Origin of the sequence: Salegentibacter sp. BDJ18 (assembly GCF_017579965.1) — a bacterium.
Classification (GTDB): Bacteria; Bacteroidota; Bacteroidia; order Flavobacteriales; family Flavobacteriaceae; genus Salegentibacter.
Genome location: NZ_JAFLQX010000024.1, coordinates 1 through 57,671 on the forward strand (window position 1 = coordinate 1; position 57,671 = coordinate 57,671).

At 36.3% G+C, this 57,671-nt stretch carries 49 protein-coding genes, 1 other RNA gene and 1 riboswitch (1 of these 51 running past the window's edge); of the genes, 26 read left to right on the forward strand and 24 right to left on the reverse strand.

Annotation, left to right across the window (positions count from 1 at the left end; all coding sequences use genetic code 11):
* Nucleotides 1–673 precede the first annotated feature (673 nt).
* Nucleotides 674–1,366: a DUF4294 domain-containing protein gene (locus J0871_RS13715; RefSeq protein WP_208225865.1), complete on the reverse strand. Its 693-nt coding sequence runs from the start codon at nucleotides 1,364–1,366 to the stop codon at nucleotides 674–676.
* A 105-nt stretch (nucleotides 1,367–1,471) separates the two neighbouring features.
* On the opposite strand from J0871_RS13715, the gene J0871_RS13720 reads away from it, so the two are divergent.
* From J0871_RS13720 to J0871_RS13735, 4 genes are all read left to right on the forward strand, one after another.
* A complete protein-coding gene (locus tag J0871_RS13720; RefSeq protein WP_075327152.1) occupies nucleotides 1,472–2,560 on the forward strand; it encodes a M42 family metallopeptidase in 1,089 nt (362 codons plus the stop codon).
* Nucleotides 2,561–2,700: 140 nt separating this feature from the next.
* Nucleotides 2,701–3,777 (forward strand): DNA topoisomerase IB, encoded by a 1,077-nt coding sequence (locus tag J0871_RS13725; protein WP_208225866.1) that lies wholly within the window; start codon nucleotides 2,701–2,703, stop codon nucleotides 3,775–3,777.
* A gap of 44 nt (nucleotides 3,778–3,821) precedes the next feature.
* Nucleotides 3,822–5,750, forward strand: coding sequence for a DUF294 nucleotidyltransferase-like domain-containing protein (locus J0871_RS13730; protein ID WP_208225867.1), 1,929 nt, complete (start codon nucleotides 3,822–3,824; stop codon nucleotides 5,748–5,750).
* Complete coding sequence (locus tag J0871_RS13735) at nucleotides 5,750–6,412, forward strand: 3'-5' exonuclease (RefSeq protein ID WP_208225868.1); 663 nt, start codon at nucleotides 5,750–5,752, stop codon at nucleotides 6,410–6,412. Before J0871_RS13730 ends, J0871_RS13735 begins: the two co-directional genes overlap by 1 nt.
* A gap of 74 nt (nucleotides 6,413–6,486) precedes the next feature.
* Here J0871_RS13735 and acs read toward each other — a convergent pair whose 3' ends face one another.
* Nucleotides 6,487–8,394 (reverse strand): acetate--CoA ligase, encoded by a 1,908-nt coding sequence (gene acs, locus J0871_RS13740; protein ID WP_208225869.1) that lies wholly within the window; start codon nucleotides 8,392–8,394, stop codon nucleotides 6,487–6,489.
* A gap of 273 nt (nucleotides 8,395–8,667) precedes the next feature.
* Nucleotides 8,668–8,892, reverse strand: coding sequence for a hypothetical protein (locus J0871_RS13745; RefSeq protein WP_075327157.1), 225 nt, complete (start codon nucleotides 8,890–8,892; stop codon nucleotides 8,668–8,670).
* 183 nt (nucleotides 8,893–9,075) lie between these two features.
* Nucleotides 9,076–9,208: riboswitch (cobalamin riboswitch) on the forward strand.
* Between the two features lie 118 nt (nucleotides 9,209–9,326).
* On the opposite strand from J0871_RS13745, the gene J0871_RS13750 reads away from it, so the two are divergent.
* Nucleotides 9,327–10,301, forward strand: coding sequence for a ribonucleotide-diphosphate reductase subunit beta (locus J0871_RS13750; protein WP_208225870.1), 975 nt, complete (start codon nucleotides 9,327–9,329; stop codon nucleotides 10,299–10,301).
* A 42-nt stretch (nucleotides 10,302–10,343) separates the two neighbouring features.
* Nucleotides 10,344–12,020, forward strand: a complete 1,677-nt coding sequence (locus tag J0871_RS13755; RefSeq protein ID WP_208225871.1) for a ribonucleoside-diphosphate reductase subunit alpha — start codon at nucleotides 10,344–10,346, stop codon at nucleotides 12,018–12,020.
* 164 nt (nucleotides 12,021–12,184) lie between these two features.
* On the opposite strand, the gene J0871_RS13760 is transcribed toward J0871_RS13755, so the two are convergent.
* Nucleotides 12,185–13,030 (reverse strand): DUF2911 domain-containing protein, encoded by an 846-nt coding sequence (locus tag J0871_RS13760; RefSeq protein WP_208225872.1) that lies wholly within the window; start codon nucleotides 13,028–13,030, stop codon nucleotides 12,185–12,187.
* 147 nt (nucleotides 13,031–13,177) lie between these two features.
* Here J0871_RS13760 and J0871_RS13765 point away from each other — a divergent pair, with 147 nt between their 5' ends.
* From J0871_RS13765 to J0871_RS13775, 3 genes are read left to right on the forward strand one after another with little or no spacing between them, the layout of a single operon-like run.
* Nucleotides 13,178–13,687, forward strand: coding sequence for an SRPBCC family protein (locus J0871_RS13765; protein ID WP_208225873.1), 510 nt, complete (start codon nucleotides 13,178–13,180; stop codon nucleotides 13,685–13,687).
* A gap of 17 nt (nucleotides 13,688–13,704) precedes the next feature.
* Nucleotides 13,705–14,400 carry an SDR family oxidoreductase gene (locus J0871_RS13770; RefSeq protein ID WP_208225874.1) on the forward strand — a complete coding sequence of 232 codons (696 nt, stop codon included), beginning with the start codon at nucleotides 13,705–13,707 and terminating at the stop codon, nucleotides 14,398–14,400.
* The gene (locus J0871_RS13775) at nucleotides 14,401–15,705 is read left to right on the forward strand and encodes a deoxyribodipyrimidine photo-lyase (protein WP_208225875.1); all 1,305 of its coding nucleotides are present in this window, start codon (nucleotides 14,401–14,403) and stop codon (nucleotides 15,703–15,705) included. It abuts the gene before it with no gap.
* Here J0871_RS13775 and kdsB read toward each other — a convergent pair.
* Both kdsB and J0871_RS13785 read right to left on the reverse strand, forming a co-directional pair.
* Nucleotides 15,702–16,445, reverse strand: coding sequence for a 3-deoxy-manno-octulosonate cytidylyltransferase (gene kdsB, locus J0871_RS13780; protein WP_243870506.1), 744 nt, complete (start codon nucleotides 16,443–16,445; stop codon nucleotides 15,702–15,704). The genes J0871_RS13775 and kdsB overlap by 4 nt on opposite strands.
* A gap of 66 nt (nucleotides 16,446–16,511) precedes the next feature.
* Nucleotides 16,512–17,948 (reverse strand): AAA family ATPase, encoded by a 1,437-nt coding sequence (locus J0871_RS13785; RefSeq protein ID WP_208225943.1) that lies wholly within the window; start codon nucleotides 17,946–17,948, stop codon nucleotides 16,512–16,514.
* A gap of 120 nt (nucleotides 17,949–18,068) precedes the next feature.
* Between J0871_RS13785 and J0871_RS13790 the strand changes: the two genes are divergently transcribed.
* From J0871_RS13790 to J0871_RS13805, 4 genes are read left to right on the forward strand one after another with little or no spacing between them, the layout of a single operon-like run.
* Entirely contained in the window at nucleotides 18,069–18,719 is a 651-nt protein-coding gene (locus J0871_RS13790; protein WP_075327166.1) for a hypothetical protein, read from the forward strand.
* Complete coding sequence (locus J0871_RS13795; RefSeq protein WP_208225876.1) at nucleotides 18,706–19,524, forward strand: DUF3822 family protein; 819 nt, start codon at nucleotides 18,706–18,708, stop codon at nucleotides 19,522–19,524. The genes J0871_RS13790 and J0871_RS13795 overlap by 14 nt, the downstream gene beginning before the upstream one ends.
* Nucleotides 19,521–20,063, forward strand: coding sequence for an RsmD family RNA methyltransferase (locus tag J0871_RS13800; RefSeq protein WP_208225877.1), 543 nt, complete (start codon nucleotides 19,521–19,523; stop codon nucleotides 20,061–20,063). Before J0871_RS13795 ends, J0871_RS13800 begins: the two co-directional genes overlap by 4 nt.
* Nucleotides 20,064–20,110: 47 nt before the next feature.
* Complete coding sequence (locus tag J0871_RS13805; protein ID WP_208225878.1) at nucleotides 20,111–20,482, forward strand: hypothetical protein; 372 nt, start codon at nucleotides 20,111–20,113, stop codon at nucleotides 20,480–20,482.
* Here J0871_RS13805 and rnpB read toward each other — a convergent pair.
* Nucleotides 20,481–20,815: RNase P RNA component class A (rnpB, locus tag J0871_RS13810), an RNA gene on the reverse strand. The two genes, J0871_RS13805 and rnpB, sit on opposite strands and share 2 nt — an antisense overlap.
* 134 nt (nucleotides 20,816–20,949) lie before the next feature.
* Here rnpB and J0871_RS13815 point away from each other — a divergent pair.
* Together J0871_RS13815 and J0871_RS13820 are read left to right on the forward strand one after the other, a co-directional pair.
* Nucleotides 20,950–22,776 (forward strand): DNA polymerase III subunit gamma/tau, encoded by a 1,827-nt coding sequence (locus tag J0871_RS13815; RefSeq protein WP_208225879.1) that lies wholly within the window; start codon nucleotides 20,950–20,952, stop codon nucleotides 22,774–22,776.
* Between the two features lie 2 nt (nucleotides 22,777–22,778).
* Nucleotides 22,779–23,360 carry a tRNA-(ms[2]io[6]A)-hydroxylase gene (locus J0871_RS13820; RefSeq protein WP_093306389.1) on the forward strand — a complete coding sequence of 194 codons (582 nt, stop codon included), beginning with the start codon at nucleotides 22,779–22,781 and terminating at the stop codon, nucleotides 23,358–23,360.
* Between the two features lie 58 nt (nucleotides 23,361–23,418).
* Here the strand turns inward: J0871_RS13820 and J0871_RS13825 are convergent, their stop codons facing one another.
* The 4 genes from J0871_RS13825 to pdxH are packed head-to-tail and all read right to left on the reverse strand — an operon-like array spanning nucleotide 23,419 to nucleotide 27,650.
* On the reverse strand, nucleotides 23,419–24,315 hold the full coding sequence (locus J0871_RS13825; protein ID WP_208225880.1) for an ethanolamine ammonia-lyase reactivating factor EutA: 897 nt from the start codon (nucleotides 24,313–24,315) through the stop codon (nucleotides 23,419–23,421).
* Between the two features lie 58 nt (nucleotides 24,316–24,373).
* Entirely contained in the window at nucleotides 24,374–26,503 is a 2,130-nt protein-coding gene (gene ppk1 / locus J0871_RS13830) for a polyphosphate kinase 1 (protein WP_208225881.1), read from the reverse strand.
* A 3-nt stretch (nucleotides 26,504–26,506) separates the two neighbouring features.
* Nucleotides 26,507–26,992 (reverse strand): histidine phosphatase family protein, encoded by a 486-nt coding sequence (locus J0871_RS13835; protein ID WP_208225882.1) that lies wholly within the window; start codon nucleotides 26,990–26,992, stop codon nucleotides 26,507–26,509.
* A gap of 10 nt (nucleotides 26,993–27,002) precedes the next feature.
* A complete protein-coding gene (gene pdxH, locus J0871_RS13840) occupies nucleotides 27,003–27,650 on the reverse strand; it encodes a pyridoxamine 5'-phosphate oxidase (RefSeq protein WP_208225883.1) in 648 nt (215 codons plus the stop codon).
* Between the two features lie 314 nt (nucleotides 27,651–27,964).
* On the opposite strand from pdxH, the gene J0871_RS13845 reads away from it, so the two are divergent.
* The 5 genes from J0871_RS13845 to J0871_RS13865 all read left to right on the forward strand — a co-directional run bounded on the left by J0871_RS13845 (nucleotide 27,965) and on the right by J0871_RS13865 (nucleotide 40,884).
* Nucleotides 27,965–28,447, forward strand: a complete 483-nt coding sequence (locus J0871_RS13845; protein WP_243870507.1) for a hypothetical protein — start codon at nucleotides 27,965–27,967, stop codon at nucleotides 28,445–28,447.
* Between the two features lie 454 nt (nucleotides 28,448–28,901).
* Nucleotides 28,902–29,408 (forward strand): hypothetical protein, encoded by a 507-nt coding sequence (locus J0871_RS13850; protein WP_208225884.1) that lies wholly within the window; start codon nucleotides 28,902–28,904, stop codon nucleotides 29,406–29,408.
* Between the two features lie 26 nt (nucleotides 29,409–29,434).
* The gene (locus J0871_RS13855) at nucleotides 29,435–38,080 is read left to right on the forward strand and encodes an HYR domain-containing protein (protein ID WP_208225885.1); all 8,646 of its coding nucleotides are present in this window, start codon (nucleotides 29,435–29,437) and stop codon (nucleotides 38,078–38,080) included.
* A 12-nt stretch (nucleotides 38,081–38,092) separates the two neighbouring features.
* Nucleotides 38,093–39,004, forward strand: coding sequence for a type IX secretion system membrane protein PorP/SprF (locus tag J0871_RS13860; RefSeq protein WP_075327178.1), 912 nt, complete (start codon nucleotides 38,093–38,095; stop codon nucleotides 39,002–39,004).
* Between the two features lie 17 nt (nucleotides 39,005–39,021).
* Entirely contained in the window at nucleotides 39,022–40,884 is a 1,863-nt protein-coding gene (locus tag J0871_RS13865; protein ID WP_208225886.1) for an OmpA family protein, read from the forward strand.
* A gap of 82 nt (nucleotides 40,885–40,966) precedes the next feature.
* Here J0871_RS13865 and J0871_RS13870 read toward each other — a convergent pair whose 3' ends face one another.
* The 5 genes from J0871_RS13870 to pyrR form a co-directional block, all read right to left on the reverse strand.
* On the reverse strand, nucleotides 40,967–41,473 hold the full coding sequence (locus J0871_RS13870) for a CAP domain-containing protein (protein ID WP_208225887.1): 507 nt from the start codon (nucleotides 41,471–41,473) through the stop codon (nucleotides 40,967–40,969).
* 180 nt (nucleotides 41,474–41,653) lie between these two features.
* Complete coding sequence (locus J0871_RS13875) at nucleotides 41,654–42,562, reverse strand: ribonuclease Z (protein ID WP_208225888.1); 909 nt, start codon at nucleotides 42,560–42,562, stop codon at nucleotides 41,654–41,656.
* A 10-nt stretch (nucleotides 42,563–42,572) separates the two neighbouring features.
* Nucleotides 42,573–42,905, reverse strand: coding sequence for a ribonuclease Z (locus tag J0871_RS13880; protein ID WP_208225889.1), 333 nt, complete (start codon nucleotides 42,903–42,905; stop codon nucleotides 42,573–42,575).
* Between the two features lie 43 nt (nucleotides 42,906–42,948).
* Complete coding sequence (locus J0871_RS13885; protein WP_075327183.1) at nucleotides 42,949–43,878, reverse strand: aspartate carbamoyltransferase catalytic subunit; 930 nt, start codon at nucleotides 43,876–43,878, stop codon at nucleotides 42,949–42,951.
* 8 nt (nucleotides 43,879–43,886) lie between these two features.
* Entirely contained in the window at nucleotides 43,887–44,426 is a 540-nt protein-coding gene (gene pyrR / locus J0871_RS13890; protein WP_079734259.1) for a bifunctional pyr operon transcriptional regulator/uracil phosphoribosyltransferase PyrR, read from the reverse strand.
* A 247-nt stretch (nucleotides 44,427–44,673) separates the two neighbouring features.
* Here pyrR and J0871_RS13895 point away from each other — a divergent pair, with 247 nt between their 5' ends.
* Entirely contained in the window at nucleotides 44,674–44,997 is a 324-nt protein-coding gene (locus tag J0871_RS13895; RefSeq protein WP_075327185.1) for a phosphoribosylpyrophosphate synthetase, read from the forward strand.
* Nucleotides 44,998–45,175: 178 nt separating this feature from the next.
* Complete coding sequence (locus J0871_RS13900; RefSeq protein WP_208225890.1) at nucleotides 45,176–46,114, forward strand: ring-cleaving dioxygenase; 939 nt, start codon at nucleotides 45,176–45,178, stop codon at nucleotides 46,112–46,114.
* Between the two features lie 99 nt (nucleotides 46,115–46,213).
* Here the strand turns inward: J0871_RS13900 and J0871_RS13905 are convergent, their stop codons facing one another.
* The 4 genes from J0871_RS13905 to ychF all read right to left on the reverse strand — a co-directional run bounded on the left by J0871_RS13905 (nucleotide 46,214) and on the right by ychF (nucleotide 50,248).
* Nucleotides 46,214–47,407: a hypothetical protein gene (locus tag J0871_RS13905; protein WP_075327187.1), complete on the reverse strand. Its 1,194-nt coding sequence runs from the start codon at nucleotides 47,405–47,407 to the stop codon at nucleotides 46,214–46,216.
* 82 nt (nucleotides 47,408–47,489) lie between these two features.
* The gene (locus J0871_RS13910) at nucleotides 47,490–48,224 is read right to left on the reverse strand and encodes a class I SAM-dependent methyltransferase (RefSeq protein ID WP_208225891.1); all 735 of its coding nucleotides are present in this window, start codon (nucleotides 48,222–48,224) and stop codon (nucleotides 47,490–47,492) included.
* Nucleotides 48,225–48,319: 95 nt separating this feature from the next.
* A complete protein-coding gene (locus tag J0871_RS13915) occupies nucleotides 48,320–48,991 on the reverse strand; it encodes a hypothetical protein (protein WP_208225892.1) in 672 nt (223 codons plus the stop codon).
* Nucleotides 48,992–49,153: 162 nt separating this feature from the next.
* The gene (gene ychF / locus J0871_RS13920; RefSeq protein ID WP_075327190.1) at nucleotides 49,154–50,248 is read right to left on the reverse strand and encodes a redox-regulated ATPase YchF; all 1,095 of its coding nucleotides are present in this window, start codon (nucleotides 50,246–50,248) and stop codon (nucleotides 49,154–49,156) included.
* A gap of 229 nt (nucleotides 50,249–50,477) precedes the next feature.
* Between ychF and J0871_RS13925 the strand changes: the two genes are divergently transcribed.
* Together J0871_RS13925 and recQ are read left to right on the forward strand one after the other, a co-directional pair.
* Entirely contained in the window at nucleotides 50,478–51,413 is a 936-nt protein-coding gene (locus tag J0871_RS13925) for a C1 family peptidase (RefSeq protein WP_208225893.1), read from the forward strand.
* Between the two features lie 113 nt (nucleotides 51,414–51,526).
* On the forward strand, nucleotides 51,527–53,644 hold the full coding sequence (recQ, locus tag J0871_RS13930; RefSeq protein ID WP_208225894.1) for a DNA helicase RecQ: 2,118 nt from the start codon (nucleotides 51,527–51,529) through the stop codon (nucleotides 53,642–53,644).
* On the opposite strand, the gene J0871_RS13935 is transcribed toward recQ, so the two are convergent.
* The 3 genes from J0871_RS13935 to J0871_RS13945 all read right to left on the reverse strand — a co-directional run bounded on the left by J0871_RS13935 (nucleotide 53,641) and on the right by J0871_RS13945 (nucleotide 56,064).
* Nucleotides 53,641–54,432: a tRNA pseudouridine synthase A gene (locus J0871_RS13935; protein WP_208225895.1), complete on the reverse strand. Its 792-nt coding sequence runs from the start codon at nucleotides 54,430–54,432 to the stop codon at nucleotides 53,641–53,643. The two genes, recQ and J0871_RS13935, sit on opposite strands and share 4 nt — an antisense overlap.
* Nucleotides 54,433–54,464: 32 nt before the next feature.
* Entirely contained in the window at nucleotides 54,465–55,262 is a 798-nt protein-coding gene (locus J0871_RS13940; RefSeq protein ID WP_075327194.1) for a lysophospholipid acyltransferase family protein, read from the reverse strand.
* Between the two features lie 160 nt (nucleotides 55,263–55,422).
* Nucleotides 55,423–56,064, reverse strand: coding sequence for a CoA pyrophosphatase (locus J0871_RS13945; protein WP_208225896.1), 642 nt, complete (start codon nucleotides 56,062–56,064; stop codon nucleotides 55,423–55,425).
* Here J0871_RS13945 and J0871_RS13950 point away from each other — a divergent pair.
* Nucleotides 56,063–56,824: a peptidylprolyl isomerase gene (locus tag J0871_RS13950; protein WP_208225897.1), complete on the forward strand. Its 762-nt coding sequence runs from the start codon at nucleotides 56,063–56,065 to the stop codon at nucleotides 56,822–56,824. The genes J0871_RS13945 and J0871_RS13950 overlap by 2 nt on opposite strands.
* Here the strand turns inward: J0871_RS13950 and J0871_RS13955 are convergent.
* Entirely contained in the window at nucleotides 56,821–57,537 is a 717-nt protein-coding gene (locus J0871_RS13955) for an RDD family protein (protein WP_208225898.1), read from the reverse strand. The genes J0871_RS13950 and J0871_RS13955 overlap by 4 nt on opposite strands.
* 34 nt (nucleotides 57,538–57,571) lie before the next feature.
* Between J0871_RS13955 and J0871_RS13960 the strand changes: the two genes are divergently transcribed.
* Nucleotides 57,572–57,671, forward strand: partial view of a stage II sporulation protein M gene (locus J0871_RS13960; protein WP_075327198.1) — the start only. Its footprint extends 878 nt past the window's final position; the window shows 100 of its 978 coding nt (coding positions 1–100); the start codon lies at nucleotides 57,572–57,574; the stop codon falls past the right edge of the window.

Here is a 57,671-nt window from a genome sequence, read left to right on the forward strand (position 1 = left end):
ATAATTACAACAATCAAATCGTCTGTACTCAAAGATGACTTCTCTAGTCTTAATTCTAAATTATTTGTATCATTTTTCCGAAGAAAAATGTACGCGCTGTCAATTCAATAAATCAATGAACTTCCCCAATTTTACTCGGGATATTCTTGTCGAAATTAAAGGACTCGAACCTCTTATCTTATCACCCACCCGGGATTTCTTTTCAGTATTTTTGGGAACTTGTTTCCGCTGTAAGCGGCTGCAAATATACAATGCTTTTTCTTTACCCGCCAAATCTTTTTTAGAAAAATTTTTGACTTTTTTTTAAGCTTTCCATTCTCAAAAGAACTTTAAAAACAACTCCCGTTTTAATTAAAAACCTTCGCTGTTTTTGCGGCTGCAAATATACACCCTCTTTTGATTCTGGCAAGTAAAAAAATAAGTTTTTTTACTTTTATTTTTCTAAGCTTTATTTCCTTAAAAAAACACCGTATCCCAATATGTAATGAACTTTCCCGCTTCTACTCTCAACCCTCGTTGTGTCCCAAAGCGGGTGCAAATATACTGCTGTTTTATTCCCCCGCAAGCTCCAAATAATAATTTTTTAAAGAAATCTTAAAACTAAACTATAACTCTCTCTAAAAAAGGAACTTGTAAGATAAAAAATTTTAAAGAAATATAGAGAAGACAAAAGTTAATTTAATCTACCAGGTCTTTTACTCCATTTATCGGTAAGTTCTACGTATTCAAAATCTAAAGCAGTAGCCTGTGGTTCCAATATATCATTCACAAAAGAACGCTGCAAAATATCTTCAATTAAATAATCTTCATGATTATTTCTGGGATCAAATTCTTCCTTTAAAGATATTTCAAATAAACTAGCCGTGGTATTGTACCAGAAAGCCCGCCAACCACTTTTTAAATTTTTAATAAGGTTAAAAGCGGTGGTACCGGTTTGTCTATGTACTAACTTTACCAAAATCTGGCCTTCGGTATGGGTAAGCTTTTTTAATTCCGCAGAAAATTCATCTTCTATATAGTCCTGAACAATTTTTGTATATTTTCTTTGCGCAGATCGGGAATCAATTTCCTCTAGCCTGGAATTAAGTGCTATTAATCTTTCTGAAGCCAATTTGGCATAAGGATAAACCTTCCGTGTTTTTCTCCTTAATATAAGGTACTGCTTTCTTTCAGCAAGACTATTAAAATGAAGCTTCTTTAAAATCACCACTTCATTAAGATCTATACTCTCCCGTGGCACCGTATCACCGGCAATAATCATGTATTTTTTTTGCAAAGTATCTTCAGTAGGAAAATTTTCCTGTGCAAAAAGTCCGGAAAGACTAAAGGCTATAAAGAATATTATTAAAAAAAACTTTCTAAGCATTTGCTCATTATTTACCTATCCTATCTTACTAAAATCATTCCAAAATTAATCAATAATGAGTTGCCATACATTTAATTCTTATTAAATTCGTGAAAATTCAAAACTATGAGCAAAGACAGTATACTTGATAAGGAATCTATAGATTTCCTGGAAAAATACCTTAACAATGCCGCACCTACGGGTTACGAATCTGAAGGGCAGAAATTATGGATGGATTATTTAAAACCCTATGTAGATGATTTCTTCACAGATAGCTACGGGACCGCAGTTGGAGTTATAAATCCTGAAGCCGAATATAAAGTGGTAATAGAAGGACACGCTGACGAAATTTCGTGGTACGTAAATTATATTACCGATGAGGGTTTTATTTATGTGGTAAGAAACGGAGGTAGCGACCACCAAATAGCGCCATCAAAACGTGTTAACATACATACTAAAAAAGGAATAGTAAAAGGTGTTTTTGGCTGGCCGGCCATTCACACACGTGATAAAGATGAAGAGCAATCTCCAAAAATAGATAATATTTGTATAGATGTTGGGTGTACAAGTAAAGATGAAGTTGAAGAATTGGGTGTACACGTTGGTTGTGTAATTACCTACCCTGATGAATTTTTTATACTTAATGAAAATAAGTTTGTTTGCCGGGCCCTGGATAACCGTATGGGCGGATTTATGATCGCACAGGTTGCAAAATTATTAAAGGAGAATGGTAAAAAATTGCCTTTCGGGCTTTATATCACCAACTCGGTGCAGGAAGAAATTGGACTTAGAGGTGCTGAAATGATCACCCACCGAATTAAGCCAAACGTAGCTATTGTTACCGATGTAACCCACGATACCAATACGCCAATGATAAATAAAAAGAAAACCGGCGATACTAAAATTGGTCACGGTCCTGTAATTGCCCACGCTCCCGCGGTTCAAAATAAATTAAGGGAATTACTTATTGACACCGCCCAGGAAAAAGAAATTCCGTTTCAGCGTATGGCGAATTCAAGGTTTACTGGAACCGATACTGATGCTTTTGCTTACAGTAACGGCGGGGTTCCTTCCGCTTTAATTTCGCTTCCATTAAGATATATGCATACTACAGTTGAAATGGTACATAAAACCGATGTAGAAAATGTTATTAAATTAATTTACGAAAGTGTTCTAAAAATAAAGGATGGAGATAGTTTTAGTTATTTTGATTAAATAATTAATCTCCTTTATATTGAGAAAAGCCCTTTTCAGAAGAAATTCCGAAAAGGGCTTTGTCATTTAATTATAGATACTTTCACAATTCTTTATTATAGCCCGGCCTTTTTTCCAATTATATTTAGTGAAAAAGAAAAATGACCATTTCTCCTGAAGAAATAAATAATTTTATTTCAGATCCATACCAGGCTATAGATTTTGCCAACCTAATATACGTTTCTGAAGAACACCTTTCTATTAACCGAAAAAAAGTAGGCCGGGGATTCTCATATTTTTATAAAGGAGAACGTGTAAAAGATAAAAAAACACTAGAACGAATAAAAAGTTTAGTAATTCCGCCGGGCTGGAAAGAAGTTAGAATTACACATTTAAAAAATGGCCATTTACAGGTTGTGGGCCGCGATGAAAAAAACCGCAAACAATATATTTACCATCCTACCTGGAGCAAATTAAGAAATGAAACCAAATTCTTTAAAATGGCAGCCTTTGGAGAAAACCTGCCTAAAATAAGAAAACAAGTAGATAAAGACCTGGATTTACCCGAAATGAGTCGCAAAAAAGTCCTGGCGCTTATTCTACGTCTAATGGAAGAAACCCATATTAGAATCGGAAATCATTATTATGCCAGGAAAAATAAAACTTACGGACTTTCAACTTTTAGAACCAGGCACGTAAAAACTTACAAAAACAGGATAAAATTTGAGTTTATAGGTAAAAAAGGTAAAGAACATGCGGTGACCGTAAAAAATAAAAAGCTGATAAAGCTTGTAAACCAATGTGAGGAAATTCCGGGTTGGGAACTTTTTAAGTTCTACGACGAAAATGGCGATAAACACGCCATAGACAGCGGGATGATTAATGAATATATTCACGAAATTAGCGGCGATCTTTTTTCAGCTAAAGATTTTAGAACCTGGAGTGCTACCAAGATTTTTTTTGAAACACTGCGTGAACTTGGCTTTACCAAAGAAGAAAAACAGAATAAAAAGAACCTGCTTCAGGCTTTTGATGCTTCGGCAGAAGGTTTGGGAAATACCCGTGCTGTTTGTAGAAGTTATTATGTGCACCCAAAGATTATAAATTCTTATGAAACCGGAGACATTGTTCCCTATTTTGATAAAATTAAAGCTGAAGAAAAGCAAGATTATATTTCCCTTTCAGAAACTGAGAAAGTTATTCTAAATATGATTAAAGATTACGAAGTGAATATTTAAAATTCAAAGAAAAAGAGCTATTCATTTTTCTTTAAATTAGCGGTATGAAGAACACCATTGCTTCCCGAATAGCAGATTTCCTTAAAAATTATCCGCCATTCAACCTTTTAAAAAAGGAAGATTTATTAATGATCTCACAACAGGTTAAAGTAAAATATCTTGAAAAAGGAAAATTACTTTTTGCTGAAGGCGATATTGGGCACAAACGTTTTTATGTAGTAAATAAAGGAGCAATTTCTTTAGAACGGGATAATGAAGGTAAAAGAGAAACCATAGATAAATGTGACGAAGGTGATATTTTTGGCCTCAGGCCCCTATTTGCTAAAGAGAACTATCTTATTAATGCTATTGCCGAAGAAGAAACCATTCTTTACGCAATTCCCATAAAGAAATTTAAACCGCTTACAGAAGAAAATAAAGAAGTAGGGAACTTCCTGATTCAGAGTTTTGCTTCCAACACCCGTAACCCTTATGCTGAAGCTCATAAAGGGAAATTAATTTCAGATAAAGAACCGGTAGAAAATCAATATAAACCAAATAATAATCTTTTTGAACTTCAGCCTGCACCGGTTACCCGCAAAGTGGTCATGACCTCACCTGAAACTACTATTAAAAAAGCAGCACAACTTATGAGCAAAAAGAAAGTTGGATCGGTATTAGTGGTTGAAGAAAATATTCCCAAAGGCATTGTAACCGATGAAGATTTTAGAGATATGGTGGCTACCGGCGCATTTGGAATTGATACTCCAGTTTCAAAGATTATGGCATCTCCGGTAATTTGTTATCCGCAGGGATTAACTATTGCCCAGGCGCAACTCACCATGATGAAACACCATATTAATCATATTTGTATTACCGAAGATGGAACGCCGAATACCAAAGTAGTAGGAATCCTTTCTGAACACGATATTATGGTTTCGGAAGGGCATAATCCTTCTGTTCTTATGAAAGCGATTCAACGAAGCAGTAGCACAAACGAATTAAAGAAAATTCGGCATAAAATTACTTTACTCCTGCGCGGATTTCTTGCTGCTAATATTCCGCTAAACCATATATCAAAAATTATATTTGAGCTAAATGATGCAACCATAAAAAGAATCATTGAACGCTGTATTAAAAAACTACCTACTCCCCCGCCCTGCGATTTTACGTGGATTTCTCTGGGAAGCCAGGGCCGAAAAGAACAACTTTTACAAACCGACCAGGACAACGCACTTATTTTTGAAGATGTTCCGCAAGAAAAACTGGAAGAAACCCGGGCCTATTTTTTGGAATTGGCCAGAAAGGTAAACAAACGACTCAATATTATAGGTTACGAATTTTGCCCCGCTGAAATGATGGCGAAAAACCCAAAATATTGCCTTAGTTTAAGTGAATGGAAAGACCAGTTTACCAATTGGATTATAGACCCGGGAAACGATGAAATTTTACTTTGTTCAATATTTTTCGATTTTGATATTTCTTACGGAAATGTAAATTTATCTAATGCGCTGGCCGATCATATTTTTAGCCTCACCAAAGACAATAGGAAATTTTATGCGGTGATGGGAGCTACAACTTTAAGAAATCCTTCTCCCCTTGGTTTTTTCAGGCAGTTTTTATTAGAAGAAGGAGGGGAAAATAAAGATTTCTTTGATATTAAAAAACGTGGCATTACGCCATTGACTGATGCTGGCAGACTCCTTATTTTATACCACCAGGTTAAAAATATTAGCAATACTGCAGAACGCTTTGAAAAACTGGCGCAGCTGGAACCTAATAACAAAGAGCTTTTCCTGGCCTGTGCTTATGCTTCTAAGGTTTTACTAAAATTTAGAACCCAGCACGGTTTGGAAAATAGAAATAGCGGTAGATTTATTGATTTGGAAAGTTTAAGTAAAGAAGAAAAAATTAAACTGAAACGTTGTTTTAAAAGTATTAGGCAGATGCAGGAATTAATAAAATACCGTTTTGAAGTAACTCCTTATATCTAATGCTGAATTTATTTAAAAAGAAACCTGAAAATCTCCCAGATTTTTGGAAGGACTATGAAGCAAAATTTCAGGAAAAACTTCCAGAAGAAATTGCCGAGACTAGATTTGTTGTTTTTGACACTGAGACCACTGGCTTCGATATAAAAAAAGACAGAATGCTCTCTATTGGTGCTGTGGGTATTGAAAATAAATCTATAAATATTGCTGACGGATTTGAAGAGTATATTTTACAGGAAACTTTTAATCCTAAAACGGTGAAAATTCATGGGATCATTCAAAATGAAAGAATTGAAACACTTTCAGAAGAAGAAGCGGTAAAAGCATTTTTAAAATATATTGGGAATTCGGTTCTAGTGGCTCATCACGCAGGTTTTGATGTGGGGATGATTAATGAAGCTTTATCCCGAATGGGATTACCCAGGCTGAAAAATAAAGTTCTGGATACGGTGAATTTATATCGCGGAACCCGAATAATTTCAAATCTTATTAACCGTGAAAAAAGTTATTCGTTAGACGAAATTGCTGAAACATATAATATAGACACTAAAGACCGTCACACCGCGGCCGGGGATGCTTTTATTACAGCCCTGGCTTTTCTTACTATACTTGGTAAATTAAATACCGATAGAAAACTGAATCTTAAAAAATTATTTCGGATTTAAGAAAAAAAACCTCACAGATTTGAAAACCTGTGAGGTCTGGTATTTTAAAAATTCTTGAAATTTGAGAGTAATTCTTATAAAGAATTTTTCATAATTTTCTCTACAACTTCTGGATTTAATAATGTTGAAGTATCTCCTAGATCTTCGGTTTGATTTGATGCAATTTTTCTTAGAATTCTTCTCATAATTTTGCCACTACGAGTTTTTGGTAGTCCGCTAACAAACTGTATTTTTTCAGGTTTGGCAATTGGGCCCACCTTATCTACTATTTGTTGAAGAATTTCTTTTCTAAGGTTATCCTGATTCCTGGACTCTCCTACCTCTTTTAAAGTAACAAATGCATAAAGTGCGTTTCCTTTTACTTCGTGTGGGAACCCAACCACGGCAGTTTCAGCAACCGCTGGATGCTCGTCTATAGCATCTTCAATAGGTGCCGTACCTAAATTATGTCCTGAAACTATAATAACATCGTCTACTCTACCAGTAATTCTATAATAACCAACTTCATCCCTTAAAGCACCATCACCGGTAAAATACATATTTTCAAACGTAGAGAAATAAGTTGTCTTATAACGTTCATGATCTCTCCAAACTGTTCTGGCCATCCCTGGCCACGGGTATTTAATACATAATCTCCCGTCTACTTGATTTCCTTTTAATTCATTTCCGTTTTCATCCATTAAAGCCGGTTGAACTCCCGGAAAAGGCAAAGTTGCATAAGTTGGTTTTACCGGAGTTACATAAGGAATTGGGGTAATCATAATTCCGCCGGTTTCGGTTTGCCACCAGGTATCTACAATTGGGCTTTTATTTTTTCCCACATTATCATTATACCAGTGCCAGGCTTCCTCATTAATAGGTTCGCCAACAGTTCCAAGCACTTTTAAAGAAGAAAGATCGTGGCTTTCTACAAATTCAATATTTCTTTTGGCTAAAGATCTAATTGCTGTTGGTGCAGTGTAAAATTGATTCACCTTATGTTTTTCTACCACATCCCAAAATCTTCCGGCATCGGGATAAGAAGGAACACCCTCGAACATTACGGTAGTTGCGCCGTTTGCGAGTGGACCATATAAAATATAAGAATGACCGGTAATCCAGCCAATATCGGCCGTACACCAATACACATCGTCTTCTTTATACTGAAAAACATTTTTGAAAGTATAAGCCGTGTAAACCATGTAACCGGCTGTGGTATGTAACATTCCCTTTGGTTTCCCGGTAGAGCCAGAAGTGTATAAAATAAATAAAGGATCTTCTGCATCCATAGTTTCTGCTACACATTCATCTGATGCTTCATCTAATAAGGGTTGAAGCCATTCATCCCGGCCTTCTTTCATTTCAATATCAGAATCCAGGCGTTTAGCTACTAAAACATTTTCAACGCCGGGACATTCTTCCAGCGCTTTATCTACAATTCCTTTAAGATCTATTGTTTTGTTGCCACGGTAAGAACCATCAGAAGTAATTAGCATTTTACAATCTGCATCATTGGTCCTGGTAGCGAGAGCTTTTGAAGAAAAACCGGCAAAGACTACAGAGTGTATCGCACCAATTCTTGCGCAAGCCAGCATTGCTACGGCAAGTTCAGGAATCATTGGTAAGTAAATACAAACTCTATCGCCCTTTTCAATTCCTTTAGCTTTTAAAACATTTGCAAATTTGTTTACCTTTTTGTGAAGTTCACCATAAGAGATATGTTGTGCTTCTTCTTCAGGATCGTTAGGCTCCCAAATAATTGCCGTTTTGTCAGATCTATTAAAAAGGTAACGATCTATGCAATTTTCGGTAATGTTAAGTTTAGCATTTTCAAACCATTTTACTTCAGGTTTATTAAAATCCCAGCTTAGTACATTATCCCATTTTTTTTGCCAGGAAAAATGTTCTTCAGCTATCTCTTCCCAGAAGTTTTGTGGATCTCTTACCGATTTTCTATAAACTTGAAAATATTCCTCTAAATTCTTAATATGATAATTACTCATAACTTAAATAAATATGTTGATGGTTATGTGGGTTAATAATGAAAAATATAAAATATCTTTCCTGCAATTTATAAAAACCTTCGGAAACCAAATACCCAAATCCCGTTAATATTGGGCTTTTTGAAGTTTTTACGGGAAGTTTAATAGAATAGAATTTTTTGTATAAAAATTAGAAGCAAACTCAGTAAAGCGCTTGTTTGATTTTTAATTTCAAAATAAAGAAAAGTAAAATTGATTTTTTAATATAGAAGACCTTTTGAAAAGGCAAAAAGATTAATGCTCTACAAATTTTTGATGGTCGCTTAACCATTTATTTAAATGAGTGGCTTCCCTGGAAGAGACTTTTTTATTTGTTTTTTTCTCTCTCCATTCATTTTCAGACTGTTTCTTGATATAGATCTTAGATTTCTGCCCCAAAGCGACTCCAAAAGCCTTTAAAGTAATTTCAGCTTTCGCAACATATGCATCATCGGTGCGCTGTAAATTTATAAGTCTCATTTTTACATTTTTTTTCGATTGATTAGCAAATACTGCAACCTTCACTAAGCAAAGACTATGCCTGCAACCTCACTACTTTCTATGGGCTCTTCTTTTTACCGAAACTTTAACTTGTGAAAAACTATGTTTATAACTCAAAACTGTTTTTATAAAACCACCGCAATTTCCTTATAACTTTACTTTTGTAAAATCATACCGGCGGGTATTACTTTTTGTAATAAACAAGGGGAATCATGTGAGAATCATGAGCTGTTGCGCAACTGTAAAGTAGATTTTTCTACAAGCCAGATCACCTTCCCAACCGGGCTGACTTTTGCTTTCGCATAAAAAGTAAAATGTCCAGGATAATATTTTTGCGGCCTTCCCGCTCTTCTCTTTTCCAAAGACACCTATTTGCTTTTATGCTTTTGATTTTAAACTAAAACAAAAGTGATATGAGTATTTTTCAAAAACGGGTAAATTATAAACCTTTCGAATATCCCGAAATTCTTCAGTTTACCGAAGCAATAAATCGATCATTCTGGGTACATTCTGAAGTAGACTTCACCGCCGATGTACAAGATTTTCATTCTCATCTTAGTGAAAATGAAAAACAGGTGATTAAAAAGAGCCTGCTTGCCATCGCACAGATTGAAGTAGCCGTCAAATCTTTCTGGGGAGATTTATATCAACACCTTCCAAAACCGGAATTTAACGGCCTGGGAAGTACTTTTGCTGAATGTGAATTCAGGCATTCGGAAGCTTATTCCCGTTTGCTTGAAGTTTTAGGTTATAACAACGAGTTCGAGAAATTAATAGAAACTCCTGTTATCAAAAAAAGGGTGGCTTATCTTTCTGAAGCTTTAGCAAATACAAAATCTTCAAATGAAAAGAAATACGTGTTTTCCCTTATTTTATTCTCTATTTTAATTGAAAACGTATCTCTATTTAGTCAATTTGCTATTATTCTTTCGTTTAGTCGCTTTAAAGGCGTGATGAAAAATGTGAGTAATATAATTGCGTGGACATCTGTAGACGAACAAATTCACGCCAACGCCGGAATTTATATTGTAAACCAGATTAAAAAAGAATTTCCAGAATTCTTCAACGAGGAAACCAAAACTCAAATTAGAGAAATCATTGCTCACTCTATAGAAGTGGAATCTGAAATCCTGGACTGGATCTTTGCTGATGGCGCTGTGGAACAATGTAAAAAAGAAGACCTGCTGAATTTTATGAAGTATCGTGTAGACGATAGCCTTGAAAAAATTGGTTTGGAAAAGATCTACTTTGTCTCAGAGTATGATTACAAAGCCATGTTATGGTTTGAAGAAGAAGTTTTCGCCAATAGTTTAGACGACTTTTTTGCCAAGCGCCCGGTAGATTATACCAAACACGATAAAAGCATCACTGCCGATGATCTTTTTTAAACAATAATCCGCAGAACTATTTTCAACTTAAAATCCAGCAAAATGCCAGAAACAATAATTAAAGAAACGCAACAGGAACGCCTATGGTGGCTTAATGAAGAAAGTCAGCAAATACTTAACCGCGGCTACTTATTAAAAGGAGAAACCACAAAATCTGCTATAGAAAGAGTTGCAAATGCAGCTGCAAAAAGACTCTACAAACCAGAACTTGCTGAAGCTTTTATAGAAATGATAGAGCGTGGCTGGATGAGTTTAAGTTCGCCAATTTGGGCCAATATGGGTACCGAACGCGGATTACCAATTTCCTGTTTCAATGTCTACGTACCTGATAATATTGAAGGAATTACCCACAAACTGGGTGAGGTAATTATGCAAACCAAGATTGGTGGCGGAACTTCCGGGTATTTTGGAGAATTAAGAGGTCGTGGCAGCGCGGTTACCGATAACGGTAAAAGTAGCGGAGCAACCAGTTTTATGAAGCTTTTTGATACCGCCATGGATACGATTTCCCAGGGCGGTGTGCGCCGGGGAGCTTTCGCAGCTTACCTCGATATTGACCACCCCGATATTAAGGAGTTTCTGGAGATAAAAAATATTGGAAACCCTATTCAGAATTTATTTTATGGTGTGAGTGTTCCCGATTACTGGATGCAGGAAATGATAGATGGAGACCGGGAAAAACGAGAAATATGGGCTAAAGTTTTGGAAAGCAGGCAGCAAAAAGGTTTGCCTTATATTTTCTTTAAAGACAATATTAACCGATATAAACCACAGGTTTATAAGGATAAGAACTATGTTATAAATTCCAGCAATCTATGTTCAGAAATCGCTCTACCCTCAACCGAGGAAGAGTCTTTTATTTGCTGTCTCTCTTCAATGAATTTGGAACTTTACGACGAATGGAAAGATACTGAAGCCGTAAAACTGGCTATCTATTTTCTTGATGCTGTTTTACAGGAATTTATCGCCAAAACCGAGGATAATTATTACCTCACTCCGGCTAATAAATTTGCAAAAAGACATAGGGCGCTCGGATTGGGTGTGATGGGTTGGCATTCTTATCTTCAGAAAAACAGGATTCCTTTTGAAGGATTAAAAGCCAAAGGCTTAACGAATTCCATTTTTAAAGAAATTAATGAGAAAGCTACAAAGGCAAGTAAAGAATTAGCTAATATCTATGGCGAACCCGAGGTTTTAAAAGGCTACGGATTAAGAAATACTACTTTAATGGCCGTTGCGCCTACTACCTCTTCTTCTGCAATTTTAGGCCAGGCCTCACCGGGAATTGAACCTTTTAGCAGTAATTATTATAAAGCCGGATTGGCGAAAGGTAATTTTATGCGGAAGAATAAATATTTAAAGGAATTGCTCCAGGAAAAAGGATTAGATACTGAAGAAACCTGGCGAAGTATTATGCTAAACCACGGAAGCGTACAGCATTTAAAAGAATTGAGTGATGAAGAGCGAATGGTTTTTAAAACCTTTAAAGAGATAAGTCAGTTAGAGATTATACAACAGGCTTCAGTGAGGCAAAAATATATAGACCAGGCGCAAAGTTTAAATTTGAATATTCCTTCAGACCTTCCGGTTCGGGAAGTAAATAAGTTAATGATAGAAGCCTGGCAACTGGGTGTGAAAACACTTTACTACCAAAGAAGCCAAAGTGTATCTAAAGAATTTATAGCCAATATGGTGAATTGTGCCAGTTGTGAGGCTTAGGTCTATATAAGAAAAGCTGTTTGAAAGTTTTTTGTGACGTCAAGCTGAACTTGTTTCAGCTTCTAAGATGTTTTTGAGTATTTACATTTTAGACCCTGAAATAAATTCAGGGTGACGATTTTAACAAAGCTTCAAACAGCTTTTATTTATTTTGTAAATCTATTTTACATAGCTCCCCATTCTTTTAGAGAGTCTTTGTTCATTTTTACGTAATCCTGATTTCCTGCTTTTTCAGCTTCGGCTAAAGATTTTTTAGCAGCTGCAATTGCTTCTTCTTTTTTACCAAGATCGGCTGCGATAAGCGATTTTCTTCTTAAGATCCAGAATGCATTCGGGTTACCCATTTCAAGGGATTTATTTACCCATTCGTAAGCTTGCTCTAAATCTTTTTCAGCATCGTGATAATAAGTTGCTGCAGCAAAATAATCTCCTGCTCCTGGACCGTTCATTACCTTTTCTATACTCGCCATTGCTTTTTCTTCAGTAGGCACTTCAAACCTTAAGCTTGCCACGGTATTTTCCCAAATAATATTAAGCGCGGCAGAATCATTTTTCAGCTCATCTATCATAATGGTAAAAGTTTCCATTTCAAAAGGAAGTTCCATCACTTCAGCAGTTGCTTTTAAGGCTACTTTCTCCTCGTCCCACTCAGCAGGATTTCCCCAGTTAGAAGCATCACTATAAAACATCACGTCCCACTCTTCTTCCTTCGGAATTGTATAAATGGCATAAGTTCCCGCTTTTAATTCTTCGCCTTGAATAGTAACATCGTCACTAAAAGTAATTTTGGTATTCTCATTGGCACCGGTACGCCAAACTTCGCCGTAAGGCACTAGCTCGCCAAAGATTTCGCGATCTCTCATTCCGGGGCGGGAATATTCGAGCGTAACATCGGTAAGTCCAACTTTTTGTTCAACCTTAGTAAATGGGCTGGGTTGAGGAGCCTGTACCTGTGCCTGGGCAGTACTCATAAGCCCGGCTGTGCATAAAAATAAAAGTAGTTTCTTCATTATTTAGTTTGTTTTTAGTTTGATCAAATATACCCAGAAATTGATTACAAATTTAGATAAGGAGCAACTTCATTTATATTTTGTTTAACTATAATAATTTTATTTTAAACAAAACTACACTTAATTTTACATTCAAATACAACTAGAATGAAAATCTACACTAAGAAATCGGTTCAAAAACTTCCTATCAGCCTGGAAAAGGCCTGGGAATTTCTCTCCAGTCCCGGAAATCTAAAGACAATAACGCCAGATTATATGGGATTTAATATTCTTTCGGGAGCCGATCGCCCAATGTACCCGGGACAAATTATTCAATATATAGTAACTCCAATTGCGGGAATTAAAACCAAATGGGTAACTGAAATCACTCACGTAAAAGACAAAGAATACTTTGTAGATGAACAGCGTTTTGGGCCCTACGCCCTCTGGCACCACAAGCATTTCTTAAAAGAAATTCCCGGCGGTGTAGAAATGGAAGATATTGTAGATTATAAATTACCCTTCGGGATTCTGGGTCAAATGGCTCATCCCTTCCTCGTAGCTCCTAAACTGAAAGAAATTTTTGATTACAGACAGAAAAAACTTGTAGACCTTTTTGGTGAATTTGATGAAAGTAAAACCAAAAACTCAACTCTCAAACAGGACATTTTAGCGTAAACCCAAAAAAATAAATTATGAAAAAGAATATTTTACTAATTGGTGGTTCTACAGGAATCGGATTTGAAATTGCCAATCAACTGGTTACTGAAAATAATGTAATTGTTGTCTCAAGAAATAAAGGTGAATTAAACGATGATATTAAACATTTAGAATTTGATGTTTTAAAAGATAATATTGAAGATCTTGATTTGCCGGAAACAATACACGGTCTGGTTTATTGCCCCGGAAGCATTAACCTGAAACCTTTTAAAATGCTAAAGCATAAAGATTTTGAGGAAGAAATGAACTTAAATTTCTTAAGTTTAGTAAAAGTGGTCCAGGGCGTAATGCCGAAATTAAAGAAAGCCGAAAATGCAAGTTTGGTGTTTTTTAGCACCGTGGCTGTTAAAGTTGGAATGCCCTTCCATACGAGCGTTGCCGCGGCAAAAGGTGCGATTGAAGGTTTTGCAAAATCCCTCGCAGCAGAGTATGCTCCCAGCCTTCGTGTAAATGTGATCGCTCCATCTTTAACCGATACCCCATTAGCTGAAAAATTATTGTCTAATGATTCTAAGAAAGAGAAAATGAGTGAAAGGCATCCTCTTAAAAGGGTTGGAAACGCTAAAGATATTGCAAACGCGGCTAGCTTTTTATTAAGCGATGAAAACAGCTGGATTACCGGACAAATACTTGGGGTAGACGGCGGACTTTCAACTTTAAATATTTCGTAAATGAATAATGAGGTGAATATTTTTTGGTTTAGACGTGATTTGAGATTAGATGATAATGTGGGCTTTCTCGAAGCTTTAAAATCTGATAAACCGGTTTTACCAATTTTTATTCTTGATACTGAAATCCTTGATAAATTACCTAAAAATGATGCTCGTGTAACTTTTATACACGAGCAACTTCAGGAAATGCGAAAAGAACTGCAAGATGATTTTAGCAGCTCTATCGCAATGTATCACGGCAAGCCAGAAGAAATTTTTCAGCAATTAATTAAAGATTATCAAATCGCTGAAGTATTCACTAATCATGATTATGAACCTTACGCAGCCCAAAGAGACAAGGAAATAGCCGAGCTGCTTTCTGAAAATAATATTGAATTTCACACTTTTAAAGACCAGGTTATCTTTGAAAAAGATGAAGTGCTTAAGAAAGATGGCGATCCTTATGTGGTTTACACCCCTTATATGAGGGTTTGGAAAGAGCATTTCAAATCCCTGGACCTCAAAATTCATTATACGAGTCAATATTTGGATAATCTTATTAAAAATACCAGGTTACCTAATTTAAGCTTAAGTGATATTGGTTTTAAAACTTCAGAAATTAAGGTGCCGGAGTATGATGTCACACCAAATTTAATTCGGCAATACGAAAACACCAGAAATATTCCCGGAAAAGATGGAACTTCCAGATTAGGAGCCCATCTTAGGTTTGGTACTGTTAGTGTAAGAAAGATGGTAAAAAAGGCAAATGCCGAAACAAATAAAACCTTTTTCAATGAATTGATCTGGAGGGAGTTTTTTATGCAGGTCTTATATCACAATCCTGATACTGTTACTGAATCGTTTAAAAAGAAATACGACCGCATTGAATGGCGCAATAATGAAGATGATTTTGAAAAGTGGAAAAACGGAAAAACAGGCTATCCATTGGTAGATGCCGGAATGAGACAATTAAACGAATCTGGATTTATGCATAATCGCGTTAGAATGCTTGTAGGAAGCTTTCTCTGTAAGCATTTGCTCATAGATTGGCGTTGGGGTGAAGCCTATTTTGCTGAAAAGTTGTTGGATTACGAAATGTCTTCTAATGTAGGAAACTGGCAATGGGTAGCCGGAAGTGGCGTTGATGCTGCTCCTTATTTTAGAATTTTTAACCCAACTACCCAGATTGATAAATTTGATAAGGATAAAAAATATATCAAAGAATGGGTGAAAGAATTTGGTACCGATGATTATCCAGAAAAAATGGTAGACCATAAAGAAGCCCGCGAACGGGCTCTAAAAGTTTATAAAGAAGCGGTTAGCTAATTGCTCCAGATTTCCCTGGCTTTATCAAGATCTTCGGGAGTATCTATTCCTATGGTTTGCATTTGAGTTTCTACCATTTTTATATTTTTCCCATATTCCAGGAATCGAATCGCCTCAATCTTTTCGGCAGCTTCTAAAGAAAGCATCGGTAAATTATAGAAATCTATAAGCGCTTGTTTTCTAAACGCATAAATACCTAAATGCTTAAAATAAGTTACCTGTGCATCTGTATTTCTAGGATAAGGAATGGGAAATCTTGAAAAATACATCGCAAAGTCATTTTTATTGGTAATTACCTTTACGTTGTTTGGATTGGTAATCTCGTCACTTTCCGAAAGGGCGGTTTTTAAAGAGGCAAGATCTATGGCCGAGGCATCATCTTCCCTAAAAACCACTAATAATTTTGCCAGGCTGTCTTTATCAATAAATGGTTCATCTCCCTGTACATTTACAACAATATCTACATCCATATCCTGCACCGCTTCAGCAATACGGTCGCTTCCGCATTCATGTTCTTTCTTGCTTTTTATCGCGTTGCCACCGTTTTTATTAATTTCAGCATAAATTTTATCGCTATCGGTTACCACATAAACTTCGTCAAAAAGCCCGGTGTTTTTTGCAGCTTCGTATGTTCTGGTGATTACCGTTTTTCCGTTTAGGTCTTTTAAAAGTTTCCCCGGAAAACGAGAGGCCTCATAACGGGCAGGAATCATAGCGATTATTTTAAGCGGATTATTCATTGGAAATTATTAATTTTTGGAGGTTAAATTTAGGTTTTAAAATTTGAATTAATGCAAGTGATAATGTTATTTATTTACGAAAAAATCATCTTTAAACCCTATGAGGTAAAGTTTATTGGTTGCTCTTGTTACCGCGGTATAAAGCCATCTTAAATATTCTTTGCCAACGCCTTCTGGTAGGTAAGGTTGTTCTATAAAGACGGTGTTCCATTGCCCACCCTGAGATTTATGACAGGTCATCGCGTAAGAAAATTTGATTTGTAAGGCATTAAAGAACTTATTGTTCTTCACCTTCATAAACTTCTTGTATTTAGAAGTTTCATCTTCATAATCTTTCATTACTTCCTGGTACAGCTGGTTAGATTCTTCATAAGAAAGTGATGGCGTATTGCTGGTTAGCGTATCTAACATCACCACGGTTTCAAAAGGGCGCATTTTAGGATAATCTACCATTTGCACCTGTACTTCGGCAAACCGGAACCCGTAAAGCTCTTTTATTCCGAAAATTTCCAGGACTTTTACAATATCTCCGTTAGCTATGAACCCGGCTTCAGAATTTGGCTTTATCCAGAAATAATTATTTTTTACCACCATAAGATAATCTCCGACTGAAATTTCTTCTTCCTGGAACAAAATTCTAGACCTTATTTGTTGGTTATACAAATTCGCCCTTTTATTAGATCTTACAATAAGACTGGTTTCCTCGTTTCCTAATTCATTATAACTTTCCTCAATAGCGTTCATAATTTCGTAACCATCCTGTAATCTAACTACATCTGCCTTGGGAGTGATTTCAAACTGAAAGCTATCATAAAAACCGTCTTGTAAACTTTGCCTAATTTTAGTGGCATTTAGCAAAATATCACTTTCTTCAGCCTGTCTCACCACTTCGTCTAGCTCAATATGATGCACTTCTTTATTATAGGAAAACTGAAGTTTTTCAGCTTCAAGGGCCGGGCTAATTTCCATCTTTACAGGTGGAAGCTGTGCAGTATCCCCAATTAAGATAAGCTGGCAATTATGCCCTGAATATACAAACTGAATAAGATCGTCTAACAAGCTACCATTTTCCATTAATTTGGAATTTGTAGGCGTATCAGAGATCATTGAAGCTTCATCTACAATAAAAATACTGTTTTTGTGTTTATTGGGTTGAAGCACAAATTGTACTCCGCTCCCGCCACTTTTCTTCGGAAAATAGATCTTTTTGTGAATGGTAAATGCTTCTTTTTTAGAATAATTAGAGATCACTTTCGCCGCTCTTCCCGTAGGTGCCAATAAAACTCCAGATTTTTTAATTTGCCAGAGATTTTTTACCAAGGTACTGATAATCGTGGTTTTACCGGTACCGGCAAAGCCTTTCAATACAAAAAGTTCATCTTTATTATTGTTTAAAACAAACCGGGAAAGTTGTTGTAAAGCAAGATCCTGTCCTGCTTTAGCTGTAAAACCCAGATCGCTTAAAAGAAGTTTATAAAATTTGGAAGCATCAAGATTTTCCATAGAAGATTTATCAAAAATCAAAGATAGGAATGGATTTTTACGGAAGAAACTTTTACGAATAAAAAAAAATTGTAGATTTGTCGTGAAACACTAGTAATTTTAAAACAAAATTTAGAAAGCATGAGACTTGCAATTCAATTACTTCTTTGGGTGGTTATTATTGGTTTAGCCTACCTTACCTTTAATGCTGTTTACGAACCAATTCAGTTTAATAAAATTAAAGAAAAGCGTTATGCCAAAGTAGTTGAAAACTTAAAGGATATTCGTAATGCAGAATTAGCTCACAAAGAAATTGTGGGGACTTTCCAGGATGATTTTGATAAATTAGTAGGATTTTTAGATACTGCAGAATTTGCAATTACCCAACGTCGTGATACTACTGTATTAGATGAGGAATACAGAAAACAGTATGGTGTAGACGAATATATTGAAAAAGTAATTGTTGATACGCTTGGTTTTGTTTCTGTAAAAGATTCATTATTTAAAGGAAATAAAGAGCGTTATACCAATATGATAAATGTACCGGTTGATGATGTAGATGCTAAATTTGAGCTGGATGCAGGTACAATTACAAAAGGAAATTCAGAGATTCCTGTTTTTAGAGCAAGAGTAGCTAAAAGTGTTGTATTGCAAGGTTTAGATAAAGAGCTTATTTTGCAACAAAACCAGGTACAATCTGTAGACGATATTAACGGTCGTTACATTAACGTTGGCTCTCTGGAAGAGGTTAACACAAAAGGAAACTGGCCAACCCAATATGGCGACGAATAACAGCAAAAAACAAATAAATTTAGAACTGTCCATTCAGGTTTCCCTGGATGGACTTTCTTTTTGTACCCTAAATTCTGCTGAAAATAAAGTGGTACAATACAAGAAAATTCGTTTCTCGCAACAGGTAGACCCTGTGAAATTACTTGAAGAAATTCAAAAAATATATGCTGAAGAAAAAAGCATTGCTGAAGCCACACAAGTAAAACTTATTTTTGATAATGCACTTTCCACTTTGGTTCCTGCAACTTTATTTAAAGAAGAAAATGCTTCAGATTATTTAAAATTCAACACCAAAATTCTTAAAACCGATTTTATTGCTCACGAAGAAATTGGGGATACAGGGATTATTAATGTTTATATTCCGTATACCAATATCATTAATTTCTTTTTTGAGAAATTTGGAGAATTTGAGTACCAACATCTCAATACGGTTTTAGTCGAGAATTTATTGAAATTACCAAAAGCAGAAAAACCACAAATATTCGCACATATAAAAAATAAGCAGTTTGAGCTGGTGGTAATAGAAAATAGTGAACTTTTGTTATGCAATTCTTTCAGTTTTATTGAAAAAGAAGATTTTTTATATTATATTCTCTTCACTGCTGAACAACTTAATTTAGATCCGGAGAAATTCAGGTTAATTTTGTTAGGAGCTATTAGCAAAGCTTCTCCCCTGTTTAAAATTGCGTTTAACTACATTAAGCACGTTGAACTTTTAGAAACCGATTTCAGTTTAGATTTAGAGGAAGAGTTTACCGGTTTGAATCAGTTAGAAGAATATGTATTATTAAAGTCATTTAAATGAGAATAATTTCAGGATCACATAAAGGAAAAAGATTAATGGCTCCCAAAAAACTACCGGTACGCCCTACAACCGATATGTCTAAGGAAGCACTTTTCAACATCCTGAATAATAATTTTCAGTTCTCACAATTAAGCGTTCTCGATCTTTTTTCGGGAACCGGCAATATTGCTTATGAATTTGCTTCGCGGGGAAGCCAGGAAGTAACCGCCGTAGATGCCAATTTTGATTGTGTGAAATTTATAAAAAAAACAGCCCAGGAATTAGATTTAAACATTACCACCATTAAAAGTGATGTCTTTAAGTTTCTTGAAAAGGCATTTGTAAAGGCCGATATTATTTTTGCCGACCCACCTTATGATTTTGAAAAAGAAAAATTTTTAAAAATCCCACAATTAGTCTTTGAACACAACCTACTTAATCCAAATGGTCAATTAATTATTGAACATTCTAAACACACCAATCTTTCTGATCTTCCTAACTTTATAGAAGGGAGACGTTATGGAGGTTCGGTTTTTAGTTTTTTTGAGAATGCAGAATAATTTCTGCTGAAAAAAAGCAGCCCGACTGGGCTAATAAACTCCATGGTATGACAGCTAGGATAAAAAGGATTGAGCTTATTGATGTTATTTTGAGTTTCTATGAAGGCATGGTAATTTCTGAAGTAAAAGACGATGTAGTTTTTGAAGTTGAACACGTAGAGCAAATTCTAAAAATATGCAATGAGGTTTACGAAGGGGCTGATTATGTTTATGTCTCTGACCGGAAGAATAATTACAATGTAAACCCTACCGTTTATTTGGGGTTAAAAAATGTAAAATCTTTGCTGGGAATAGCTATTGTAAGCCAACGCTATGAAGCTTTGAAAATAGCTAATTTTGAAAAGCAATTTTCGCCCGTTCCTTTTGATATCTTCTCCCATATGGACGAGGCCCGGGCGTGGGCCAAGACATTATTATAAAAAAAGCAGGCCTGTAATCCGGATTCTGTTCCTCCCGGTAAACCGGGATTCCCCTTATCATTTATCTCCGGTTTTTGTTGCCAAAAACCTTTAGCTGCCTACCCTCCGGTAGCAAGCGAGCAGCTTGCAAACACCGGTTTACATGGCATTGCACCGCATAGAGTTTACCTGATTTCACTACAGCATTACCTGTACATCCTTTCTGTTGCACTAGTCCTGATTGCGTTCCGGAAAACCGAAACGGAACCGGTGGGCGTTACCCACTATGCCGCTCTTTGGTGTCCGGAATTTCCTCCATCGAATAAATTCGTTGGCGATAAGGCGGCCTGCTTGGTGCAAAGGTAGTTTTTTAGTAAGTTTCGCGATTAAAAAAATGTTGATTTCTTCGCCTTATTTGTTTAAAAATATAAGCGATTGCCTTAGAACTTATGGTGGCTATTTTTATATTTGTAGTTCAATAAATTTCAATGGAACATTTTATAGTATCAGCTCGTAAGTACCGCCCACAAACTTTTAAAGATGTGGTAGGGCAACAAGCCATCACAAATACCTTAAAGAATGCCATTGAACATAATCACCTCGCCCAGGCACTTCTTTTTACTGGACCCCGTGGTGTGGGAAAAACAACCTGCGCACGTATCCTAGCAAAAATGATTAACCACGATGGTACGCAAAGCCCAGATGAAGACTTTGCTTTTAATATTTTTGAACTCGATGCCGCTTCTAACAACTCGGTAGACGATATTAGGAATTTAATAGACCAGGTTAGGATTCCACCTCAAGTTGGGCAGTATAAAGTGTATATTATAGATGAGGTGCATATGCTCTCTCAATCGGCTTTTAATGCATTTTTAAAAACATTGGAAGAGCCGCCACAGCACGCCATTTTTATTCTGGCTACTACTGAAAAACATAAAATAATCCCCACCATACTTTCTCGTTGCCAGATCTTCGATTTTAAAAGAATCACGGTAAGCGATGCTAAAAATTACTTGGGATATATAGCGCAACAGGAAGGAGTAAATGCCGAGGAAGACGCATTAAATATTATTGCGCAAAAAGCCGATGGTGCTATGCGGGATGCTCTTTCTATTTACGACAGGGTTGTTAGTTTTAGCGGAAAAGATCTAACCCGGCAGGCAGTTACAGAAAACCTTAATGTACTGGATTATGATACCTACATTAAGGTAACCGATCTTATTTTAAGTAATAATATTCCGCAATTGCTGCTGAGTTATAACGAAATTCTTTCCAGCGGATTTGACGGCCATCATTTTATTAGTGGACTGGCTTCGCATTTCAGGGATCTTTTGGTTTGTAAAGATCAAAAAACCATACAGCTTCTGGAAGTTGGGGAACAAACTAAAGCCCGTTATTTTGAACAGGCTTCAAAAACCAATCACCAGTTTTTAATTAAGGCCATAGACCTGGCTAATGAGTGTGATCTCAAATATAAAACAAGCCAAAATCAACGTTTATTGGTTGAACTCTCTCTAATGCAGCTTGCCTCTATCACTTTTGATGGAGAAAAAAAAAAGTTTGATCAGTCAATAATTCCCGCTTCAGTTTTTGAAAAGCAACCCACTGCGCTTTCTTCAGAAGAAAAAAGTATAGTGCGCGAGAATGAACACGGCGCAACTGCAACTGAAGCCCCAAAGGAAAGTCAGTTACCTTCAGGAGAAAATAAAACTCCAGATAGCCACTGTGCCGATGATAAAGAGGACAATTATCATTCAGATGAAACAATGGTGCCACAGGCCAAAGAAGAGCAGGAAAAACCCGCTACACCTTCCCCAGAGCCAAAACGGGTAACAGATCCTGAAATAAAAAAGGAAAAGGTTTCAGGACTTTCTTTAAAAAGTATTCAGAAAAAAAGGGAAATAGAAGCGCGGCAACAGGAAGCTGCTCCAACAAAAAACGTGGTGCTCAATAATGAATTCAGCGAAACGCAATTGCAGGCCACCTGGAATGACTATGTAAAACGAATAAAAAAACAGGGGTCAAAAATTCTCGCATCCATTCTTGAAACCGATTTACCCAAGCTCAAAGAAGACAATCAAATTGTTATAGAATTACCTAACGAAACGATGAAAATTAACCTGGAGCGGGAACAAAACAAATTGATGTCTTACCTGAAGCAAAAACTTCAGAATACAGAAATAAGACTTGTGATTAACGTTAATGAGCAATCGGCGAAAAAATATGCCTTCACTCCTATTGAAAAATACAATAAACTAAAGGAGAAAAATCCTTTAATAGATAAACTTAGAAGTACATTTGATTTAGACGTATAGATATGCTAGGACTAAAACTTCCCACAGACCCGCGCTGGGCCAATATAGCCGAAAAAAATATTGAAGATATTCTTGTAGACCATGCTTATTGCGAGCAAAAAGCAGCTTCAACAGCAATTTCCTTAATTGTTTCTTTCCCAGAATATACCGAATTGGTAGATGAAATGATCGCGTTATCCAGGGAAGAAATGGGCCATTTTAAAATGGTACACGAGCAGTTGCTAAAACGCGGATTTGTTCTAGGAAGAGATAGAAAAGATGAATATGTAATTAAACTACTTAGTTTTTTTCCAAAAGGCGGTAGCAGAACCACGCAGTTAATTCACAGGCTTTTAATCGCAGGATTAATTGAAGCCAGAAGCTGTGAACGTTTCAGGTTGCTTTCAGAAGAATTAAAAGATGAGGAACTCGCTGAATTTTATCATAAATTAATGATTAGTGAAGCCAACCATTATACAATGTTTTTAAAGTTTGCCAGAAAATATGGCGAGCGAGCAGAAGTAGATAAGAAATGGGAAGAATTACTCGATTTTGAAGCTGAAATAATGAAAGACCTTAGTAAAGATAAAACCATTCACGGTTAATTGAAAAAATAAAAAACCCGGATAAGTAGAGATATATCCGGGTTTAATTTTATAGTATTTAGTTATTGTTACCGTTGTAAAGGGATTTTATAATCCCATCGGCCAGACCTATTTTTGGCACAAAAATATTATCGGCTCTTGCCCATTTCATAGAATTTAGATAAATTTTTGAAGCCGGGATAATTACATCGGCACGGTCACTTTTAAGCTGAAGGTCCATAATTCGTTCCTCATAGCTTAGAGAATTCAGTAATTCATTATATTTTTTAATATATGCCAGGCTTAAGGGTTTTCCTTCTTTTTTTCCGCTGGTTTTAAAAATATTATTAATGTTTCCACCAGAACCAATAAGATCTATATCCTTATAAGGCTTTGTAGTTTCCCTAACCCATTTTTCCATCTCTTCCCAGGTGCCATCTTCAACTAAATTATTTAAAAGGCGTACAGTACCAATTTTAAAAGATCTTGATGCCACGGTTTTTCCGCCACTATAGAGCGTATATTCGGTGCTCCCGCCACCTACATCAACATATAAATAATTACAATCGTTTTTAATAAGTTCATGTAAATCTGTAGCAGCAATTATTGCAGCTTCGTGGTTACCATCTATAATTTCAATTTCTACCCCGGTTTTTGCTTTTATTTTTTCAACAACCTCTGCGCCATTTTTAGCTTCCCGCATAGCCGAGGTAGCACAGGCTTTATATTTTTCAATTCCGTGAGATTTCATGAGAAGATTAAAAGCTTGCATGGTATCTACCATTCGTTCTATATTCTTCTCAGAAATAATACTTTCTTTAAATACATCTTCTCCTAGTCTAATAGGAACTCTTACCAGAGAGGTTTTTCTAAAATCGGTTTCGTCCCTACCTTTTTGTTCTGTAATGGTAGAAACCAGTAGCCTAACGGCGTTGGAACCTATATCTATAGCTGCGTAGTTTTTTTGTGTAATCACGAGATAAAATTTTTCTATTTTCTCACCAGGTGAGGTTTATAAAGATTTGAGGCTGAGGCTAATTATCTATTTTCTTTTTATTCTTTTCTGGTTTGGTGCCGGGTAATTTTTTTAAATAATAATCGTAAAGTTCAAACTGGGAACGCAGTTTTTTTGTACTCCTGTTTCTATAGGCATTATCGTGTTTAGAGGTAATTGTCCTTGCTTTTACATTATCGTTCCAGCTAATATCAAAAGTTTCAATAATTTCCTGTTTAATTTCTTCATCATAAATTGGGCAGGAAATCTCCACACGAAGGTCAAGGTTTCTGGTCATCCAATCTGCAGAAGAAATGTAAACCTTTGAACTGCCACCATTTTTAAATATAAATACCCGTGGATGTTCCAAAAATTTATCTACAATACTTATCGCTTCAATATTCTCGCTTAAACCTTCTACACCGGGAATAAGACAACAAACCCCACGTACAATAAGCTTGATCTTTACACCGGCCTGGCTTGCCTGGTACAGTTTATCTATCATAGGATAATCTGAAAGACTATTAAGCTTAAGCGCGATGCCGGAAGGTTTCCCTTCCCGGGCATTTTCAATCTCCTTTTGAATAAGGCCTACAAAAGTATTCCTGCTGTAATGCGGAGAAACTATTAAATGTTTGTATTTATTTACTTTATAATTGATTTCGAAGAAGTCGAAAACTTTATTCACTTCTTTCAAAATTTCAGGATGAGCGGTGAATAAGGTATAATCAGTATAAATACGAGAAGTAGATTCGTTAAAATTACCGGTACTAATAAAACCATAGCGCTTTGTTTTACCTTCTTCTTCCCGCTCTATTACACAGGCTTTACAATGAACTTTTAAACCAGGCACGCCAAAAATAAGCTGAACCCCTTCTGCTTGCATTTGTTCAGCATAGCGAATATTGGCAACTTCATCAAAACGAGCGCGTAATTCAATTTGCACAATTACCTTTTTGCCATTTTTTACAGCATTAATCAAAGAGCTGGCAATGTGAGATATTTTGGCAAGTCTATAAATAGTGATTTTTATAGTCTTCACCTTGGGATCTAAGGCGGCTTCCCTTAAAAACTTAACGGTATAGGCAAAACTTTGGTAGGGAGCATACAATAGATAATCTTTCCTGGCAATACTTCCAAACAAACTGGTTTGCAATATAAGCCCCGGAATTGGTAAAGGCTCTATAGGTTTATAAAGTAAATCTTCGCGGCCAAGACTGGGAAAATTCATATAATCGCGCCTATTATGGTAACGCCCACCGGGAATAATACTATCGGTAGATTCTATGCCCATTTTATTCATTAAATAAGACAAAGTATCATCGGCAATGTTCATATCGTAAACAAATCTTACCGGTTCCCCCTTAATTCTATCTTTTACACTACTGGAAATCTTTTCAATAAAACTTTTACTCAGGTCACTGTCTATATCCAACTCGGCATCCCTGGTAATTTTTATCATATGTGCCGAAATACTTTCGTATTCAAAAATATTAAAAATTGTACCCAGGTTATAACGAATTAAATCGTCTAACAGGATTATATACTGCTTCCCATTTTCTTCTGGAAGCACAATAAAACGTTCTATGCTTCGAGGAATTTCAATTAGAACATATTTGCGGTCTTTTTCGGTTTTATCCAGCACTTTTGAAATTCCTTTTTGAGGTTTTTCCTCTTTCATCACCATCTTTACGGCTAAATAGGCTGCGCTGTCTTTTAAACTTGGAATTTCAGGAAGATCGTTAAGAATTATCGTTACAAGCGCCGGACTTACTTTTGAAAGGAAAAAGTTTTTAATGAATTTTTGCTGGGCAGCAGAAACCTGTTTCTCATTAATAATATGAATATTATAATCTTTTAACTGATGCTGAATATCGTCTAAAATCTTAAGGCTTTCGGCTTGTTGTTCAATTACAATTTGGGTAATTTCTTCAAGTAGTTTACTGGCTTTAATTCCGCCCAGAACGCTTTTTCCTGCTTTTCCTGCCAGGTCAATTCTTTTTACGGTAGCATACCTTACTTTAAAAAATTCGTCTAAATTATTAGAGAAAATTCCCAGAAATCTTAATCGTTCTATAAGTGGAACAGTTTCATCTTCAGCTTCCTGTAATACCCGGGCATTAAATTGTAACCAGCTGAGTTCCCTGTTTAAATATTTTCTTTGCGGCATAAATTAGCGTAAGTTTTTGGGGAATAATTGTAGTAAAGTTTTACCGGTTTTAATGTCTTTCCAGGAATTTAAATCAAAATCTATTACACATAGTCCCGTAGTAGGTAAATTATCTATAGGTTTATCACCTAACCGATTAACCAAACCCGTCATTGCGGGATTATGACCAAATACCATGAGTTTTTCTACATTATCGGGGCAGGTTTTAATTACAGAGAGTAATTGACTTTCATCAAACGTATAAAGTTCTTTTTTTACGGTGAATCTATCATCGGGTATTTCCAGTTCGTCTTTAAAAAGATTTGCCGTGGTGTTTGCCCTAACTGCGTGACTGCTCCATAAAGTTAAATTCCCACTTTGAAATTCCTTAAAGGTTTTCAAAACTACCTCAGCATCGTTATAAGCACGTTTCTTAAGCGGTCTTTTTTCATCTGGTAAATTATTTCCCCAGGACGATTTGCCGTGTCTCACTAGAATTAATCGTTTCATAATTTCAATTTTAAGGTGCTAAACGGTTACGTTCCCAGGTATCCTGTTCTATAAATTCATAGATTATTCTATCGTGCAAACGGTTATTTCTACCCTGCCAGAATTCAAAACTTCTGGGGGTTACCAGATAACCGCCCCAGTGAGGTGGTTTATCTACATCTTTATTTTGATATCTTTCTTCAATTTCTTTTAACTGTTCTTCCAGTTCTTCGCGGGAGCTTAAAACATTACTTTGGTTAGAAGCCCAGGCGCCTAATTGACTTCCCCGGGGTCTGGAACCAAAATAAGCTGCAGATTCTTCTTCGGTAGTTTTCATTGCAACACCTTTAATAATTACCTGCCGTTCTAATGGTGGCCAAAAAAAGGATAAACAAACTCTTGGGTTTTCTTCAATATCCCGGGCTTTTTCAGAATTATAATTAGTGTAAAAACTGAAACCCATTTCGCCAAAAGACTTTAAAAGTACTATACGATTTTTTGGAAATCCTTCTATTCCACAGGTGGCGAGACTCATAGCATTTACTTCTGCTATTTCAGGATGCTCTTCCGCCTCTTCAAACCAGGCGGTAAAAAGCGGCAGAGGAAAAGACGGGATATTATCTTCTAAAAGTTCGCTTTTTCCATAGCTTTTTCGGTAATCATCAAGGCTCTTTTGCATTGTATTTTGCTTTGCTGCAATTTACAAGTTTTAGGCTGAAGCCGGAAAAATTTTGAGATAAGATTCTGCTTTTTATAGTTGAAATGCAAATAGAAAAAAGAACAAAATATAGACAAACTGCACTCATTTCTATGTTCTGCAAATAAGTTCGACCAAAAACACCGACGAAATGCATTCCATTACATTTTATCTAATAATAATGCGATATAACTAAAAACATTAATAATAATACATATAAAGAGTGATATCGCTTAATTTTGTTCAAAAAATTTAACTAATCACCATTATTAAATTGAACTAAAATTAAATTGCAAATGAATTTTTATAAGAATTTTTTCCAATTTAAAAATCAAATATTCACTAAGGCTTCTATTATTATTCTTGCTATAAGTTTAGGAAGCTGTACCGCTGGAATGACAAATCCAGATAGCTATACCAGAAATCACGTAGTTTATGCCGTAGATTTTAACCCTCAAAATTTAAGTGAACTTCAAATTTCAAAAATGGATGAAGGGAATTGGATAGACCAAAAAACCAGTAAAAACGGTAAAAGCGCCCGTTATACTATAGAAATTGAAGACGACTATTTAACGGTTATCTCTAATAAAAATAAAATGGATGTCCCTACTTACCAAACCTGGATAGATTATGCAAGACAGGAATTAGGTTATACGGTACAGGACGAATATGATATTTTTACAACTATAGAAGAAGGTTTTATCTATGAAATAGACCTGCAAGAACATCCTTTAATAGAAGGGGAACAACATAGAATTTTAATGTACGAACAAAACTAACTAATTAATTACCTCAACTTTTTTTATAATTAACCACCTTATTGGGTGGTTTTTTTATGTTTAAACCTAAGGTTTTTCTGCAGTTGTAAATTCTTTTAAACAATGGCAAAAAACGTTTATTTGAAATATTAACCACCTGATTTCCCGTATTTTTTACTTCAATATTACCATTCACCGAAAATAAATACGCTTTAATCTAAAAAAAAAGACAATTTGGTCTTTTAAAGATTATTCACTGTAATTTTATCCTAAGATTAACATTTAAAATAGGTCATCCCCCATACTTTCCTATTAAAAACTTACCCCAAAAGTTTTCAAAGTGTAAATCTCACATTCGTAAATATTTTAAAAAAACTACCCTTGTTTGATCCTTCCCCTAAGGATCAGTGACCTTTTTATGCCAAAATTTAAAATAATTTTTCCCTTGAAAAACGGGAAACAGAACTATAGAATTATGAAAATAAATTCACTCTTTAAACTCCTAATCCTTGTATTGTTTGCTAATACTTTTATTGGCAATGCGCAGGAAAGCTACTCGATTACCAATTTTGACCAATTAATAGGAGAACAATCTACTCAAACCCGAAATCAACAAAGTTTTGACTCTGAGGAAATAGAAAATCTTAAGAATCTCGTTTTCGAATTAAATCCTTTAATAGTTGTTCAGGAAAATGAGCACGCCAAAATGGGAGATGGAGCGCCAAAACTGGTAATTGTACCCTCTAATTATTTATCAAATATCTCCTCGCTTAAAACCGAATTGCAAAGTGTTGTTTTAATTCTAATTAAGCATTCCTCAAACAATTTATATACAAGTTTAGATCTAAGTTCTATTAAAAGTACTGCTCTAAAATATGTTTTAATTGAATGTGATTTTGAATGTAGTGTATCTAATATTCAGGATATGCTAAAAAATACTTCTAACGTAAAAGTTCTTTACAGAACTACTACAGAGCAATAAATATTGCCCTCATAAATTTCAGGAATATGAAAAAAAACTACTTTAGAAATCAGTTTACCGCTATAAGATTCGTGTTGATAACATTTACCGTGTTATTTTTCAATACGGCTGTTAACGCACAGGTATATAAGGAATTTAAGCAACGAACTTCCCAATATTCTACTTCAAAAAAGATCTATAATATTAAGGGAGACTTCACTATGATTGGCAACACCAATCTTAGCCTTTTATCCTATGGGAAAAATACAAATAACAGTAACAATTTAATGCAATTTGTAGATGAAGACAACGTTTCTTCAACCAAAAACTCTTCTGCAGCTGTTCTTGAATTTTCAAACGAAAATGGAGCAAATCCTGAGTGCTCCAATATAATTTATGCCGGACTTTATTGGTCTGGGCGTACCAATAATTCTGGAAAGACCAATGCTAAAAGAAACATCAAAGTAAAAGGTCCAAATAACTCCGCTTATCAAACTATTAGCGCAAACGTGAATAATATTCTTTTCCCGGGACCATCAGATATGTATGCTGCTTATGCAGAAGTAACCGATTTAGTGAAAAATAATGGTACCGGGGAATATTGGGTTGCCGATATGGAACTAACTGAAGGTAACGGTGGTACTACCGGTTTTTACGGCGGTTGGGGAATGATTGTGATCTATGAAAATTCGCAAATGGATTGGAGGGATGTTACCGTTTTTGATGGTTACGCTCACGTTGAAGGGAATGTTGTGGCAAATTATGAACTTCCTGTTTCGGGATTTAATACCGCGCAATCTGGCCCCGTAAATATGAAAATGGGAATAATGGCCGGCGAAGGTGATGTAGGGATTTCAGGAGATTATTTTCAGATAAAAAAGAATAGTAATAATGCCTGGTTAAGTCTTTCTCACGATCAAAACACTACTAATAATTTCTTCAATTCTTCTATTCAAAATAAAGGTTCTTCAAGAACACCAAATTATACTAATAATACCGGAATAGACATTAGCATGTTCAATATTCCAAATGCCGGGAATTCAGTTATAGACAATAACCAAACCAGTACCACCTTTAGGTATGGTTCTACCCAGGACACCTACTCCATTTTTTCAATTGCCATGTCTGTAGACGCTTACATCCCTGAAATTGAAGGTATCTCCTCTTTAAGCGCAATAAATGGAAATATAGCGGGTAATCCTCCATATAATGCAGTACCGGGTGACGAATTAAGCTATAAGGTAGAATTAAAAAATAAAGGGACCGAGAATGTAGAAGACGTAAAAGTGGTAATTCCGGTTCCATATAACGCCGATTATCTTCCTAATGGTCTTTCAACCAACTTTTATTTCTCTCCCAGTCCGCAAAATAATGAAGTATATTTTGATCCCACTTTAGGTGCAACCGGATCTATAGTTTGGGAAATAGATGAATTACCGCTGGCCAACAGTACCAATGATGTTTTAGCCGATCTCACTATAAAATTTGGGGTAACTAAGAATTGTACAATTCTTTCCAATATTTGCCCGGGTTTTGATCTTATAAGATTTAACGGAAATATTAGTGGTCGCGGAGCTATAACAGGTACTACTTTTCAAAATAAAGACCTTATTCAGGGATATGAAACCGAAGGAACCTGCCAGGGTGAACCTATTACTACTACTTTTGAAGTAACCATAGACGCTACCAATTTTCGAGCGGAAAATTGCCAAAATTCAGATGAAGCCAGAAAATTTGTGTATTGTAATAGAGAAGATCCAATAGGTATTTCTGAAATTAATTCAGGGTTTCCTAACGGAACAAGATTCTTTAACGAATCTCCGGTAACAAATAATAGTACCGAGTATACTACCAATAATCCCATTCCAAATAATTCGGGTGAATATTATGCGGTAATCCCGGGAACCGAGAATTGCGCAATACCTTTTACTATAGAAATTACAACTATAGCTTCGGTACCTGAAACTGAATCAATCACTTATTGTCTTAACGATGAAGCAGATCCATTAACAGCTGAACCCAGTAATCCCGATTTCAATTTATATTATTATACCAGCGAAGAAGATACTTCACCCGAAATTCAAATTATTCCATCTACTTCTCAGTCTGGTGAATTCATCTATTACGTTGCTGAAGGAGAATCGGCAAGCTGTATAAGCCCCAACAGAGCTCCCATTAAGATTTCTGTAATAGGAGAACCAGAAATTACCGCACCACAAAATCAAACAATTCAAACCTGTGATAACGATTTTACAGACGATTCTATTCCCGGCTTGTCAAATGAATTTACAACTATTTCTCAGCAAGTTTTTACAGATTTAGGTGGAAGCATTTCTTTTACTGAAGAGATTGAAAGTATAAGCTATAAAGATATTTTACAACAACAATCTCCTGCGGTTTATCAGCGAATCTTCAGAATTACTTATGAATGTGGAAATATAGATGTTCAACAATCACTTACGTTAGAAAATATTAAAACACAACTGGAGCCTGTTTTTACTAAAAAAGATCCCACCTGTGAGAATGAAAATGGAGTATTGACAATCACCAATTTTAATACAGATTATATATATGAACTGAATTCAACTACAGGCAATCTTGAGTTAAATAATGCTACTAGTTCACTATCTCCAGGGGTTTATATCATATCAGTTGCTTTAAATGAATGTGTTTTTACAACCAATAGTTTTGAAGTTCTACCTGCACCAGCCATAGCAGAAACTCCTGAAACCATAGTAGTAACTCAACCCACCTGTAATCTTGAAACGGGAAAGATTACGGTAAATGCTACTGAGGGATATATGTACAGTCTGGATGGCGAAATTTTTCAGGAGTCAAACATTTTTGAAGAGCTTTCTCCTGGAACTTACGTGATATATGCTCAAAATGAAGATGAGTGTATCTCCCAGCCCTCTAAGAATATAATCATCGAAGAAAATGAAGGGAGTCCGGCGCAACCAGAAGCCATTGTTTCTCAGCAACCGACTTGCGAAGATATCACCGGAACAATTGCGGTAACTACTGATGACGGAATTACTTATACACTTCTTGATGAAAATGAAAACTCACTAAGTAATGCAATTGAAAACGGAGATTTCAGTGATCTAGCCGCAGGAACTTATTTTGTACAGGCAAGCAATGGAGATTGCGAAGCGATTTCTGAAGCTTTGGTAATTGAAGAAAACAAAGGAAATCCGGCACAACCTGAAGCCGTTGTTTCTCAGCAACCAACTTGTGACGATACTACCGGAACAATTTCGGTAACTTCTGTTCAGGGAATTTCTTATAACCTGCTTGATGAAAATCAAAACGCTCTAACCAATACTATTGAAAATGGAGAATTCAGTAATCTAAATGCTGGATCTTATTTTGTACAAGCCAGTAATGGAGACTGTGAAGCAACTTCTGAAGCAATTGTGATTGAAGAAAACGAAGGAAGTCCGGTGCAACCAGAAGCGATTGTTTCTCAGCAACCTACTTGCGAAGACACCACTGGAATAATTTCTGTAACTACTAATGAGGGAATTTCTTATACCCTGCTTGATACAAATCAAAATGAATTAAGCAACTCAATAGAAAATGGAGATTTCAGTGATCTTTTAGCAGGAACTTATTTTATCCAGGCCAGCAATGGAGATTGCGAAGCAACTTCTGAAGCAATTGTGATCGAAGAAAATGAAGGAAGTCCGGCACAACCAGAAGCAGTCGTTTCTCAGCAACCAAATTGTGGAGATGCTACCGGAACAATTTCAGTAACTACTGTTGACGGAATTTCTTATACTCTGCTTGATGCAAATCAAAATGAATTAAGCAACTCAATAGAAAATAGAGATTTCAGTGATCTTTTAGCAGGAACTTATTTTATCCAGGCCAGCAATGGAGATTGCGAAGCAACTTCTGAAGCAGTTTTGATTGAAGAAAACGAAGGGAGTCCGGCACCACCAGAAGCTATTGTTTTACAACAACCGACTTGCGAAGATATTACAGGAACGATTTCAGTAACTACTGATAACGGAATTACTTATACACTTCTTGATGAAAATGAAAACGCTTTAAACAATTCTTTTGAAGATGGAGATTTCAATGATCTAGTTGCTGGAACCTATTTTGTAAAAGCCAGCAATGGAGATTGCGAAGCGATTTCTGAAGCAATTTTAATTGAAGAAAATGAAGAAAATCCGACGCAACCAGAAGCCATTGTTTCTCAGCAACCGACTTGCGAAGATACTACCGGAACTATTTTGGTAACTACTGATGATGGAACTACTTATACACTTTTAGATGAAAATCAAAACTCACTAAGTAATACTATTGAAAACGGAAAATTCAGTGATATAGGCGCTGGATCTTATTTTGTACAAGCCAGTAATGGAGATTGCGAAGCAATTTCCGAAGCAATTGTGATTGAAGAAAACGAAGGAAGTCCAGTACAACCTGAAGCCATTGTTTCCCAACAACCGAATTGCGAAGATATTACAGGAGCGATTTCGGTAACTGCTGTTGACGGAACTACTTATACACTTTTAGATGCAAATCAAAACTCACTAAGTAATTCTATCGAAAACGGGGAATTCAGTGATTTAACCGAAGGAACATATTTTGTAAAAGCAAGCAATGGAGATTGCGAAGCGATTTCGGAAGCTTTGGTAATTGAAGAAAACAAAGGAAATCCGGCGCAACCGGAAGCAATTGTTTCTCAGCAGCCGACTTGCGAAGACACTACGGGAACAATTTCGGTAACTACTGATGACGGAATTGCTTATACACTTTTAGATGAAAATGAAAACGCTCTAAACAATGTAATTGAATACGGAGATTTCAGTGACCTAACCGCAGGAACTTATTTCGTTCAGTCTAGCAATGGAGACTGCGAAGCAATTTCCGAAGCAATTATTATTGAAGAAAACGAAGGAAGTCCGGCACAACCAGAAGCCATTGTTTCTCAGGAACCGACTTGCGAAGATAATACAGGAACGATTTCAGTAATTACTGTTCAGGGAATCACATATAGCCTGCTTGATGAAAATCAAAACGCACTAAGTAATTCTATCGAAAACGGGGAATTCAGTGATCTAGCTGCAGGAACTTATTTCGTTCAGGCTAGTAATGGAGACTGTGATGCAACTTCTAAAGCAATTATCATTGAAGAAAACAAAGGAAATCCGGCGCAACCGGAAGCCATTGTTTCTCAACAACCGACTTGCGAAAATACTACCGGAACAATATCAGTAACCACTGTTCAGGGAATCACATATAGCCTACTTGATGAGAATCAAAACGCTGTAAACAATACCATCGAAAATGGAGAATTCAGTGATTTATCTGCTGGAACCTATTTGGTAAAAGCCAGCAATGGAGATTGTGAAACGATTTCTGAAGAATTAGTAATCGAAGAAAACCAAGGAAGTCCGGCACAACCGGAAGCCATTGTTTCTCAACAACCAACTTGTGAAGATACCACCGGAATAATTTCGGTAACAACTGTTCAGGAAATCACTTATACACTTTTAGATGAAAATCAAAACGCACTAAGTAATACTATTGAAAATGGTGAATTCATTAATCTAGCTGCTGGAACCTATTTGGTAAAAGCCAGCAATGGAGATTGCGAAGCAACTTCTAAAGCAATTATCATTGAAGAAAACGAAGGAAGTCTGGAAGCTCCAATCATTAGCGCGGTTACAAATACAACTTGTGGCGAAAGTAATGGTATCATAGAGTTTGAGTTTACTGAAGGTTTATCTTATATTTTAAAGGATAGCGAGGAAAATGAATATTCTCACGAAAATGGGATTATTTCAAATTTGGCATCCGGAACCTATTACCTCGTAGCACAGAATAATGATTGCGAATCTACTGTAGAAATAATTGTTGAAGCAGATCTAGACGAAGAGGCACCAGTAATCATCTCATGCCCTACTAATTTAACAAGCGTATCTGCAGACGAGGGAATGTGTTCTGCTTCTAATCTTGAACTTGGCGATCTTGTTGCCGAAGATAATTGTGATTCAGAATTAAGTATAACCAACGATGCTCCGGAAGTATTTGAACCTGGAGAAACAATCGTAACCTGGACGGTAAGCGATAAGTCTGGAAATATAACTACCTGTACTCAAACCATTATTGTAATTGATAACCAGGCTCCGGTAATTGCTGAAGTGGAAACTATAAATACCACTACCGATGCAAATACTTGTGGCGCGATGATAACTATCAACGCTCCAGAAGCTACTGATAACTGTTCCGTAGGAAATGTAATTGGAACCCGGGATGATAATCAGGATCTTAATGCTGAATATCCGGTGGGAACAACTACAATTACCTGGACAGCAACCGATGAAAATGGAAATGAAGCTGAGCTGGTTATACAAACTGTAAATGTTGAAGATAACGAAGCTCCGGTAATTGCTGAAGTGGAAACTATAAATATCACTACCGATGTAGACAATTGTGGCGCGATGATAACCATCAATGCTCCGGAAGCTACTGATAATTGCTCTGTTGGTAATGTAATTGGAACCCGGGATGATAATCAGGATCTTGATGCTGAATATCCGATGGGAACAACTACGATTACCTGGACAGCAACTGACGTAAATGGAAACGAAGCTGTGCCAGTTATACAAATTGTAAATGTTGAAGATAACCAGGCTCCGATAATTGCTGAAGTGGAAACTATAAATACCACTACCGATCCAGATACTTGTGGCGCGATGATAACCATCAATGCTCCGGAAGCTACTGATAACTGTTCAGTAGGAAATGTAATCGGAACCCGGGATGATAATCAGGATCTTGAGGCTGAATATCCGGTGGGAACAACAACTATTACCTGGACAGCAACCGATGAAAATGGAAATGAAGCTGAGCCGGTAATTCAGATCGTAACAGTAATCGATGATCAGGCACCTTCAATTGAATGTCCTGATAACATGATATTTAGTACAGAAACCAATGTTGATTTTGCTACAGTGAATTTTGACAATCCTTTAGCAATCGATAATTGTGAAGTGATTGTAGAACAAACCGGCGGACCTATTTCTGGTTCTCAATTTCCTATTGGAACAACCACAGTAACTTTTACGGCAACAGATAGTTCAGGAAATACCAGTAAATGTAGCTTTGATATAACTATTGAAGATACAGAAGATCCTTCTTTAGAATGTCCGTTAGATATTTCAAAAGATATTGATGCCGGTCTATGTGCTGCGGTAGTGGAATTTGAAACTCCTGAAGGTTTTGATAATTCCGGGGATGTTACTGTAGAACAAACCGCTGGCCTGTCTTCAGGAGAGGTATTTCCGGTGGGCACTACAACTATAACTTTTACTGCTTCTGATTCAGCAGGAAATACAACCAGCTGTAGCTTTAATGTAACGGTAATTGATGATGAAGCCCCGGTTATTGAAGAAAAAAATGATATCACGGTAAATACCGATCCCGATTTATGTGGTGCGATTGTGGAATACGATATTCCGTCGGCAAGCGATGATTGTGGCATAGAAAGTATAGCACTTACTAAAGGTTTGGCTCCAGGGTCTGAATTTCCTATAGGCCAAACTACAGTCACCTATACCGCTACCGATATTAATGGAAATTCAGCTAATTCCAGCTTTACAGTGACCGTGATAGATAATGAATCTCCCACAATCTCCTGTCCGGAAGATATTACCTTAAACGTTGAATTCGGAACTGGCAGCGTAGTGGTAAATTATGAAGCCATTATCGCTTCAGATAATTGTTCAGGAACCAATATTGAACTAATAGAAGGTTTTGCTCCGGGGGAAGAATTTCCTGTAGGCCTAACAACGGTTACTTATAAAGTTACCGATGCTGCGGGAAATTCTGCCAGTTGCTCGTTCACAGTTATTGTAGAAGAAGATTTGGAAGAAACTCCTCCAGCACCAGATGCTCCACAAGTTGAAGTAATTCAGCCAGACTGTGTTACCCCAACTGGGGTAATCCTGATTAATATTGAAGACGGACTTACCTATAGCATTGACGAAGAAAATTATTATGCAGTAGATGAATTTACAGCGCTTGAGCCGGGAACTTATTCAGTAACGGCCAGGGATGAATTTGATCAAGTTTCAGAAGCTACGGTGGTAACTTTAGAAGATCCTGTAGCAAGCGAAATTCAAACCAGCACGATAAGCCTTTGTACTGAAGATATCACTTTCGATTTATTTGAACTACTGCAGGGAGACTACGACACTTCCGGAACCTGGGTAGATCCAGAAAATACCGGGGCCCTAAATCAGGGCACTATTGATCCTGCTTTGCTTCAGGTTGGTACCTATACTTTTAATTATCAGTTAAACAATGGTACTTGTAATTCTACTACAGAAGTTACAGTATCTATCAATGATGATTGTGTGGTTCTACCTTGTAGCCTGGAAGATATTCAATCCAGTATTTCTAAAGCGGTAACACCTAATAACGATAACCATAATGATTATTTCAGTATAGATTTTGCCAGCGAATGCGGCTTCACTTACGATGTAAAAATCTTTAACCGTTGGGGAAGTAAAGTTTACGAAGCTGTTAACTATCAAAACGATTGGGATGGATATTCAACAAATTCCATAACCAGTTCAAATCAGTTGCCTTCAGGAACATACTTCTATATCCTGGAAATTAGAAATAGCGGATTTGCCCCTATTCAAGGTTACATCTATTTAGGAACAAAATAAAAAAGAAAGAACATGAAAAATATATATCTACTCATATTTTGTCTTATGTTTTCGGTTTCGGCTTTAGCCCAGCAATTACCGCAATTCACCCAATATATGTACAATACCATTTCTATAAATCCCGCATATGCCGGGAGCCGGGATGGCTTTTCTATAACTGCTTTAAACCGAAATCAATGGGCTGGAGTAAGCGGGGCGCCAAATACACAAACGCTATCGGTGCATTCTCCACTTACAAACGATAAAGTTGGTCTTGGACTCTCGGTAATTAATGATAAAACCGGATACGAGAATTATACTTATGCTTATGGTGATTTCGCTTATCGTTTAGATTTTAACAATAATATCTCTTTGGCAATGGGTTTAAAAGCCGGGATGAGCTACTATAATTTAGATGAAGAACTATTTAATGACCAGCAGGTTTTAAACGATCCCTTCTTTGAAGACCAGTTTAATAAATGGACACCAAATTTTGGGATAGGATTCTATCTCTCAGCTCAAAACTGGTATATAGGAGCTTCTGCACCAAAATTGATCAATAACAATAATCACGAGTATAATGAATTCCTGGCTATGGAGCAGATTCATTATTATTTAACCGGGGGTTATGTTTTTGATCTAAACGAAAATCTAAAATTTAGACCCACATCTTTATTAAAAATGACTAGCGGTGCACCGCTTTCTGTAGATTTTTCGGGAACAATGATTTTTAATGAGAAATTTTACCTGGGTGCCAACTGGCGAATAGATGATGCTTTGGGAGCTTTCCTGGATGTAGAACTTTTTGATGGTTTTAGAGCAGGTTATGCTTACGAATATTCAATTTCAGACATAAGACCCTACACCTCGGGTTCACACGAAATCCTACTTATTTACGAATTCAGATTTCAAAAAACCAGGTACAAATCTCCTCGATTCTTTTAATATAAATGCCGCCGATTATGAAAAAACAATACTATTTAATTCTATTATTCTTAGTGTTTAGCATAAACCTGCAGGCACAATATGGTAAACAAAAAAAAGCCGATAAGCTATATAGCAATTTTGCTTATACAGAAGCCGTGGATGTTTACAAAGAACTTATAGCAAACGAATATAATCTCAAGGAAAACAGGTTAAAACTCGCCGACACTTATATGAAATTAAGAAGTCCAGAAAACGCTGTTTTTTATTATGAAGATGTTTTAGAAGATTCTACAAATATTTCTGCGGAATATTATTACGAATACGCTCAGGCCTTGCGCGGAGCGAAAAGATATAAAGAGTCCCGGGAATGGCTGCAGAAATATCTTGAAAGTCGCGGCGAAGCTTCAGCTGAAGCGAATAAAATACTGAACAGGACAAACTCTGCAATACAAACCACCTATAAACTTCAGAAAAGTGATTTTAATTCAGAATTTAGTGATTTTGGCGCTGTAAAATATAAGGATGAAACATATCTTATTTCAGCTCGAAATTCAAAGAATTCAGAAAAAGAATATTCCTGGAACGAGGAGCCTTTCTTAGATATTTATAAATTAAATTCTAATAGTGAGGTCTCTCCTATTTCAGGAGAAATTAATACCAAATTGCACGACGGCCCAATAAGTTTTAGCCCAAATGGGGAAACTTTATATTTTACCCGAAATAATTATTTCAATAATAAGGAAGGAAAAAGAGATAAAGAAGCTACTAACCATTTAAAGATCTATTCCGCTCAAAAATCGGGAAATAGCTGGGTAAATATTCAGGAATTACCGTTTAATAGTGATAATTATTCTGTGGGACACCCAACGGTTTCCCAAGACGGAAAAACACTTTATTTTGCTTCTAATATGCCAGGTGGCCAGGGCGGCACCGATCTTTATAAGGTTTCCAAAAAGGGAAATAATACTTTTGGAGTCCCGGAAAATTTAGGAAGTGAAATTAATACACCTGAAGATGAAACTTTTCCCTTTATAGATGAAGAAAATGTACTCTACTTCTCTTCTACCGGTCACGGCAGTTACGGTTTAGCCGATATTTTTAAGACAGATTTAGAGGCTGAAAATCTTGAAGTTCAAAACCTCGGAGAAACCATCAACAGTAATTTAGATGATTTTAGTTATTTTGAAGAAAACGGCGTGAATGCGGGGTTTATAGCTTCTAATCGGGAGGGTTCAGATAATATTTATAGCTTTAATCAATTGCTTCCCCTGGTATTAAAAGGAAAAGTTACCGATGCTGTAAATGGAAACCCTATTCCCCGGGCTACCATAAGACTTTTTAATAAAAATAATGAAGAAATTGCATTTTTGGAATCTAATGAAGATGGAAATTACCAAACCACGGTAAATAGAAATGTAGATATTCCGTTGGAAGCAAAGCAAATTGAATATCAAAATTTTAGTGACACTCTAGATACGCGCAATATGGAAGATTCGGAAGAATTAATCTATAATATCGCACTCCCACCGGTTGCCGATGTGGAATATCTTGCGGAAATAAATAATATTTATTTCGATTTTGACAAAAGTAATATTAGAGCAGATGCCGCAAAAGAACTGGATAAACTGGTAAAATTAATGAAAGAAGAATATCCAGATTTGGTGATAGAAATTGGTTCCCATACCGATAAACGTGGAAGTGATATCTATAACGATGCTCTAGCCGAAAGACGGGCCAAAGCCACTCGTGATTATTTAATTGCAGAAGGTGTAAGTGGAGAGAGACTTCAAAAACAGGCCTTTGGAGAACGTAAACCAGCCATAAACTGTGATCGCTGTTCCAGTGAGCAACATCAGCTTAATCGCCGCTCTATGTTTAGCGTGGTTAAGATGGATTAATTTTTTTGAAGAAAATTAAATTAAAAAAGGTTCAGCAAAACGCTGAACCTTTTTTCCTTAATCAATCTATGAAAAACAAATATTACTTTCTTATAAAGATATTGGTGAAATAATTGCGGCCTTCTGCATCATCTACCACAGATACTCCAAAGTGAGAATGGTTTCCTTCAATATTCTTCTTGTGGCCATCACTATTTAACCAGGCATTTACCACTGCTTCTGCAGTACGGTAGCCAAATCCAACATTTTCACTTACAGATTTTGCTCCAACAGCCTCCACCAGATTTTCGTAACGTGCACCAAAATTATCGTGACTTACCTTTCCAACTTCAAGCATGTAATAATTATGAGATTCGGCTTCTAAAGAAACTTCCGCTATTGGTTTAAGAGGTTCAAGTTCCAGGCTTTTACGATGTGCATTCACTAATTCAAGAATACTACTTTCAATTTCAGAATAATTAAAATTAACAATTTCTTCTGCGGTATGATTGTAGGAATTCACTTCATCTTCGATGCTTTCCTTTGCGCAGGAAATCGTTGATATAGAGAGCAAAACAAGTATTGCAAACCTAAAGGTACTTTTTCTCATAGTTCAGTAAGTTAGACTGGGAAGTTAAAAGTACACTTTTTATCGACTAAAAACATATGTTAAAATGCAGTTCATCGATTTTATCTGAATTTTAACATAAATAGCAAGTTTTATCCTACTAAAAATGAACTTATTAGGAATTCAGAAAATTTAAAATGTAGGAAAATGTAAGGAAAAGTGTTATTCAAAGACAAAAACCTTCCCATCATCGGCAAGTTCAACTTCAGGAAAAATACCTGCAGCTTCTTCTCTAAATAAATTGATATTAGAATATCGGGTAGAATAATGGCCAAGAATTAGTTTTTGCACCCCTGCTTCTTTAGCAATTTGTGCAGCTTCTTTGGCCGTGCTATGCTTGGTGGGAAAAGCCAGTTCTGCTTTATCCTCAAGAAAAGTAGATTCGTGGTATAAAACCGTCGCACCGCTTATCTGCGGAATCATTTTCTGATTAAAGGCGGTATCACTACAATAGGCGTAACTTTTTGTAGGTTCAGGTGGCGCGGTTACTAAATGATTGGGAACCAATTCGCCAGATTCAGAAGTTACATCCTTTCCTTTCTTTAAACTTTTATAGAGGGAAACATCAATATTATATTCAACCGCTTTATTGATAAGCAATTTCCGGTCCCCGGGTTTTTCTTTAAATAGAAAACCGTTGGTATAAATTCTATGAATTAAGGGAATAGTTTCTACGCTCAGCTTTTCATTTTCATAAATAAGCTGGGGTTCCTTGCTATTCAATTCATGGAAGTAAAGCGGATAATTAGTCCAGGAATTAGAAAGTTTTAGTTGTAATGTTATAATTTCTTTTATTCCTTTTGGCCCGTAAACGTGTAATTCGGTTTCCCGGTTCAACAATCTAAAGGTAGAAATAAGCCCAACCAGCCCGTAACAATGATCCCCATGAAGATGGGAAATAAAGACGTGTTTTATCCTGGAAAATTTAATTTTATTACGTCTTAGTTGTACCTGCGTCCCTTCGCCACAATCAATTAAAAACAATTCGTTCTTAATTTCCAACACCTGGGAAGTGGGATTAGTGAAACTACGGGGAGTAGCAGCGTAACAGCCAAGAATATTGAGCTTCATTCAGTAAAAATTAAACCCCTAAATCCCGTTGAATTTCGTCCATTTGAATAAGATCTTCAGCTTCCCGTAAAGAGGGCACTACTACAATTTCTTCAGGTAGTTCATCTATGGTAACTGCATTACTTATTAAAACAAAAGATTTATTGTTCATTTGGTGCGTAGTGGCAATTTCTAAAAATCCCATCACTTCTTCTTTTTTGATTTGGTGATAAGCAAGCAAGTTTACTGCCACATTATTATTTTCAAACTCGGCGTGTCTTTGTGTAAGTAACGAAACAAAATCTACAACCGGAGCTTCTAAAGGTTCTATTAAAATATAATTCTCTTTTTCTGAAATCTTCATAGCGTGGTTTCTTTGAAATTTAAAGTTAAGGAATTAAAGCCTTTTAGTGGTTTATCTTTGAAGCTAATAAATAAATCACTGCCATTCTAACGGCTACTCCATTTTGTACCTGGTCTAAAATAATCGCATTTTCGGCATCGGCAACATCGCTGGTAATTTCCACGCCGCGGTTAATTGGTCCCGGGTGCATTATTACTATTTCTTTATTCAGGCTTTCCAGCATTTTCTTATTTAGCTGAAATTGCTGTGCGTATTCCCTGGTACTGGGAAAATAACTAATATCCATTCGCTCATTCTGAACTCTAAGCATATTTGCCACATCACACCATTCAAGAGCCTTTCTCAGATCGGTCTCTACGCCCACACCTAAAGATTCAATATGTTTTGGCAATAAAGTTTTAGGCCCACAAACCTTAACTTCGGCTCCCTGAAGTTTAAGTGCAAAAATATTTGAAAGCGCTACCCTACTATGCAGAATATCACCAACAATCACTACTTTTTTACCTTTAACTTCACCAAGACGCTCTTTAATAGAGTAGCTGTCTAAAAGTGCCTGGGTAGGATGCTCGTGTGCACCGTCTCCGGCATTAATAATACTGGCCTTTACGTGGCGGGAAAGAAAAATTCCTGCCCCGGGATTGGGGTGCCGCATCACTACCATATCTACTTTCATAGATAAAATATTGTTTACGGTATCTATAAGGGTTTCTCCCTTTTTTACTGAAGAAGATGCTGCAGAAAAATTTACAACATCGGCACTTAAGCGTTTCTCTGCAAGTTCAAAAGAAAGTCGGGTTCTGGTAGAATTTTCAAAAAACAGGTTGGCAATGGTAATATCTCTAAGCGAAGGGACTTTTTTAATGGGCCGGTTAATCACTTCTTTAAAATGATTGGCGGTTTTAAAAATAAGCTCAATATCTTCTTTGGTTAGATATTTAATTCCCAGTAAGTGGTTTACACTTAATTCGCTCATATTTTTAATTATTTAGAAACCAGATAAACCACGTCTTCACCATCGTTTTCTTTCCAGTTCACTATTACTTTTTCTTCATTTATAGCATCTACCTGTCTCCCGTTATAATCTGGCTGAATGGGTAAATGACGGCTAAAACGCCTATCTATAAAACTTAATAATTCAATTTCTGCAGGCCTGCCAAAAGATTGTACGGCAGTTAGTGCAGCCCTAATGCTGCGGCCGGTATAAAGAACATCATCTATAAAAACCACTTTTTTATCTTCAACAATAAAATCAATTTTAGTTTTATTCGCTTCAAGCGGTTTGTCACTTCTTCTAAAATCGTCTCGATAAAAAGTGATATCCAGGTGACCGTATTTTAAATCTTCAATCTGGTATTCCTCTTCCAGAATTTTTATAATTCTTTCAGCAAGAAAAACCCCTCGCGGTTGGATTCCTATAATTACGGTGTTTTTAAAATCGGTGTGATTTTCAACTAACTGGCAGGCAAGACGGTGTAAAATAATATTTATTTCAACAGCATTCAGTAATGTTCTTTGGCCCATAGTTTAGTTGCAAAAAATAGAAGTTCTATCACAAAAGTAAGCTTTTTTATTTTTTTCTGAAGTTGAATAGACTTCAGTTTTAAATCTTTTTACTGAAGAACTTAAACTGATATTCTTTTATTCAATTGAAGGTTAAAATTAGTATTTAAACATACACTGAAGTTTTTACAGATTAAATAAAACTCTGATTTTCAATAGTTTTATAGATTAAAATTAAGTAATTTTATAGTATTAAATAGATGAAATTATGTTGGTAGAAAGACACGATTACGATACTGTAAGCCAGGCAATGAATGGTCTTGCTGCTCGAGGTTATACAACCGACTTTAAATTAGAGCCGGAAAAGGATAAAATTGTAGCTCCGCAGCGCTCGCTTGAACTTTCTCCTGAAGATTTTGAAATTGATGAAATCTACCGTTTTGAAGGGATCACAGATCCCGGCGATGAAATGATTGTTTACGCCATTTCTTCTCACAATCATAAAATAAAAGGCGTTTTAGTAAATGCTTTTGGAACTTATTCAGATTCTAATACTTACGATATTGTAAAGCGTCTGCATAAACACCTTTAGATCTTCCTAACTGGATTTTTACTGAATCCCAATAAATTCTTTAATTTTATAGAGCTATTGAACTTAAATTTTTAGCTCCTGTTTCGGCTAAAATTCCTGAATTTCAGTTATAGGTTATTTTTTACCAATAATTTAACCCAGGATGAGGCTGGTTTTTACTTAATTGAAACAAAAAATTATGGAAGATAAAATACTTGGTTTACACCATATTACTGCAATTGCTGGAGACGCGCAACGCAATTACGATTTTTATACCAAAGTTCTAGGATTACGAATGGTTAAGAAAACGGTGAATTTTGATGATCCTAAAACCTATCATTTTTACTTTGGCGATAAAGTTGGCTCTCCTGGAAGCATTTTAACTTTTTTCCCGTGGCCACGAGTTAAGCAGGGGAAAAACGGCGTTGGAATGGCTACCGAAATAGGTTATTCGGTTCCCGAAGGCAGCCTCGATTTCTGGCAGGAACGCTTTGAACAACACGGAGTGGAGTTTGGAAAAATCAGGGAGCAGTTTGAAGAACAATATTTACCTTTTAGAGATCCCGACGGACTTAATTTAAAACTAATTGTCACTAAACACCAGGATAACCGTGAGGCCTGGGAAACCGATGAAATTAAAAGCGATGTGGCTTTAAAAGGTTTTCATAGTGTAACTCTTACTCTATTTAATGTTGGTCCTACTGCCAGTATTCTAACAGATATTTTTGACTACGAACTCGAAGAAAAATCGGGTGAATTTTATAGATACAAAACCAGTGCAGTAGAAAATGCTGCTATAATTGATATTCACGAAGACCCAACAGCCGACCGTGGAATTAACGCCGGTGGTACTAATCACCATATCGCTTTTCGGGTAAAAGATGAAGAAACCCAAATGCGCTTTAGGGAAAAAATTATTCAGAAAGGTTTACAAATCACCGAAAAAATAGATAGGGATTATTTCTATTCGCTCTATTTTAGAGAACCGGGCGGAGTTTTATTTGAAATCGCTACCGATAATCCCGGCTTTACAAGAGATGAAAGCCTTGAAGAACTTGGAAGCAACCTAAAATTACCTGAACAATATGAAGGTTCCAGAGATAGGATTGAAAAACTCCTGCCTGAATTAAAACAATAGACAAACATAAAAGACTATCTCAGAATCTTTAACGTCATCCTTAATTTATTTCAGGATTTAAGATTCTGAGATAGTCTTTATCAATAAAGAAGAAAACCTCTACTCTACTACATACATCTCGTTAGATGCTTTAATATATTCCTGCGGATTAAAAGTAGATTCAAAACTGTTTCGCACCACGTTAAGTTTCGTTTTAAGATCGGCGATTTTAGTTTTTAAATATTCATCGTTTTCGTATTTCTTGATAAGCGAATCATATTTCTTTAAATTTTCAAGAATTCTAAAAGTAATAGTTCCAAAACGGATCTTTAAATTTTGTACCGCGATCATCTGGTCGTGATAGTCCTGTTTCCAGTTTTCAGGATTTTTAGCTTTTTCTTCAGCGATTTTATTTTCAGCAATTTTAGAAATATCTAAGATATACTGCGTACGTTTTTTTGCATCGGTTTCATTGGTGAAATTACGATCAAACTCGGTTGGGTCTATTTCCAGGATTTGTACTAAATTTTCCTGCATTGCCTTTTCCTGTAGCTCTTTTAATTCATCCAGGTTTTTATTAATAGATTCCCACTCGGTTTCTATAAGATCCTTATCGTGGGTAAATTGCGCCACAGTTGTGGTTAGTTTCAGCATTTCTGTACTTTGCTGTTTCAGTTTTTTATCGCCCCAACCAAGAGAATTTATAAAGCTTCCAATTCCGTCAAAAACGGTTCCGGCAAACATTCCGGTAAATGGTGTGCCCTGCGCAAGATCTCCAGTTACATTTAGAATATGGCTTAATGCAGAAAGCCTGGCATCATTTTTCTTTTCATCTTCAATAAACTTTCTAAACTGGCCAAACCACTCCTGGTAACCTTCATAATGCATTGGGTTACTCACCTGGTCTAAAGTTGCATAAAATTCACGGGAAGCATTAAACAGATTTAGCGGCTTAATTTCGCGTTCCATAGATGCTAAATTTAACACGGCAGAACTGTAATTATATTTGTAAACGCTAATGGTATTTTTATCTATTTCTTCCTGGCGTTCTTCAAGGAATTTAACACGTTCCAGAAGTTTTTCTACTTTTTCTGCAGAAGAATTCGTGTTTTGAATGCTTTCATCAAGATTGCTAATTTTTGAATCTATTTCTTTAATTCTAAATTCCAGATTCTGACTTAACAAACTGCGTTCTCTATTAAGCTCCTGGAGCACCTGCTGGGTTACCGATTGGTCATCGGCAAAGCTTTGTGCCAATGAATTCTGAAAAAACATACCCGTAAAACACAGGAAAATAAAACCTAATTTATTCATTATCAATTATTTTAATCAGCTAATTTATTTATTTATAACGATTGGAAGATAATCATATTCTATGCCAGTTCAATTTTTAATTTTAATCATTCAATTTTCCCAGCCTTAGAAGAATGGGAAAAACTATTTTATTTTTATTTCCAAAGGCGATTTTAAGTTCATTTTTAATCAAATTTACAGGATTTTCACCCTTTTCTTTTTCATAGTGTTTTACAGCGCTCCAGGTTTCTAAATATCCTATTAAATGATCAAAACTCCATTGATATTCCTGCTGAAACGCCGGTGTTTCAATTTCCTGAAAAGGAAATGGAATTGTTTGATATTTTTCATCTAAATAGCGCCTTTCTTCATCCCAAAACGAGCCAATAATATCTTTATAAAATTTATAAATCAGCTTATCTGTTTCCAAATTACTTTTAAATAGGGAGTAACCTATTATCGCAATAATTCCATTAGGTTTTAAAACCCGCCCTACTTCGCTGTAAAAAATTTTAAAATTGAACCAGTGAACGGCCTGCGCCACAGTAATAAGGTCAAAAGTTTTATCCTGAAAGTTTGTTTCCTCAGCCCGTTGTACAGAATATTGAATATTAGACTTCCTTACTGCATTTTCTAATTGTTGTTTACTAATATCTGTAGCTTCTACTTTTTGAAAGAAATCTGCTAATTCTCCTGCTACCTGGCCATTTCCCGTTCCGCAGTCCCAGGCGGTTTCAGTTGCAGTTAATTTTTCTTTCAAAAATTCATATAACTCCTGCGGATAAGCAGGTCTGTACTTTGCATAGGAAGAAGATTGAGTAGAAAAATTATCTTTCATTAAAATATAATTTCAATTAAAAATAAGTAAAATAAAGACAAAAAAAAGAACCGTCTAAAAAGACGGTTCTTATAAACATTATAATCTAAATTTTTCTATTGATTTACATCAAGGGTATCTGGCTCCTGACTGTAATCTGATTCATCTACTGCGCCAGGATTCACCTTCATTGTACCATCATCTGTTGGCGCGTCCATATCTTCCATAACATCTGCAGCCTTATGGAAGAAATTACGCAACTTTTCTTTCGCATTATCAGCTTGCATATCAATATTCTGAAGTTCAACTTTCAAGTCATCTACTTCTTCAGAAAGTTCATCATAAGCATTTTCCTGGAGTTTTTCGAGGGAAGCTATGGCAGTTTGCAATTGTGCGTTCATATCATCTGCCGGTTGGCTTAGACTATCGCCAATAACTTCAAGCTTTTCATCGGCCTGCATTCCAAAATCTCTACTTCTTTCTGAAACTGCTGCTGCAAATTTTTGCAAAGCTGTTTCAGGATCAATTTCTTCCTGCATTTCTTCATATTCATCATCTCCATCTACATAGGTAAGATAATCTGCTACCGCGTTGGTTTGATAGGCAAAATTAGACATAGTATCTTCCTCAATCTCCAGGGTCTGTTCGATTTCTATCTCTGCATCATCGGCTTTTTTATTACCATCGTTACAGGCAAATAGAAGCCCGGAAGCCATAACTATAAGTCCGGTTTTTTTGACAAAAGCCGGTGTTGTAAGTTTAGATTCAAAATTCTTTCTCAGTTTCATAGTTTCCTATTTTGGTTGTTTTACTTAAAATAAGGAAATAAATAAAAGCTGAACTTAGCACGAATGATAAACTATTTCTAAAAATTTAGATAAAACTCTAATTTTAGTTAAATTAGAATGAATAAGTATAAAAAAGGCAAAATTATCTTAAAAAATTGCGATTTACACGTTGAATCTAAAATGCATTACATCGCCATCCTGTACAATATATTCTTTACCTTCTACTCGCATTTTACCGGCTTCTTTTACCTTAGCTTCGCTTCCAAGGCTGTCAAAATCGGCATAAGAAATTACCTCGGCGCGAATAAATCCTTTTTCAAAATCGGTATGAATTACTCCGGCTGCCTGTGGCGCAGTAGCTCCTACAGGAATAGTCCAGGCGCGTACTTCTTTTACCCCAGCGGTAAAATAGGTTTGGAGGTTTAATAATTCGTAAGCTCCACGAATTAATTTGGCAGAACCAGGTTCTTCGAGACCAATATCCTGAAGAAACATTTGTCTTTCCTCAAAATCATCAAGCTCGGTAATATCAGCTTCAGTTCCTACGGCAAGTACTAAAACTTCAGCATTTTCCTCTTTTACTGCTTCTCTTACGCGATCTACGTGAGCGTTACCATCTACCGCTGCATCTTCATCTACATTACAAACGTACATCACCGGCTTATCGGTAATAAACTGAAGCGGTTTTATAAAATCTTTTCTTTCTTCTTCGGTTAAATCTATAGCCCTAACAGATTTCCCAGCTTCCAGACCTCCTTTAACTTTACTAAGTGCAGCTTCTTCTTTTTGGGCCTCTTTATTCCCGGTACGAGCAGCACGCTTTACTTTCTCCAACTTCTTCTCTGCGGTTTCAAGATCTTTAAGCTGAAGCTCCATATCTATGGTTTCCTTGTCTCTAATAGGATCTATAGAACCATCTACGTGTACAATATTATCGTTCTCAAAACAACGCAAAACGTGTAGAATGGCATCGGTTTCACGAATATTTCCAAGAAACTGGTTCCCCAATCCTTCACCTTTACTAGCGCCTTTTACCAGACCGGCAATATCTACAATTTCTACTGTAGCCGGCTGTACTTTTTCGGGTTTAACCAAACTTTCCAATCGTTGAATCCTGGGATCTGGAACATTCACTACCCCAACATTAGGTTCTATGGTACAAAAAGGAAAATTCGCGCTCTGTGCCTTTGCATTAGAGAGACAATTAAATAACGTCGATTTTCCTACGTTTGGTAATCCTACAATTCCGGCTTTCATAGTAATGATTTTTTGCGGCTGCAAATGTACATATTTTCTAGTGTAGCGACTAATTTCTTTTTATTTGCATTAGCAATTCAGCATAAAAAATCTTTTTCTTCATAATAAGAACATTATTAGTATGTTTATTGATGTTATATGTTGAATTTCTCAGAAGGAATTTTTCTAAAAATCATCTATAAACAGATTTTCTTCTGAATAATGAAGATTTAAAATACCTCAAATTGTTATGAAAAAAATTCAAATTTTACTGCTCGCAATTAGCTTAAGCCTTGCAGGCTGTTATAGTGACAGGGATGATTTAAACCCCAATGCCAATAATCCTGCAGTTCCCGAAATCCCACAGGAAACCGAAAATCAATTTATTTCTGAAGATGGCGAGGTTTATTCCACCGGCCTTGAATGCTCTGGAAATGGTAACTACAATATAGATGCTGAAAATTTACTGGAAAGCCTCGTTATTCCCGATAGCTTACCGGCAGCTTTTGATCTTTCTGAAAACCTTCCCCCGGTTGGCGATCAGGGCGCGCTGGGGTCTTGCGTTTCCTGGGCTACGAGTTATTATTTGAAATCTTTCCAGGAAAAAGTTGAATCTGGATTACCTTATTCTGAAGCAAATATTTTTAGTCCGTCTTATACTTATAATCAAATTACCACCGATGAATGCGGCGGAACTTCAATTCCTGAAACTCTTGCTTTAATAGAAGAACAGGGAGTCGCGGCTTTAGAACTTTTCCCATATACTGATAATGAATGCGAAACCCAACCCAACGAAGCTGTAATTGCAGCCGCCGAAGAAGCAAGAATAGCTGATTATAAAGGTTTAAGCGGGGAAAATATGCTAGCCGAAATGAAAACTTTAATTACCCAACAACAACCCATTGTTATTGGCGCAGTGCTTTCTCCAGAATTTGGTAAAACCGATAATTTTGGGCTATCGGCATACCGGGAACACGCTGTAGATTATGAAGATGTAACCTGTCACGCGATGTTAGTAGTTGGCTTTAATGATGAATTTGGCGCTTTTAAAGTAGTAAACTCCTGGGGAGAAGCCTGGGGCGACAATGGTTTTGTTTGGATAGACTACCAGGCTTTTGAAAATGTTTCAAATCAAGACGCGCCTTTTAAAGTGATTAACCAGGCTTATGTAGCCTACGACCTTTAGTATATATCTCAATATTTTAAAATTAAGTTTCCCTAATTTTAAAAATAAGTGTTTTCCCATAATTTAAGCGCAACAGGGTTTGAGAATTGTCACTTTGCCCTAACTTTGCGGCTATGGAAAATACCCGGGTTTTACATACGCTTAAAGAATATTTTGGTTACGATAGTTTTAGACCGCTTCAAAAAAAGATTATCGATTCGGTTTTTGAAGGCAAAGATAACCTGGTAATTATGCCAACCGGTGGCGGAAAATCTATTTGTTACCAGCTTCCGGCCATTTTACTTCCAGAAATCACCCTGGTGATTTCCCCACTTATCGCCTTGATGAAAGACCAGGTAGACGGACTTACCGCTAATGGCGTTCCAGCGGCATTTTTAAATAGTAGCCAAACCGAAAGCCAGCAACAGGAGATCTTTAAAAAAATTGATTCCAAAGAATTAAAACTACTTTATGTTGCTCCAGAAAGTCTGCAGTTTGTAGACCGTTTTATGAGCGACGGCAAAATAAGTTTGATTGCGGTAGATGAAGCACATTGTATTTCCAGTTGGGGACACGATTTTAGACCGGCTTATACGCAACTAGGCTATTTAAAAAATCGCTTTCCCACTACTCCAATGATCGCGCTAACCGCTACGGCCGATAAAGCTACGCGCGAAGATATTTGCCGCCAATTAAATATTCCAAATGCCGAAAAGCACATTGCTTCTTTTGATAGGAAAAACCTGAGTTTAGATGTTCGGCCCGGAATTAAGCGCTTTGAGCAAATCACCAATTTCGTAAAAACCCGAAAAAAGGAAAGCGGAATTATCTACTGCCTAAGTAGAAAAAACACCGAGGAAATTGCTGAAAAACTGCAGCGAAAAGGTTTTGAAGCGGAAGCTTACCACGCAGGTTTACCAGCTGAAAAGCGTATTGAAATTCAGGATAATTTTATCAATGATAATTCAAAGATTATTTGTGCTACCATCGCTTTTGGGATGGGCATCGATAAATCTAATATTCGGTGGGTAATTCATTACAATATGCCTAAAAACCTTGAAGGCTATTACCAGGAAATTGGTCGTGCAGGGCGTGACGGTCTGCCTTCAGACACTATGCTTTTTCATAGTTATGCCGATGTGGTGCAGCTGCAAAAATTCGCTTCCAACTCAGGGAATGAAGAAGTGCAGCTTGCAAAGCTAGACCGAATGAAACAATATTCTGAAGCTTTAAGTTGTCGACGAAAAATATTGCTGAGTTATTTTGGCGAATTAAAACAGGAAGATTGTGGCAACTGTGATATTTGTAAGAATCCGCCGCAGTTTTTTGATGGAACGGTGATCGCTCAAAAAGCTCTTTCCTGTATTTTCAGATTAAAAGAAAACGAACCGATTACTGTACTTATAGATGTGCTTCGCGGTTCACAAAATGAGTCGGTTTTCAGTAAAAATTATCAGCAAATTAAAACCTTTGGGATTGGAAAAGATATTTCCTGGCACCACTGGCAGCAGTATATTATTCAGCTTATCAACCTTGGTTATGTAGAAATCGCTTTTCACCGTGGCAATAATTTACAGCTTACCGCCTTGGCTAAAAATGTTTTGTTTGAAGGCGAAAAAGTCCAACTTGCTGAAGTTCCAGACCGTAAAAAACTGAAACGCCGTGAAGAGATAGAAATTTCAGAAAAAACTTCAGATAATTCCCTTTTCGAAAAACTAAGACAGTTAAGGTTAAAAATTGCTCGTGAAGAAGAAATTCCCGCTTACCTGATCTTTAACGATGCGACCTTAAAAGAAATGGAAAAATCCCGCCCTATGACCGATGATGAATTTCTTCAAATTAACGGTGTGGGAAGACAAAAAATGCAGGATTACGGGTACGAATTCATAAAGGAAATCATCGCATTCAGTAAAAAAAAACGTAGCACTAAAAAACGTAAAAAAGCAAATACCTACAAGGCAACTTTAGATTTATTAAATGAAGGTTTAAACCTGGAAGAAATTGCGAAAAAACGAGAGCTTGCAATTACTACTGTTTATTCGCATTTAGCAAAATTGTATGCCGAAAATGAAGCGGTAGATCCTATGAAATATATTTCTAAAGCTGATTTTAAAGCTATTGAAAAAGCTAAAACTGAACTTGAGAACCCAGAAGGTTTAAAACCATATTTTGAACATTTTGAAGAAGCAATAGATTACGGCACTATTAGACTGGCTTTGGCAGTTTTAGAAAAACAAGAAGCGAAAGTTTAAAAATCTTCGAGCCCAATTTTATTTAAAAGCAAGCCCGAAGCCGGTACTATGTAATCCATTTGCATTTCAACGCCGGGTTTTAAGCTGTTTTCCAGATTTTCCAGTGTCAATTCACCTCTACCAAGTTGCAGCAAAGCGCCCATCATTAAACGAACCTGGTGTCTTAGGAAACCTGCACTGTGAATATGAAAAATATAGGATTTTTCAGGAAAAAAACTGGCGGTGATTTCGGTATTTTCGACTAATTCAGATTTTATAATCTCACGCTCAAAAGTGCTGTTTTCTGAAACCCTTACACAATAGTTTCTAAACTGGTGTTTGCCTTCAAAAAGCTTTGCTCCTTTTTTCATCAATTCAATATCCAAATCAAATTGAAAATTAGCCATTAAAGGCGCACAGAAAGGATGATTTTTCTCTCCAAAACTAAATAAATAAGCATATTCCTTAAGTTTTGGATGCTGAATAATATTGAATTTCGCATCTACTTCAGTAATGGCAAGCGCTCGAATATCTTGTGGTAAATTCTGGTTGAATTCTTTTAAAAACTCATACAGATCGGAAAGTGGTTCGTAATCTAAAAACAACTCAAATGCCGATTCCTGCGCAGAAACCATAGCATCGGTTCTACTGGTGCCCAAAATTTTAAACTTTTGTACAGGCATCACATAACGTAAAGTTTTTGTGATTAACTCTTCTACTGTTTTTACATCTGGCTGCTTTTGCCAGCCGTGTAATCGGTAACCTAGATATTGAACTTTAATAAGGTAAAAATAGCGTTTGGGTTGCAATTGTTGGATTTTCGGAGTTGGGATAACTTTTTTTAATATGCCCTTTTCTTGTTTAGTTCTTCCATTTCCTTAATCGCATCAGAAGGAATAACCTTAAGGAAAGAAGGGTGCTGTTCTATGGCATACTCAAGCTTGCTTACAATTTCTTCAACAGAATCATTTTCATAATCTATGTCTAGCGGCTCCTTAATTTGCATAGTTTGCAAAATACCGCGCTTTTTGATCCTAATTCCTTTTTTATCAAAAGAACGCCTAAAACCATCAATTACAATAGGAATTACCACCGGTTTATATTGTTTTATAATATGCGCAGTTCCTTTTCTAATGGGTTTAAATGGTTTGGTGGTTCCCTGTGGGAAAGTTATTACCCAGCCATCTTCCAGGGCCATTCCAATATTCTTTGTATCGTCTGGATTTACTTTTCGCTCAACTTCTTCGCCTTTTGCACGCCAGGTTCTTTCAACACTCACAGCGCCGGCATAAGCCATAATTCTATAGATTAAACCGGCATTCATGGTTTCTTTAGCCGCTACATAATAAATATTGAGTTTTGGCTGCCAGATATAACCTATATTTTTAATGGAATCTACCCTTCCGCTTAAACTCGCGTTAAAAACGTGGAACATTGCAGTTACATCAGCAAAATAAGTTTGATGATTAGAAACAAAAAGTACATTGTTATCGGGAAGGTTTTTAATGATATCTGAGCCTTCAATGCTAAGTTCATTATAACCGCGATAACGGCGGTGGCTAAGTAATCCGAAGATACGGATAAGCCACTTTTTCAGAAATAAAAAATGCCCAAATGGATTTCTTTTAAATAATCCCATAGTTTAATTTTCAGTTCTTACTTTTTGTATAATTCCAGTTGCATTAAATTAGGAAACCTAATGAAAAAATATAATTTAATTATGAAACTAGCCGGGCACTATTTTAAATCTCGATTATCGAGTAAAAATTAAGCCGGGCAAATATAGTAATTCTTAAATTTTAAAAGCTTTTTCTAAAGATTTCCCGAATCTCACTCAACATCATTCCCGTTGCTCCCCAAACAATTTGTTCATTTAATCTAAATGCAGGCACAACCATTTTACTGGAATAACTTGTGCTCAATTCCTGTTTCACAAAGTTAGAATGATCTAAAAAATGATCTAAATCTACCTCTAAGATACGTTCTACTTCACTTTCTTGCGGGATTAAAGTTGGAGTTTTTTCCAGCAAACCTAAATAAGGTTGTACCCAAAAATTACTGGGCGGAATGTACAAACGGGTAAGCTCTCTTATTACTTCAATATTATTCCTGGGAATTCCAACTTCCTCTTCTGTTTCACGTAAAGCAGTTTGTTGCAGGTTATCATCTTCAGGCTCAACGCGGCCACCGGGAAATCCAATTTGATTAGAATGAACGCCTTTATAGGTTTTTCTTAAAATTAGAACCAGATGAGTTTTTCCAAAATTATTGGGATAAAATACCGCCATAACACCAGCTTTATTAGGCTTAAGGCTATTAATATCAAGATTTCTCATCTCTTCAATGCGGTTGCCAGGCACTAATTTATGATGCGCCTTTTCTCCCGGAAGGACAATTTTTTTTAATTTTGGTATCCTGTCTTTAAAATCCTGAAAATCCATGAAAAACTCGCTTGCTTTCGTTTATCTTTTTCTAATTCTTTTTTTTGCAAGTTGTGAAGATAAGGAATCTTCCAGTAAAAATGCTTCGGAAAAGCCTTTAGATAAAGAAGAAGTTAATCAAAAAACTTCCAAATTAGATTCACTGAGAGCAAAATATAGTAAAGCTGAAGAAACCTCTTACCAAAGCGATTCTATTCAAAGCGACAAAGAGTTTCCCATTGCGCAAGAAGAATTAATTCCATTTCTAACCCAGTACGGGAAAGAAAATCCGGAAACCCGGGTGAGAATCATTACCAGTTTTGGCAATATTGAAGTAGAACTTTTTAGAGATACTCCCCTACACCGCGCCAATTTTATAATGTTGGTAAAAGAAGGTTATTTTAACAGCACCTTTTTTCATCGTGTTGCTCCCGGCTTTGTGATTCAGGGAGGAAATTCAGATAATGTTACTACTCCCCGCCAGCGCTCACAAATTGGAGATTATTTAATTCCCAGTGAATTTGATGCAGGCCATAAACATACTTACGGAGCTTTTTCAGCAGCAAAATATAGTGAGCAAAATGTGAGTAAAGCTTCTTCGCCTTTTGAATTCTTTATTGTTATGAAAGAAAACGGAACCCCACATTTAAATAACGATCATACTGTTTTTGGGCGTGTAACCAAAGGAATGGAGGTTGCCGAAAAAATTGAAGAAGTTGAAACAGGCCAATCTGAATGGCCAATTAATAACGTTGAAATGGATATTGAAATAATTAATTAGGCCCGCTGGGTATAAAAATTATAATCTGTAATTACCTGCTGAATAAATTCCATTGGAGACTCATTAGGTTGAGTTTCCAGTAATTCTGATAATTTTTCTGAAAGTGATAGAATAAGTCGGTGGTTATGACTTCTTCTCGCAGTTTGATAGAGGTTTTTAATATTTTGTACATCTGCATCCTTTAAAACACTCACCTGCGGATATTTTGGTCGGTAGCCTTCAGGAACATCTACTGCCAGGCTTCGATTTAAATTCGTTCTTGGTTTTTCAGAAATCACCGTGGTTTTTGCAGCTAGATCGCCCAACCGCTGCCCTTTTCCGTTTAATAAAATAGTGACCACCGCAATAGCTCCACTACTAATAGAAATATCAATAAACCGAAGCAACCACCTGATTAAATATTCAGCAAAAGCGGGCCGGCTGCCATCTATCTTTACTACCCTAATTTGTAAAGCGGCCTTTCCCGGGGTTTGCCCATTATATAAACTCTCCCATAATAAATAATATAATAGCGAAGGCAAGCCCATTACAAGGTAGTAAACCCATTGCCCTGCGGCATCAAGCCCCGTACCGGCCAAAGCCAAAGAACTTATTACTATATACAACCCAATTATAAAAGCATCTACGATAAAAGCAAGGATACGATCGCCCACGCTCGCAACATTCTGATTAATACTTATATTTTGAGCGGTTTCAATTTGAAAATTATCCATTTAATCTGTTTCTTTGAGTCATAATAGAAAAACCATGCGAGAAGCTGCATTTGTGAAGCAAAATAAGGATAAATGGCTTAAATTTGAAAGCCAGCTTCAAAATAAAAATATACTGAGACCAGAGCAGCTCTCTA

Coding starts and splice junctions, on each gene's coding strand:
- J0871_RS13715 (WP_208225865.1), bottom strand. CDS start 1,366: ATGCTTAGAAAGTTTTTTTTAATAATATTCTTTATAGCCTTTAGTCTT.
- J0871_RS13720 (WP_075327152.1), top strand. CDS start 1,472: ATGAGCAAAGACAGTATACTTGATAAGGAATCTATAGATTTCCTGGAA.
- J0871_RS13725 (WP_208225866.1), top strand. CDS start 2,701: ATGACCATTTCTCCTGAAGAAATAAATAATTTTATTTCAGATCCATAC.
- J0871_RS13730 (WP_208225867.1), top strand. CDS start 3,822: ATGAAGAACACCATTGCTTCCCGAATAGCAGATTTCCTTAAAAATTAT.
- J0871_RS13735 (WP_208225868.1), top strand. CDS start 5,750: ATGCTGAATTTATTTAAAAAGAAACCTGAAAATCTCCCAGATTTTTGG.
- acs (WP_208225869.1), bottom strand. CDS start 8,394: ATGAGTAATTATCATATTAAGAATTTAGAGGAATATTTTCAAGTTTAT.
- J0871_RS13745 (WP_075327157.1), bottom strand. CDS start 8,892: ATGAGACTTATAAATTTACAGCGCACCGATGATGCATATGTTGCGAAA.
- J0871_RS13750 (WP_208225870.1), top strand. CDS start 9,327: ATGAGTATTTTTCAAAAACGGGTAAATTATAAACCTTTCGAATATCCC.
- J0871_RS13755 (WP_208225871.1), top strand. CDS start 10,344: ATGCCAGAAACAATAATTAAAGAAACGCAACAGGAACGCCTATGGTGG.
- J0871_RS13760 (WP_208225872.1), bottom strand. CDS start 13,030: ATGAAGAAACTACTTTTATTTTTATGCACAGCCGGGCTTATGAGTACT.
- J0871_RS13765 (WP_208225873.1), top strand. CDS start 13,178: ATGAAAATCTACACTAAGAAATCGGTTCAAAAACTTCCTATCAGCCTG.
- J0871_RS13770 (WP_208225874.1), top strand. CDS start 13,705: ATGAAAAAGAATATTTTACTAATTGGTGGTTCTACAGGAATCGGATTT.
- J0871_RS13775 (WP_208225875.1), top strand. CDS start 14,401: ATGAATAATGAGGTGAATATTTTTTGGTTTAGACGTGATTTGAGATTA.
- kdsB (WP_243870506.1), bottom strand. CDS start 16,445: ATGAATAATCCGCTTAAAATAATCGCTATGATTCCTGCCCGTTATGAG.
- J0871_RS13785 (WP_208225943.1), bottom strand. CDS start 17,948: ATGGAAAATCTTGATGCTTCCAAATTTTATAAACTTCTTTTAAGCGAT.
- J0871_RS13790 (WP_075327166.1), top strand. CDS start 18,069: ATGAGACTTGCAATTCAATTACTTCTTTGGGTGGTTATTATTGGTTTA.
- J0871_RS13795 (WP_208225876.1), top strand. CDS start 18,706: ATGGCGACGAATAACAGCAAAAAACAAATAAATTTAGAACTGTCCATT.
- J0871_RS13800 (WP_208225877.1), top strand. CDS start 19,521: ATGAGAATAATTTCAGGATCACATAAAGGAAAAAGATTAATGGCTCCC.
- J0871_RS13805 (WP_208225878.1), top strand. CDS start 20,111: ATGACAGCTAGGATAAAAAGGATTGAGCTTATTGATGTTATTTTGAGT.
- J0871_RS13815 (WP_208225879.1), top strand. CDS start 20,950: ATGGAACATTTTATAGTATCAGCTCGTAAGTACCGCCCACAAACTTTT.
- J0871_RS13820 (WP_093306389.1), top strand. CDS start 22,779: ATGCTAGGACTAAAACTTCCCACAGACCCGCGCTGGGCCAATATAGCC.
- ppk1 (WP_208225881.1), bottom strand. CDS start 26,503: ATGCCGCAAAGAAAATATTTAAACAGGGAACTCAGCTGGTTACAATTT.
- J0871_RS13835 (WP_208225882.1), bottom strand. CDS start 26,992: ATGAAACGATTAATTCTAGTGAGACACGGCAAATCGTCCTGGGGAAAT.
- pdxH (WP_208225883.1), bottom strand. CDS start 27,650: ATGCAAAAGAGCCTTGATGATTACCGAAAAAGCTATGGAAAAAGCGAA.
- J0871_RS13845 (WP_243870507.1), top strand. CDS start 27,965: ATGAATTTTTATAAGAATTTTTTCCAATTTAAAAATCAAATATTCACT.
- J0871_RS13850 (WP_208225884.1), top strand. CDS start 28,902: ATGAAAATAAATTCACTCTTTAAACTCCTAATCCTTGTATTGTTTGCT.
- J0871_RS13855 (WP_208225885.1), top strand. CDS start 29,435: ATGAAAAAAAACTACTTTAGAAATCAGTTTACCGCTATAAGATTCGTG.
- J0871_RS13860 (WP_075327178.1), top strand. CDS start 38,093: ATGAAAAATATATATCTACTCATATTTTGTCTTATGTTTTCGGTTTCG.
- J0871_RS13865 (WP_208225886.1), top strand. CDS start 39,022: ATGAAAAAACAATACTATTTAATTCTATTATTCTTAGTGTTTAGCATA.
- J0871_RS13870 (WP_208225887.1), bottom strand. CDS start 41,473: ATGAGAAAAAGTACCTTTAGGTTTGCAATACTTGTTTTGCTCTCTATA.
- J0871_RS13875 (WP_208225888.1), bottom strand. CDS start 42,562: ATGAAGCTCAATATTCTTGGCTGTTACGCTGCTACTCCCCGTAGTTTC.
- J0871_RS13880 (WP_208225889.1), bottom strand. CDS start 42,905: ATGAAGATTTCAGAAAAAGAGAATTATATTTTAATAGAACCTTTAGAA.
- J0871_RS13885 (WP_075327183.1), bottom strand. CDS start 43,878: ATGAGCGAATTAAGTGTAAACCACTTACTGGGAATTAAATATCTAACC.
- pyrR (WP_079734259.1), bottom strand. CDS start 44,426: ATGGGCCAAAGAACATTACTGAATGCTGTTGAAATAAATATTATTTTA.
- J0871_RS13895 (WP_075327185.1), top strand. CDS start 44,674: ATGTTGGTAGAAAGACACGATTACGATACTGTAAGCCAGGCAATGAAT.
- J0871_RS13900 (WP_208225890.1), top strand. CDS start 45,176: ATGGAAGATAAAATACTTGGTTTACACCATATTACTGCAATTGCTGGA.
- J0871_RS13905 (WP_075327187.1), bottom strand. CDS start 47,407: ATGAATAAATTAGGTTTTATTTTCCTGTGTTTTACGGGTATGTTTTTT.
- J0871_RS13910 (WP_208225891.1), bottom strand. CDS start 48,224: ATGAAAGATAATTTTTCTACTCAATCTTCTTCCTATGCAAAGTACAGA.
- J0871_RS13915 (WP_208225892.1), bottom strand. CDS start 48,991: ATGAAACTGAGAAAGAATTTTGAATCTAAACTTACAACACCGGCTTTT.
- ychF (WP_075327190.1), bottom strand. CDS start 50,248: ATGAAAGCCGGAATTGTAGGATTACCAAACGTAGGAAAATCGACGTTA.
- J0871_RS13925 (WP_208225893.1), top strand. CDS start 50,478: ATGAAAAAAATTCAAATTTTACTGCTCGCAATTAGCTTAAGCCTTGCA.
- recQ (WP_208225894.1), top strand. CDS start 51,527: ATGGAAAATACCCGGGTTTTACATACGCTTAAAGAATATTTTGGTTAC.
- J0871_RS13940 (WP_075327194.1), bottom strand. CDS start 55,262: ATGGGATTATTTAAAAGAAATCCATTTGGGCATTTTTTATTTCTGAAA.
- J0871_RS13950 (WP_208225897.1), top strand. CDS start 56,063: ATGAAAAACTCGCTTGCTTTCGTTTATCTTTTTCTAATTCTTTTTTTT.
- J0871_RS13945 (WP_208225896.1), bottom strand. CDS start 56,064: ATGGATTTTCAGGATTTTAAAGACAGGATACCAAAATTAAAAAAAATT.
- J0871_RS13955 (WP_208225898.1), bottom strand. CDS start 57,537: ATGGATAATTTTCAAATTGAAACCGCTCAAAATATAAGTATTAATCAG.